The 45,763-nt window shown below is 64.2% G+C and carries 50 protein-coding genes; 34 read left to right on the top strand and 16 right to left on the bottom strand.

The features are described from left to right. Positions 1–48 precede the first annotated feature (48 nt). Together IQ292_RS17255 and IQ292_RS17250 are read right to left on the bottom strand one after the other, a co-directional pair. Positions 49–1,002 carry a hypothetical protein gene (locus IQ292_RS17255; protein WP_203311549.1) on the bottom strand — a complete coding sequence of 318 codons (954 nt, stop codon included), beginning with the start codon at positions 1,000–1,002 and terminating at the stop codon, positions 49–51. Positions 1,003–1,202: 200 nt separating this feature from the next. After that, the gene (locus tag IQ292_RS17250) at positions 1,203–1,394 is read right to left on the bottom strand and encodes a hypothetical protein (protein ID WP_203311548.1); all 192 of its coding nucleotides are present in this window, start codon (positions 1,392–1,394) and stop codon (positions 1,203–1,205) included. A 368-nt stretch (positions 1,395–1,762) separates the two neighbouring features. On the opposite strand from IQ292_RS17250, the gene IQ292_RS17245 reads away from it, so the two are divergent. Then, the gene (locus IQ292_RS17245; protein WP_203311547.1) at positions 1,763–2,329 is read left to right on the top strand and encodes a recombinase family protein; all 567 of its coding nucleotides are present in this window, start codon (positions 1,763–1,765) and stop codon (positions 2,327–2,329) included. Between the two features lie 6 nt (positions 2,330–2,335). Here IQ292_RS17245 and IQ292_RS17240 read toward each other — a convergent pair whose 3' ends face one another. The 3 genes from IQ292_RS17240 to IQ292_RS17230 all read right to left on the bottom strand — a co-directional run bounded on the left by IQ292_RS17240 (position 2,336) and on the right by IQ292_RS17230 (position 4,963). Then, the gene (locus tag IQ292_RS17240) at positions 2,336–3,760 is read right to left on the bottom strand and encodes a transposase (protein WP_203311546.1); all 1,425 of its coding nucleotides are present in this window, start codon (positions 3,758–3,760) and stop codon (positions 2,336–2,338) included. Between the two features lie 119 nt (positions 3,761–3,879). Continuing rightward, positions 3,880–4,671 carry a hypothetical protein gene (locus tag IQ292_RS17235; RefSeq protein ID WP_203311545.1) on the bottom strand — a complete coding sequence of 264 codons (792 nt, stop codon included), beginning with the start codon at positions 4,669–4,671 and terminating at the stop codon, positions 3,880–3,882. Between the two features lie 58 nt (positions 4,672–4,729). Then, a complete protein-coding gene (locus tag IQ292_RS17230; RefSeq protein ID WP_236626754.1) occupies positions 4,730–4,963 on the bottom strand; it encodes an arylsulfatase regulator in 234 nt (77 codons plus the stop codon). Positions 4,964–5,299: 336 nt separating this feature from the next. Here IQ292_RS17230 and IQ292_RS17225 point away from each other — a divergent pair, with 336 nt between their 5' ends. From IQ292_RS17225 to IQ292_RS17215, 4 genes are all read left to right on the top strand, one after another. Continuing rightward, on the top strand, positions 5,300–5,827 hold the full coding sequence (locus IQ292_RS17225) for an SIMPL domain-containing protein (protein WP_203311553.1): 528 nt from the start codon (positions 5,300–5,302) through the stop codon (positions 5,825–5,827). Positions 5,828–6,056: 229 nt separating this feature from the next. Further along, the gene (locus IQ292_RS17220; protein WP_042491062.1) at positions 6,057–6,704 is read left to right on the top strand and encodes a ParA family protein; all 648 of its coding nucleotides are present in this window, start codon (positions 6,057–6,059) and stop codon (positions 6,702–6,704) included. A 2-nt stretch (positions 6,705–6,706) separates the two neighbouring features. Further along, positions 6,707–6,988 (top strand): ribbon-helix-helix domain-containing protein, encoded by a 282-nt coding sequence (locus IQ292_RS17930; RefSeq protein WP_369386100.1) that lies wholly within the window; start codon positions 6,707–6,709, stop codon positions 6,986–6,988. 46 nt (positions 6,989–7,034) lie between these two features. Further along, a complete protein-coding gene (locus tag IQ292_RS17215; RefSeq protein WP_042491059.1) occupies positions 7,035–7,988 on the top strand; it encodes a replication initiator protein A in 954 nt (317 codons plus the stop codon). 646 nt (positions 7,989–8,634) lie between these two features. Here the strand turns inward: IQ292_RS17215 and IQ292_RS17210 are convergent. Further along, a complete protein-coding gene (locus IQ292_RS17210) occupies positions 8,635–8,883 on the bottom strand; it encodes a helix-turn-helix domain-containing protein (RefSeq protein WP_042491057.1) in 249 nt (82 codons plus the stop codon). Between the two features lie 75 nt (positions 8,884–8,958). Here IQ292_RS17210 and IQ292_RS17205 point away from each other — a divergent pair, with 75 nt between their 5' ends. Then, the gene (locus IQ292_RS17205) at positions 8,959–9,240 is read left to right on the top strand and encodes a hypothetical protein (RefSeq protein WP_042491054.1); all 282 of its coding nucleotides are present in this window, start codon (positions 8,959–8,961) and stop codon (positions 9,238–9,240) included. After that, a complete protein-coding gene (locus IQ292_RS17200; RefSeq protein ID WP_157013793.1) occupies positions 9,233–9,826 on the top strand; it encodes a hypothetical protein in 594 nt (197 codons plus the stop codon). The genes IQ292_RS17205 and IQ292_RS17200 overlap by 8 nt, the downstream gene beginning before the upstream one ends. A gap of 463 nt (positions 9,827–10,289) precedes the next feature. Here IQ292_RS17200 and IQ292_RS17195 read toward each other — a convergent pair whose 3' ends face one another. Further along, positions 10,290–10,556 carry a hypothetical protein gene (locus tag IQ292_RS17195; protein WP_042491045.1) on the bottom strand — a complete coding sequence of 89 codons (267 nt, stop codon included), beginning with the start codon at positions 10,554–10,556 and terminating at the stop codon, positions 10,290–10,292. A gap of 2 nt (positions 10,557–10,558) precedes the next feature. Further along, positions 10,559–10,984, bottom strand: coding sequence for a helix-turn-helix transcriptional regulator (locus IQ292_RS17190; protein ID WP_167334735.1), 426 nt, complete (start codon positions 10,982–10,984; stop codon positions 10,559–10,561). Between the two features lie 116 nt (positions 10,985–11,100). Here IQ292_RS17190 and IQ292_RS17185 point away from each other — a divergent pair, with 116 nt between their 5' ends. Together IQ292_RS17185 and mobF are read left to right on the top strand one after the other, a co-directional pair. Continuing rightward, entirely contained in the window at positions 11,101–11,898 is a 798-nt protein-coding gene (locus tag IQ292_RS17185) for a hypothetical protein (protein ID WP_042491041.1), read from the top strand. Beyond that, positions 11,895–15,257, top strand: coding sequence for a MobF family relaxase (gene mobF / locus IQ292_RS17180; protein WP_203311544.1), 3,363 nt, complete (start codon positions 11,895–11,897; stop codon positions 15,255–15,257). The genes IQ292_RS17185 and mobF overlap by 4 nt, the downstream gene beginning before the upstream one ends. A gap of 50 nt (positions 15,258–15,307) precedes the next feature. On the opposite strand, the gene IQ292_RS17175 is transcribed toward mobF, so the two are convergent. After that, positions 15,308–15,481: a hypothetical protein gene (locus IQ292_RS17175; protein WP_157013792.1), complete on the bottom strand. Its 174-nt coding sequence runs from the start codon at positions 15,479–15,481 to the stop codon at positions 15,308–15,310. 251 nt (positions 15,482–15,732) lie between these two features. On the opposite strand from IQ292_RS17175, the gene IQ292_RS17170 reads away from it, so the two are divergent. Genes IQ292_RS17170 through IQ292_RS17160 form a run of 3 tightly spaced genes read left to right on the top strand, consistent with a single transcriptional unit; the run spans position 15,733 to position 18,267 of the window. Next, complete coding sequence (locus IQ292_RS17170; protein WP_042491038.1) at positions 15,733–17,175, top strand: SIR2 family protein; 1,443 nt, start codon at positions 15,733–15,735, stop codon at positions 17,173–17,175. Positions 17,176–17,209: 34 nt separating this feature from the next. After that, the gene (locus IQ292_RS17165; RefSeq protein ID WP_042491036.1) at positions 17,210–17,692 is read left to right on the top strand and encodes a TIR domain-containing protein; all 483 of its coding nucleotides are present in this window, start codon (positions 17,210–17,212) and stop codon (positions 17,690–17,692) included. Positions 17,693–17,706: 14 nt separating this feature from the next. Beyond that, positions 17,707–18,267, top strand: coding sequence for a toll/interleukin-1 receptor domain-containing protein (locus IQ292_RS17160; RefSeq protein WP_076711807.1), 561 nt, complete (start codon positions 17,707–17,709; stop codon positions 18,265–18,267). Between the two features lie 154 nt (positions 18,268–18,421). On the opposite strand, the gene IQ292_RS17155 is transcribed toward IQ292_RS17160, so the two are convergent. Beyond that, a complete protein-coding gene (locus tag IQ292_RS17155; protein WP_052811621.1) occupies positions 18,422–19,318 on the bottom strand; it encodes an NYN domain-containing protein in 897 nt (298 codons plus the stop codon). 87 nt (positions 19,319–19,405) lie between these two features. Here IQ292_RS17155 and IQ292_RS17150 point away from each other — a divergent pair, with 87 nt between their 5' ends. From IQ292_RS17150 to IQ292_RS17130, 5 genes are all read left to right on the top strand, one after another. Beyond that, a complete protein-coding gene (locus IQ292_RS17150; RefSeq protein WP_167334734.1) occupies positions 19,406–19,594 on the top strand; it encodes a ribbon-helix-helix domain-containing protein in 189 nt (62 codons plus the stop codon). Then, entirely contained in the window at positions 19,594–20,763 is a 1,170-nt protein-coding gene (locus IQ292_RS17145; RefSeq protein ID WP_042491033.1) for a DNA cytosine methyltransferase, read from the top strand. Before IQ292_RS17150 ends, IQ292_RS17145 begins: the two co-directional genes overlap by 1 nt. 49 nt (positions 20,764–20,812) lie before the next feature. Continuing rightward, entirely contained in the window at positions 20,813–21,676 is an 864-nt protein-coding gene (locus IQ292_RS17140; RefSeq protein WP_167334733.1) for a NotI family restriction endonuclease, read from the top strand. 68 nt (positions 21,677–21,744) lie between these two features. Then, positions 21,745–22,800, top strand: a complete 1,056-nt coding sequence (locus IQ292_RS17135) for a ParB/RepB/Spo0J family partition protein (protein ID WP_052811619.1) — start codon at positions 21,745–21,747, stop codon at positions 22,798–22,800. Further along, on the top strand, positions 22,800–23,771 hold the full coding sequence (locus tag IQ292_RS17130) for a hypothetical protein (RefSeq protein WP_042491030.1): 972 nt from the start codon (positions 22,800–22,802) through the stop codon (positions 23,769–23,771). Before IQ292_RS17135 ends, IQ292_RS17130 begins: the two co-directional genes overlap by 1 nt. A gap of 7 nt (positions 23,772–23,778) precedes the next feature. Here the strand turns inward: IQ292_RS17130 and IQ292_RS17125 are convergent, their stop codons facing one another. After that, positions 23,779–24,348 carry a recombinase family protein gene (locus IQ292_RS17125; protein WP_203311543.1) on the bottom strand — a complete coding sequence of 190 codons (570 nt, stop codon included), beginning with the start codon at positions 24,346–24,348 and terminating at the stop codon, positions 23,779–23,781. Between the two features lie 223 nt (positions 24,349–24,571). Between IQ292_RS17125 and IQ292_RS17120 the strand changes: the two genes are divergently transcribed. From IQ292_RS17120 to IQ292_RS17110, 3 genes are read left to right on the top strand one after another with little or no spacing between them, the layout of a single operon-like run. Then, positions 24,572–25,192, top strand: a complete 621-nt coding sequence (locus IQ292_RS17120) for a TetR/AcrR family transcriptional regulator (RefSeq protein WP_062623214.1) — start codon at positions 24,572–24,574, stop codon at positions 25,190–25,192. A 54-nt stretch (positions 25,193–25,246) separates the two neighbouring features. Continuing rightward, entirely contained in the window at positions 25,247–26,869 is a 1,623-nt protein-coding gene (locus IQ292_RS17115; RefSeq protein WP_203311542.1) for an FAD-dependent monooxygenase, read from the top strand. 29 nt (positions 26,870–26,898) lie between these two features. Beyond that, positions 26,899–27,393, top strand: a complete 495-nt coding sequence (locus IQ292_RS17110) for a hypothetical protein (protein WP_203311541.1) — start codon at positions 26,899–26,901, stop codon at positions 27,391–27,393. 103 nt (positions 27,394–27,496) lie between these two features. Here IQ292_RS17110 and IQ292_RS17105 read toward each other — a convergent pair whose 3' ends face one another. Further along, complete coding sequence (locus IQ292_RS17105) at positions 27,497–28,615, bottom strand: CaiB/BaiF CoA transferase family protein (RefSeq protein ID WP_203311540.1); 1,119 nt, start codon at positions 28,613–28,615, stop codon at positions 27,497–27,499. 237 nt (positions 28,616–28,852) lie between these two features. On the opposite strand from IQ292_RS17105, the gene IQ292_RS17100 reads away from it, so the two are divergent. The 6 genes from IQ292_RS17100 to IQ292_RS17075 all read left to right on the top strand — a co-directional run bounded on the left by IQ292_RS17100 (position 28,853) and on the right by IQ292_RS17075 (position 36,912). Then, a complete protein-coding gene (locus tag IQ292_RS17100; protein ID WP_238941212.1) occupies positions 28,853–30,400 on the top strand; it encodes a class I adenylate-forming enzyme family protein in 1,548 nt (515 codons plus the stop codon). Then, complete coding sequence (locus IQ292_RS17095) at positions 30,397–31,236, top strand: enoyl-CoA hydratase/isomerase family protein (RefSeq protein WP_238941211.1); 840 nt, start codon at positions 30,397–30,399, stop codon at positions 31,234–31,236. Before IQ292_RS17100 ends, IQ292_RS17095 begins: the two co-directional genes overlap by 4 nt. Further along, entirely contained in the window at positions 31,233–32,471 is a 1,239-nt protein-coding gene (locus IQ292_RS17090) for a thiolase family protein (protein WP_203311539.1), read from the top strand. Before IQ292_RS17095 ends, IQ292_RS17090 begins: the two co-directional genes overlap by 4 nt. 12 nt (positions 32,472–32,483) lie before the next feature. Further along, a complete protein-coding gene (locus tag IQ292_RS17085) occupies positions 32,484–33,629 on the top strand; it encodes an acyl-CoA dehydrogenase family protein (RefSeq protein WP_203311538.1) in 1,146 nt (381 codons plus the stop codon). 13 nt (positions 33,630–33,642) lie between these two features. Continuing rightward, the gene (locus IQ292_RS17080) at positions 33,643–34,539 is read left to right on the top strand and encodes an SDR family oxidoreductase (protein WP_203311537.1); all 897 of its coding nucleotides are present in this window, start codon (positions 33,643–33,645) and stop codon (positions 34,537–34,539) included. Positions 34,540–34,875: 336 nt separating this feature from the next. Beyond that, a complete protein-coding gene (locus IQ292_RS17075; RefSeq protein WP_338057653.1) occupies positions 34,876–36,912 on the top strand; it encodes a TonB-dependent receptor in 2,037 nt (678 codons plus the stop codon). Here the strand turns inward: IQ292_RS17075 and IQ292_RS17070 are convergent. Then, positions 36,909–37,838, bottom strand: coding sequence for a LysR substrate-binding domain-containing protein (locus IQ292_RS17070; RefSeq protein WP_203311536.1), 930 nt, complete (start codon positions 37,836–37,838; stop codon positions 36,909–36,911). The two genes, IQ292_RS17075 and IQ292_RS17070, sit on opposite strands and share 4 nt — an antisense overlap. Positions 37,839–37,992: 154 nt before the next feature. Here IQ292_RS17070 and IQ292_RS17065 point away from each other — a divergent pair, with 154 nt between their 5' ends. From IQ292_RS17065 to IQ292_RS17050, 4 genes are all read left to right on the top strand, one after another. Continuing rightward, a complete protein-coding gene (locus IQ292_RS17065) occupies positions 37,993–38,895 on the top strand; it encodes a LysR family transcriptional regulator (protein ID WP_203311535.1) in 903 nt (300 codons plus the stop codon). A gap of 140 nt (positions 38,896–39,035) precedes the next feature. After that, positions 39,036–40,505 carry an aldehyde dehydrogenase family protein gene (locus IQ292_RS17060; protein ID WP_203311534.1) on the top strand — a complete coding sequence of 490 codons (1,470 nt, stop codon included), beginning with the start codon at positions 39,036–39,038 and terminating at the stop codon, positions 40,503–40,505. 114 nt (positions 40,506–40,619) lie between these two features. Further along, positions 40,620–40,808 (top strand): hypothetical protein, encoded by a 189-nt coding sequence (locus IQ292_RS17055; RefSeq protein ID WP_203311533.1) that lies wholly within the window; start codon positions 40,620–40,622, stop codon positions 40,806–40,808. Positions 40,809–40,833: 25 nt separating this feature from the next. After that, the gene (locus tag IQ292_RS17050) at positions 40,834–41,799 is read left to right on the top strand and encodes a Dyp-type peroxidase (RefSeq protein ID WP_203311532.1); all 966 of its coding nucleotides are present in this window, start codon (positions 40,834–40,836) and stop codon (positions 41,797–41,799) included. On the opposite strand, the gene IQ292_RS17045 is transcribed toward IQ292_RS17050, so the two are convergent. Both IQ292_RS17045 and IQ292_RS17040 read right to left on the bottom strand, forming a co-directional pair. Further along, the gene (locus IQ292_RS17045; RefSeq protein WP_203311531.1) at positions 41,796–42,221 is read right to left on the bottom strand and encodes a hypothetical protein; all 426 of its coding nucleotides are present in this window, start codon (positions 42,219–42,221) and stop codon (positions 41,796–41,798) included. The two genes, IQ292_RS17050 and IQ292_RS17045, sit on opposite strands and share 4 nt — an antisense overlap. Positions 42,222–42,248: 27 nt before the next feature. Continuing rightward, positions 42,249–42,746 carry a phospholipase D-like domain-containing protein gene (locus tag IQ292_RS17040; RefSeq protein WP_203311530.1) on the bottom strand — a complete coding sequence of 166 codons (498 nt, stop codon included), beginning with the start codon at positions 42,744–42,746 and terminating at the stop codon, positions 42,249–42,251. A gap of 80 nt (positions 42,747–42,826) precedes the next feature. On the opposite strand from IQ292_RS17040, the gene IQ292_RS17035 reads away from it, so the two are divergent. From IQ292_RS17035 to IQ292_RS17025, 3 genes are all read left to right on the top strand, one after another. Then, the gene (locus IQ292_RS17035; RefSeq protein WP_465270264.1) at positions 42,827–43,753 is read left to right on the top strand and encodes an alpha/beta hydrolase family protein; all 927 of its coding nucleotides are present in this window, start codon (positions 42,827–42,829) and stop codon (positions 43,751–43,753) included. 41 nt (positions 43,754–43,794) lie between these two features. Next, positions 43,795–44,208 (top strand): hypothetical protein, encoded by a 414-nt coding sequence (locus IQ292_RS17030; protein WP_203311528.1) that lies wholly within the window; start codon positions 43,795–43,797, stop codon positions 44,206–44,208. A 164-nt stretch (positions 44,209–44,372) separates the two neighbouring features. Continuing rightward, a complete protein-coding gene (locus tag IQ292_RS17025) occupies positions 44,373–44,714 on the top strand; it encodes a hypothetical protein (RefSeq protein WP_203311527.1) in 342 nt (113 codons plus the stop codon). 218 nt (positions 44,715–44,932) lie between these two features. Here the strand turns inward: IQ292_RS17025 and IQ292_RS17020 are convergent, their stop codons facing one another. Then, positions 44,933–45,223, bottom strand: coding sequence for a hypothetical protein (locus IQ292_RS17020; protein WP_126053690.1), 291 nt, complete (start codon positions 45,221–45,223; stop codon positions 44,933–44,935). Between the two features lie 360 nt (positions 45,224–45,583). Between IQ292_RS17020 and IQ292_RS17730 the strand changes: the two genes are divergently transcribed. Further along, positions 45,584–45,763 (top strand): hypothetical protein (locus tag IQ292_RS17730; protein WP_238941209.1); only part of this gene is annotated, 180 nt, incomplete at its 3' end.

Raw genomic sequence — 45,763 nt, 5'->3', positions numbered from 1 at the left:
ATTTAGGGAATGGCAGCGTCCGGGACGCTTCGAGGCAGCCGGCGGTAACTAGGGCGTCTTTTCAAGCGGCATACGACGATCCCATGCCGCGCGCTGGCTCTCCTGCGCAGCTAAAGGTGGAACATTGCTGGCCTTGCGAATGGCATCAGACAGCAGGCCACGTTGATAAGGCTCTTGCGTGAATTCTGTGGCTGGTCGAGTAAACTGCGTACCGTATATCTGCGGACGGCCGCTGGACTGAAGATAACGATCGAGGGTTGCTGCCCCGATCCAAGTCGCGTCTGGGCGTCCGCGAGCAATGGCGATCATCGCCAGTGCGTGTGCCCTGATAAAATCGTCGGGCTTATCACCATGCTGAAAAACAAACGCTGCATGATAGAAGTCATCACCGCTCGACAATCCCCCATTATCTAGCAATGTTTGAGTCTGTTTTCGCCGGGCGCGATCGGCAGCGGAGACCACTTTCCAGTCGATGTGTGCCGGATCGAGGCGATCGGCTTGGTCGGCTTTGAAGATGGCAGTCATAGCGTCGTTGGTTGATCGGACCGTGTCAGGAACATACCCTCGATCAACCTGCCACGGACCCAACCCGGTCCGTGACGCCACTCGCGTCAACTTATACTTGGTCGAATTGAAGGCTGCCCACTGCATGCAGGCGTGGCCCGCGTCATCCACATGAATGGCAATATGATCCGGTGCGCCCCCAGGCCAGGGATTATCGAAAACAAGCTCGACGCCATCTTGAATGTTACGCGCTTCGCGGGAACGTCGAACGGTAGTATCAGCTCTGATGTCGTTGAAATACTCACCGTCGGTGTCGTACTTGCTTGGCTGCGTCCACGATCCGGTCCAACCCTCCCGGCCGCGCGACACTTCAAAAAGCATTAGCGTAGAGCCTTGTGCGCGGAGCGCCCATATACCGGCAACATTCGCTGCGCACGCGGGGACGGCAGCGCCAATCAACCCCGACACGATGATACAGAGTTGGACGATCAATCTCATGGTGCGGTCTCAGGCTAGAGATGAAGGCCGTCAGTGCATCGCTGCTATCCCGCTCGGCAAGGTTGCTGAACGAGCGGGAACAGCCGAGAGTGTCTACACGGCATCCCCGATCGAGAACAGCACGCGAGACGACGCGGATGTTCTCGAAGTTGATGGTGAAATGATCGGCATCAAGCTGCTGTTGGATCCCGCTTTGTACCCTATAAGCCGCCCAAGGTGCGTGGGCATTCTAGGCTTTGCGCGTGCGTGATGCGGACCTGCTGCACCGTGACCCGTTCCCGTCCTTGCGGCAGATACCGAATTATACGCCGTTGCCCCTTGTCCTCGACCGACAAGGCATAAGGCACCAGCGCGTTGTCCGGCTCGCCCTCCATTCTGGCGAGGATCTTCATGCCATCCCGCAACCCTGCCGCATATGCCGGTAACATCTGCGCGGAAGCGAACCTGAACCTGCAACCCGGTAAGCGCACCGCGGGACAGATCAGGCGCGAGCGTAAACTGCACAGGTCCGCTGACGTGACCGTTCGGGGCGGCAGCACCTAGGAGGAGCAAGGCGAGGCTGAGCGAACGCAGATGCATATGGACATCCTAGCGACCGATGTATGTCCGGCAACCTGTCGAGCTCTCCCGATTGGGAACCTCCAACGGGACGACCGGCACCGGCACAAAAACACGCCCTATCCCCGCTGGGGCTTTCCCAAAATATGTTCCCGAAATATAAGTCCCGAAATTCGCTGTTTGAGATGGGATAACGGGACTCATGCTGGTTGGTTATGCGCGTGTCTCGACTTCCGAGCAGGACCTGACGCTACAAACCGATGCGCTGACCAAGGCTGGCTGTGAAAAGCTGTTCACCGACAAGGTGAGCGGCGCGAAGCTGAACCGTCCCGGCCTGACCGAAGCTCTCAATTTCGTGCGGGCGGGCGATACGCTGGTGATATGGAAGCTCGATCGCCTTGGCCGATCGATCGGGGGCCTGATCGAACTGGCGGCCGACCTGTCCGCTCGCAAGATTGATTTCCGATCGCTGACGGACGGGTTCGACACGGCCACCCCATCGGGCCGGCTGCTGTTCCATATCCTCGCTTCCGTCGCAGAGATGGAGCGCGAACTGATAAAGGAACGGACGATCGCCGGTTTGGCAGTGGCACGGGCAAAGGGCGGCACGGGTGGAGGCCGCAAGTCCGTAATGACGCCCGACATGCTCGATACCGCCCGCAAGCTGCTCAAGGCCGGCGACAAACCGGCGAAGGTCGCGAAGCTGTTACAGGTCGGCCGTTCTACCTTCTATCGCCACTTCCCTGCGGCCGAGCGCGAACCTGGCTAACTGGCGTCAGAAGATCGTAGCGTAGTAGGATTGCTCGAACCGGCCCCGGCTGATCCGGGCCATGTGGTCGATCCGTTCCGGCACCGGGGGCGGGCGGCGGGTCCGTGCCGGTCGTGCGTCAGGGCGGGCCAATAGCACGAGATTGGCAATGGCCGCGCCCAACAGAAACTCTTCCTCGGCACCGCGCAGGCCGCGAAGGTGCAAACGGGTTAGCCCCCGCTTACCCTTGGCATCGGCAAACACCCGCTCGACGCCCCGACGCAGCCGCATCGACCGCTTGAATAGCGGCGTCTGCATCTCGCCGCGCACCAGCTCACGCACGTCCTCATGTTCGCTGTGCGTAACCGACCTGTTGCTGCCTGCGGTGCATTTCCGTTTGAGGTAACAGGCGCGGCAATCGGCAGGACTGGCGCTGTATCGGAGGAAGCCGGCCCGACGATCGGCACCGCGAAAGGGCAGTATCTTCCCAGCGGGGCAGACATAGCGGCCCTGCTCCCGCTCATAGCGGAAGGCTTCGCGGGGGAATTTGCCCTTGGTCTGCTCGGAGCGTTCCAGCACTGGGATATGCGGGATGGTGCCGCGATCGGTGACAAACGCCAGGAACGCGGCGCTACCATAGGCGGTGTCGGCCGCGACACGCTTTGGCCGGTAGCCGAACCGATCGTCGGCCCGTGCCAGCATGGTCCGCCCCGCATCGACTTCTGCCGCGAAGCGGGCGGGACTGGCCTCCACGTCGATCGCCACCCCTCCCGGCGTGTCGATCAGGACATTCAGGGCATAGCCGAACCGGCCCCGCGCCGTGCGCGCAGACCACGCCGACGCCGGATCGGTGCGTGACACCTCGGCCGGCTTGCCACGCGGCACCCCATGTTCCTGCGGTGGAGCATTGGCCTGATCCGCCAGCCATTCACAAACCGGGCGGGGAAGCCGAGGCGCGGCCATGTCGGCGTCCCGCATCTTGCGCTGCCAGCTTGCATCGGCTGCGACGAACGATGCGTCGATTGCGGCATCCTTGTGGGCAATCAGCCCCGCGTCGGCGCAGCGCCGAACAGTCTGCTCGAACAGGATGCGGAAGATGCCGGCATCGCGGAAGCGGCCATGCCGGTTCTTGCTAAACGTCGAGTGGTGCGGCACGGGCGCGTCGAGTGGTAAACGACAGAACCAGCGATAGGCCAAATTGAAGCGGACTTCCTCGCACAGCCGACGTTCCGACGTGAGGCCGTAGAGGCGAGCGATCAGTGACATGCGGATCAGCAGTTCGGGCGCGATCGAGGGACGCCCTCGGCGACTGTAGTGCGGGGCGAGCGCATGGCGCAGTTCACCCAGGTCGATCAGCCCGTCTATCCTGCGTAGGATATGATCGGCGGGGATCATCGCTCCCAGCGCCCGCCAACTTGCGCCCTTGCCGCCTCGCTGTTGCTCGCCCATCATGGCCGCTGCTCCCGATGTGTCGAGGCGGGGAACCCGCCAGGCACGCGATCGGATCACCCGGCCTTTTTCAACAGCCCCGGTCGTTTTCTGAACAGGCTAACCGCAAGCTCTTGTCATCTTTAGGGGAGCCTAACTGCATCCTGACGCTGGCGAAGGTCAGTCGCCCAACGATTGAGTGCGTCAATCTCCGCGGCTAGCCCACGCCATGCGTCGCCGCCGATCGCCGGCAAGGGCTCGTCCCGAAACAGGGCTCCTGATGCCGCTATGGCCGCCTCCCGAGCCGCCTCCCTAGCTGTGGCAAGCTGACGCAGCCTTTCAGCATTTGCCGGAGCGAGGGCGCTGAACAGGCGGTCTAATGATGCGACCTGGTTATCGATCTTTGTCCTCAACGCGGCGAGCTGACGTGCGGCACGCGCGGGATCACCTGCGAGATCAGCGGTAATCTGGGCGAGGCGATCCAACTCGCCCTGGTTCAAGGTCGCTAGGGCTTCCACCGTGGCGGGATCAGTACCTGCGGCCAAGCCGGCGAGGAGACGGCCTACCTCGCTTGTCGGGCTGCATGTCGGCACCGAGATAGCTTGCGGCGTACGAGCCTTGATCGTTGAAATCTCGCCAGCGAGCTTGTCCTTCACCGACCTGCAGAGCTGCGCGAGCGAGGCCAGCAGCTTCAGCGGGAAGGGTGTATAGGCGAGGTCGTTCGTTTCCTCGACGTGGATATTGGCGCAACGAGAGTCGAAGACGCTGACGGCGGTGAGCGCGGCATCGCCTGGAGTGCCAAGCCGCCACACATAGGTGTAGGTGCTTGCAATCGTAGCGGCGTTTGCTTGCAAACAGAGCCTTTTTTTGCTCGGATTATCTGACAACCGGCTCGGCGATCTGCTCGCGCTATCTGCCAATGTGCTCGCCATCATCCTGCGCTGCTCGCAATCATAAAGGTCTGCTCACATCCCCTGCCAGCGAAACAGGGCGTCAGCGCGGCACCCGGATGGAACCTTCCGCGATCCCCTCGGCGACATTGGAGAGCATGACGGCGTAGCGATGCAAACCGGGGAAGCGACCAGCGTTCTTGTCGATTTCACCGCCGTATCCGGCGTCGAGCAACGCCTTGAAGTCGGGCATCACGTCGAACATGCCGCCGAGCAGATCGATATCGGAGGCCCCGGTAAGCAACAGGGCGTTCGCATGGGCGTCGAGACGCTTCATCGTTTCCAGCATTTCGGTCCTGGTCATCGCATCCTGTCCGCTTGCGGGGTTCCATCGCCTAGCACGACGCGCCGGCCCTGTTCGCGAAAACCTTCCTTTCTGACGACCTTGCCGGCGGGCCATGACCGCACCGCATTTCTGCTGCCCGCCGCTTGTCAGAACTGTTCTGAAAACGTGCTTCGCAAAAGCGTCTGCCGGCGACGGGTTTGGAGAACCCACTGGTAGAAAGCGTGAGCACGACGCCTCGTTTGCAAGCAGCGCCGGATAATGGCGAGCACACTGGCAGATAATTTGAGCAGGTTGCCACGCGCCAGTGGCAGATAGCGTGAGCAGAAAATCTGGCTGTTTGCGAGCAGGCGCCGTTATGATTGCAAGCGCCTACAGTTAGGCGTCGCCCAACGGGATATCCAAACTCGCAATCTGTCGGTGAACCGCATCACTTGGGGCGCGAACAAGGGACAGTACGAGGTCGCCAACAGCGTCACCGTTCGGATGCGCGACACCGGCAAAGTAGGCGCGGCGATCGCCGCCGTCACTGACGCCGGTGCCAACATCGTGTCCGGCCCCGACCTTTCGGTCGCCGATCCGGAAAAGGCGAACCTCACCGGCTACGGAAATGCCTACAAAACCGCACGCGCGAAAGCGGACGCATATGCCGCCGCGGCCGGGCTGCATATCGTGCGGGTGCTTTCGATCCGGGATGGCGGCACTGGCGGCGAATTACCGCAGGCCGGCGATATGACGGCGATGCCCGTAGCACCGCCGCCCGTGGTCGCGATGCAGAGCGCCGCCCCGCCCGTCATGGCCGGCACGAACAACGGCGTGGTCGCGGCGCGGGTCGATTTCGCGCTCGCGCCGAAGTGACCAACAGTCGTTCGGATATCACCAGCACCCTTAGACATAGGTTTTGAGAAGCCGACTACATTCTCTCTTCACCATCCCCAACGGGATAGCCGTAGGCGAGGCCCGTGGCTGGTTAGTCGTTGGCATAACCCCCTACCCTGCCCTGAGCATCAGGTAGTTGCGCAATAGCAGTTGTGCGATCCTGCCATTCTGCATACCATCAATTCAGCATTATTGAGGGTGTGCACACTTGCATATAATCACGCTTGCAGCGCAAAAAGGGGGTGTCGGTAAAACGACGCTAGCGGTGAATCTGGCGGTTGCCGCCGAAGCGGCCGGGATAAAGACCGCTCTTTTCGACCTCGATCCGCAGGAGAGTGCGACTGCTTGGAGCGAGCGACGGACAGCCGAATCACCCCATATCGAACCGATCAGCGCGCGCCGCCTCGATCAGGCGATCGACGCCGCAGAGGCTAACGGCTTTGGGCTTACGATCATCGACACACCGCCGGCAGCGGGTGCGGAAGCCGCCGCAGCGGCGCAGCGTGCCGATCTGGTCGTCATCCCCTGTCGTCCGTCATTGATCGACCTCGATGCGATTAAGCGTACGGCGCAGCTCATCACCAGTACCGGGCGAACGGGCGTGGTTGTGCTGAATGCCGCTCCCCCTACCGCAACCACATTGCTCGATGATGCCAGAACGCTTGCCGAGGCGACCGGCTTGCGGGTGGCGCGTGCCGTATTGCGGGAGCGTAGCGCCTACCGGGCGGCATGGCCTCACGGCTTGGGAGTTATCGAGCACGAGCCGAAGGGCAAGGCCGCCCTAGAGATTGCAACCTTGCAGAAATACATATTTGATGATGTGATGAGTTGCACACCTGCAAATGTGAAGGCTTGATTATGGCGAAACGGACTTCCCTGTTGGGGCCTGCAGTGGCGCCCCCCTCCCCTCCCGAACCCGAGCCGGATCATCAGCCTGCTCCGTCGAGTGCAGCACGATCGAGTGGCAAGCGGTCGGGGAAATATCACCTCGGGGCATATTTCGATCCGGCCGATCCCACAGCGGAGGCATTTCGTGTCCTGGCGGCGCGAACCCGGCGCAGTCACCAAGACCTCCTTGCCGAGGCGATAAGCGAGCTGGTCGCCAAGTATGACGCCGCCAAGCAATTCGGTCGTGTGTGAAAATGTGCACATCTGCAATAATGCAGAACGGCAGGATTGAAGTAGCATGACCAAGCGCCAGAATCCCAATCCCGAGTTTGATCTGTTCATCCCATTGATGGGGGACCTCCCGCTGAAGGATCAGCGGGAGACGATGGAGCGCCCGTTTTTTTCGCTTCAGAAGCGCAAGCGGGTGAAGCCTATCGAGTATAGCAGCCCAGACGGCGAGACGTGGGTGAAGATCGAGGCGATCCCTGCCTATGGCATGGCGACGATCTGGGACGCCGATATCCTGATATGGGCGGCGTCCACGCTCAACCGGATGCGGGAGCAGGGCGCTAACGACCTTCCGCGGACACTTAAAACAACGTCCTACGACCTGTTGAGGGCGATCAAGCGCGATACCAGCGGCCGGGCCTATCAAGAGCTGCAAGCCGCACTCCAGCGGCTTCAGACGACTTCCATATCGACCTCGATCCGCGCACCCAAGCGGCGCACCAAGGCCGGTTTCAACTGGCTCGACAAATGGACGCTGGAGGTGGACCCGGACACCGATCAACCGCGCGGGATGACCATCACACTGTCGGATTGGGTGTATGAAGGCATCATGGGGGAGCGGTCGCTTCTCACCATGCACCAAGATTATTTCCTGCTGACCGGCGGGCTGGAACGCGCCCTGTATCGTATCGCGCGCAAGCACGCTGGAAACCAGAAGGGCGGATGGACGTGTCGCGTTGAGGTGCTGCGCGACAAGACCGGCAGCGACAGCAAACCCAAAGAGTTCAACCGGATGCTGCGCAAAGTGGTGGAGGCCGACCAGCTCCCTGACTATGCGATGCAGATGGCGGCAACGGCCGATGGCAGTCCTGCCGTGCTGTTCCGGCTTCGGGGCGAAGCGGAGGCGCTGGCGCTGACTGCCAGGTTGGAAGCCGAGCAGGAGCGGCGGAACCGGTTCGATGCCGATCGTCGCCGCGCCTCCGAGGTGGACGACCTGATGGACAAGCTCGCCGGAGAACGCTGACTATCGTGGTATCACACACCGCAAGGCCCATCCGTATCGGTGGAGGCGGTGGGCAGCGGACGTTGAGAGTGGTGTTCGACCAGTAATAGACCCGCAAAGCCACGATCAATCATCGTGGGATCACACACCCGACCGTCGTGGGATCACACACCGCACTATCGTGGGATCACACACCGAATCACGTGGGATCACACACCAGCCATCTTATTAAGGCATTGCGAAAGCGCGGTTTTTTGTCTGCTTTTCGACACTTAACCTTCTTAACGATTCCTATTTAACAGAATCACTTAACCCCACAGCACAGGTCCGATGGGCAGAAAGAATGCAGGATTGCCAAAGGCAATGCGCCTTCGTTGCGTGCCGGCTATCGCCGTCACAAGAGCGGCCTAACGGCCGCAGGCTTCCGAGAGAGGCTAAGCCGATCCGGCGGTGTGTACCTGTCAGCGTGACGCTCGTTGAAAGGGTAGGCTGGGGAGATGCCCCGAACCGATCGTCGGTTTTCGCCGGTGTGTGCGATCGCGCTGGATCGTAGAAGGCATCGAACTCGCATTCGGCATCGTAGCAGATGTTCGCGACGTTAATCGGGTGGGCGTTATCGTCGGCAGATGCGCCTAGGCACGCCTCGATGGGCGGTCCTGAGCTGTGATTACGAGCAGTTTTGAGAGAGAAGCTCGCCGAGCAAGGCTACCGGATCGACCCCGATCGCCAAGGCGACCGCGACATATTCATCCACGCTTAACTGACGCTCGCCGGTTTCGTAGCGCGATACATAGGCCTGCTGCCATCCGAGCCGCTTCGCGAGGTCAACCTGACGAAGCTTGGCGCCCCGCCGTGCCACGGTCAGCGCAGCAACGATGCGGGCGTGCAGATCAGATGGGACTGGGGAGGCGGGCACCCCAAAGCATCTAGACCGGCTTGAGAGATATACGGAAAGCGTATATCGTGCAGACTTCCGATCGGGAGTGCTGACATGAGGCTGTTCGAGCGCATCGCCACCTGGTTCGACGACTGGACGCTCCCGGGCCGCTCGGGAATTGGCAGCGACGGCACGGATATCAATCCGGCGACCGGATTGCCGACGATCGCTGGAGCGGGGAGCCCCGACGTCGCCGGCAATCCCTACGGTTCTACCCGGTCGCACGATTACGAGTCCGACTGGCAGCGCCACGATCGCTGGGACAGCGGTACTCATGACCACTTCCAGCATCACGATAGCTGGTCGGCCAGCAGCCATGATCCCTGGCGTGACTGAGCGCGTCCCGGTGGGTGACCGGCTGATCGCACGGTGGGAGGTAAGCCAGCTGAACGTCGTCCCTTATGCGATCAGCGTCATGGTCTTCCTGCCGATGCTGATCGTGACGATCGGTATCGCCAAGGCGATCGGCGCCAGACCGGTCGTCGCCGGACGGGGCATGCTCGTCCTCTGGGTGGCCCTGCTCGTGACCGAGATGGGGCGAGGGATCTGGACGCTGCGGCACCGTTACGCCTCGCCGCGCTGGCTGCGCGCGGTTCACGCCGCAATCGGAGACGACCTCGCCGTTCACACGCTTGCCGAGCTGATGCGCCAGCATCGGTACGAACCCGATTACGTCCTTCTGAGATCCGACATGACCAGCGCGGTCCAGCAGGAGCGCGCCAGGCGCAAGGACGTGGTCCGACGTGCCAAGGGAATCCGGATGATGGAGGAACCCGATCCTGCCCCCGGTTTGGAGGTGGAAGGCGGTGATCCCCGAATAGGCGAGGAGCGACGCGCCCAGGCGCGCGAGCGTCGTGCCGCTGAGAAGATTCTGGCAGCGGCAGCGCCGGTGACAGGCGATATGTCCCGCAGCTCGCGCTGAACCGCTACCGCACCGCTGAAAAGGCGAGCTGCGTAGAATGACAGTTCGCTTGCTGGCCGGCTGACACGCCGGCCCGGGTGCCCCGCCGGAAGCCGGAATGAATACCGGAGCACCACGGCATCGATACGCCAGCATCCGGATCGTGCAGGGAAGGAGCACACACCACGCTATGGATAGCGGCCATGTTCAGAGCAAAAAGCCGTGATTTACCATTGCTGTAGCAGGATATCGGCTGTGCTGCGGGTTCCGCGAAAGCTGCCTTCTGACGTGCTACAAGGATGCTACGGCGCTACGGACGCCGTGATTTACCGGGCTGCGCAGCGACATGAGGATCGCAAGCAAGCGATCCGTGCACTGCTCCCTTTGGGGCACGGGCTCATCTCTCGTCGGGCGTCATGGACAATATCGGTGCGCCAGCAGCGGCCGATGTCGAGCCCGGATGCTCGCCTCTGCTTCCGTGCGGTCAGGATGTGCCGGACGGCCGTGCGCGGAAGCGGCGCGGGTCGAAGAACCAGATCAGCATGACCGCGCCGGTAACAGCTGCGGCGATCCAGCAGACAGCCGCGAGGGCAGGGGCATAGCCCAGTAGACGGGCCGCTAGCCCTGCCAGCAGCAGTCCCGTGCACAGCGCCGCCAGTCGGCGTACGACTGGCCAGTTGCGCCGCTTGAATCCGACCCGCCGCGTCTCGACCGTCCAAGCCGCCAGCTGTTCATCTCTGGATCTGCTCATCTTCAGGCCCCCAGCGACAAGGCGAGCAGCGTACCGCGCAGCTGCTTGCGGTTGGCAGCGCCCGCGTCCGCTCCTCCGTCGTATATCACGCGCGCGAGCGCCTGACTGCGTTCGTCAGGCAGTTCCAGCCCGACGTCCCTGCAGACGGCGTCCACGTCGGCGCGCAGGCGATCGAGCCTGTCCCAGTCGACCGGGCCGTAGTAGCTTCGAGGAATGGTATCCTCGCCCAGGATCACCCATTCGGGATCGACATCGTAGTCGCGCCGGAGCTTCGCCATCAGAACCACCGGCGGCTCGGCCCCGCCCAGCTCCCAGCTGACCAGCGCGCGCTTGGAATAGCCCAGCGCCTTCGCGAACGCGTCCTGTCCCAACCCGGTCCTGAGCCGTACCGCCTTGATCCGCTCGCCGATAGTGGATGCGCCGCTCACGTCGCCATGACCTATTGCTTTATCCTGCTCATTATGGCGCAATCGTGCCACTATGCTATCATGGCACGGGAGTGGTGCCGGCGACCAGTATTACGCCGGACAGGGGCAGGGAATTCATGGGCGGTCAGGTCAATTTGCGGCTCGGGGACGATGACGATGCGGATCTCACCCGTTGCGCGGCCGAGCGCGGCGTCGAGCGCACGACACTCGCCAAATCGTTCGTTCGGGAATGTCTCGATGCGTGGCGGGAGGGGCGGGCCGTATTCGACCGGCCCGAGCAACTGGGCCCCGGTGACGTCGTCGCCTTCGGCACCAGGTTGGACAAGGCGGTCATGGAGATCGACCGCATCGCCCAAAGCTGGGCGGCGCATGAGAGCGACATGCACAGGCTCGAGCGCGAGGACCAGCTGGCGCTGACGCGGGCCCGGACCGAGTTCATCAAGGGCTTGCCGGAGCGCATCACCGCCAGCTTCAATCCGATCAGAGCGGAGATGCGGCTGCTTGCCGAACGGATCGACAGGCAACCTCGTCTGGATGCCATCGACGAACGGCAGCGCGATCACACCGAGGCGTTGCGGGAGAACACCGCCGCCATCAGGAGCCTCGAGCAGCAGCCCCGGACGAAGGTCAGCTACACCGTCTGGGACAGGGACTGGTCGGGTCGCAAGGTCGGTGCGGCGCTGTCGGTCGTCTGGTTACTCTGCGTCGGCAGCTACTTCCTTGCGGCGATGGCGCTGCCGCTATCGTGGGTCGCCGTCCGCTCGGCCAATTTCCTGCTGGGTGGCGGGGATCAGGCGGTCTGCGCGCTGGTGAACTACCGGCTGGCGACCGATAGTTGTCGGACGCAGTTCGCCGGTCGACCGGGCAAGGTTGTGGTGCGGGCGAGGCCCGGCGCCCCGCAGGGCCGACCGTGATCTCGGTTGCTGCAGTCGGTTCGGCCTCCGACGCAGCCGCCTATTACGCCCGGGACAATTACTACACCGCCGATCAGGCAGAAGGTGCCAGTGCCTGGGCAGGCGAGGGAGCGGTCGAGCTGGGCCTGTCCGGTCCGGTCGACACCGACCGGTTCGAACAGGTGCTCGCCGGCGAACTGCCTAACGGCGTTGTACTCGACGCCAAACGGGGTGAGCACCGGGCGGGATGGGACGTCACCATGTCGGTGCCCAAGTCGGTGTCGATCCTGGCGCTGGTGGGCGGTGACACGCGGTTGGTGGTCGCAGTGCACGAAGCGGCTGCGGCGACCCTCGCCTGGACGGAGCGCAACATCGCGGAAGCGCGGGTCTGGAACGGCAGGGGCCAGGTGCCCGAGGTGACCGGCCGGTTCGTCGCCGCAACTTTCCTTCACGACGTGAACCGCAGCGGTGAGCCGCAGCTCCACGTCCACAACGTCATCGCCAACGCGACCCGTACCGCCGACGGCAAGTGGCGGGCGCTGCACGCGGACCAGCTGTACGAGCGCCAGCACGTCATGGACGCGGTGTTCCTGTCTGCGCTCCGCAGCCGGGTCGAGACGCTCGGCTTCGCCACCATTCCCCGACACGACGGCCGCAACGGCGCTTTCGAGATCGCCGGCGTGTCGCGCGCGGTGGTGGAAGCATTCTCCGTCCGCTCGGCCGAGATCGATGCGTACATCAAGGCGCGCGGATTGGAGAACACCCCGCAGACGCGCGAATATGCGGCGCTGGCGACGCGCGACCCCAAGTCGCCCGAACTCGCCCCGGAGCAGCGCGCGGAAGGGTGGCGGCGTTTGGCCGCGGAGAAGGGGCTGGATCCGGCAGCGTTGGTGAAGGCCGCGCTGGTGGAGGCGGGACGGGGGCATGATGTATGGACGCGCACGGTGCGGGGCGTGCGCGGAATAGGGGAGCGCGGTCTTGCCATCGCCGGACGCATGGGACTGACCCCGCGCGATGGCGACCCACTGGTCCCTGAGCGACTGGGGCGACTGGAGCCGCGCGCCTATGCCGCGGCGCAGGCGGTCGCATCGGCGGTGCGCGACTTGGGCGAGCGGGAGGCGGCGTTCGACCGGCTTGAGCTCATCCGCGAAGGCCTGTCGCGCGGCGGACCGGTGACGGTTGCCGATATCGAGGCCCGGCTGGCGCTGCTACAGGCGAAAGGCCTGTTGCTCGGCGACGGCGATCGCATGGTGACGACGCAAGGGTCGGTGCGGCTCGAGCAGGCGTACCTTGCCGCAGTCGAGGCGGGGAAGGGGCAGTCCGCTCCGATCGTTCCGCCGGTTGATGCCGCAATCCGTGCGCAGGAGGCGGCACGCGAGCTGGGGCTGCATCGCCTCAACCCGGGTCAGGAAGCCGCGGCCGTGTTGATGCTGTCCTCGTCCGACCGCGTGGTCAACGTGCAGGGCGGGTCGGGACGCGGCAAGTCCACCGCGATGGCGCCGGTAACGGCGGTAGCGAAGGCCGAGGGCCGGGGGGTGATCGGCCTGGCCATCGCCAGCGTGAAGGCGAGCGAGTTCGGGCGCGACACCGGCGCCGACGTGAGCACGGTCGCCCGCTTCCTGGCGCGTCATGCCCGCGTGATCGACGGCACGGCCCGGCCGGAACAGGTCGCGCGCGTGAAGGCGCAGCTGTCGGGTGCGATCGTCATGGTCGAGGAGGCCGGGCAGCTCGGTACGCGCGACATGGAGCGGATCGTGCGGCTTGCCAACATCACCGGCGTCGCGCGTGTCGTGCAGACCGGCGATACCCGCCAGCTGACGGCGATCGCGGCGGGCAAGCCGTTCGAGGCGAGCCAGAAAGCCGGCGTCGCCACGGCCCATATCACCGAGAATTTGCGTTCCCGGTCCGATCAGATGAAGGCGGTCACCGCCGCGCTCGACCGCGGTGATGTGTCGGGCACGTTCGAGATACTCAGGGCTGCCACGACCGAGGTGCCGGGGAACGCGGTGGCAATGACCGCCGCGGTGCACTGGGTAGCGCTGCCGCAAGAGCAGCGTGACGCCACCCTCCTGCTGACCGCCGGCCGCGCCATGCGCAGCGAGGCCAATCAGGCGGTGCAGGCCGAACTGAAGGCGAGCGGCGAGATTGCTGCCACGGGCACGCCGTTCACCGTGCTCGACCGGGTCAACGCTACCAGGGAAGGCGCGCGGCTGATGCGCGCCTACCGGCCCGGCCATGTGGTCGAGGTCCGCACGAACCTGCCGAGCCAGAACCTGAAGCACGGTGATCGCGGTATCGTGACCGGCGTCGATGGCGATCGGGTGCGGCTCGGCATGGCCGACGGGACCGAGAAGTCGCTCCGCCCCGACCGCTTGGCGAAAAACCTCGATCGCGATGCCGTATCGATCTTCGCATTGAAGCAGGTCGAGCTGCACGTCGGCGACCGTATCCGCTGGAGCGACAACGACCGGACCCGCGGTCTCGATAACGGCGCGATGGCGCGGGTAGAAGAAGTGGGGCGGGGCAGGTTGGTCGTGTCCTCGCTCATCGACGGCACCGTGCACGAGATCGGGTCGGGTGATCGCATGGCCGAACGGCTGGACCTCGCCTACGCGATCAACGTCCATGTCGCGCAGGGGGTCACCACCGAGCACGGCATCGTGGCGATGCGGTCGTCGGAGCGAAAGCTGTTGACCGAACGGTCGTTCCTGGTTGCGCTGACCCGCGTGGCGGACAAGGTGGCGCTGGTGGTCGACGACGGGCGGAAGGTCGAACGGCACATTACCCGCAACACCGGCGACAAGACCTCGGCGCTCGACGTGGTCGAGCGTGGCCAGGCAACCGACGCCATCCGGTTGCCGGATGCGGGCTCCCCGCTCGACCGGGCGCTGGAGCGTTACGCCCAGTTGTTTCTGGCAGCCGAGCGGATGCGCGAGGACGGGCGGGGGCTGTCGTCGTCCCAGGTGCGCGAGCTGGACGCAGCCTCGGCCGCGCTCGACCGGGTCCGGTCCTCTGCGGCCGAGGATCTGCGGATCGTGCTGGACCGCAGCGCCGACCCGGTACGCGGTCTGGAGCAATCTGCTCCCGGCGAGTTGCGGCAGGTCTGGGAGGAGGAGGGGCAAGCGCGCGCCGATCCTCGCGCCTATGCCGACCGGTTCGTGGCCGACTGGCGGTCGGCGTCGGGTGACCGGGGTGCGGGCGAAACGCCGGGGATCGAAGACCGGGCCGAGCGACGCCTGGAGCGGCTCGAGGACCGTATGGCGCGGCAGCCCGCGCTGGAGAAGGCGCTCGACGCCCGCATTCCCGAGCGGCAGCTACGGCTCGATGGCCCCGGCATGGGCGGAGGTGGTCGCGAACGGGATCGGGAAATGGAGATGTGATTCGAGGTGGATAGGTATGTTTCGGGTGTGGCATGCTCACCCGGCTTCGCTCAATCTTCCGCAGCTTCCGCCCTGTCGAGTGCGACGAGGCGCTCATATTCTTCGACCGGCACGATGGCGATCATGGGCGATCCGTCGCGTTCGACCGCGATCGCGCCTTCAGCTGCCAGCGCAAGGCATTCACGGGCCTCGGCGGGTGTGCGGGGAAAGGGGACCGTGCGCATGGCCGTGTCATATCACTCGGCAGGAGCTGCATGCTAGGGCTGTGCTGCGTCAAACACCCAATCAGGCGGTGGTGATGAAGGCAGCTATCTCGAATGACATAGCAGCGGTGAGGCCGGCGAGATCACCGATTGGATCGATACGCATTGCGCGCCGCGGCTGGTCATGGTCGACGGCAGACCGCGCGACTTGAAACGTTTTTCGGAAGAACGTATTGTGAACGAATGATGCTGATAATCTTCGCCGGTGCCGTTTGAGCGATCGCGATGTATTTTTGAGAGAGTACACCTCAGCGCTTGCTGAGGATGGTGCTTCGGTTCTTGTCGGTGCCGGCACTTCCATGGCCGCCGGGTATCCCTCGTGGAAGGGGTTGCTGCAGGAAATTGCTGGTGATCTCGGCCTCGAAATCGAGGACGTCGACGATCTTACGGCAGTTGCTCAATGGGCGATCGGTGCGGATCATTCGAACCGCACGACCGTGCTAAATGCCATACGGGAGCAGATAGAGCCGGATCATGCCATCCCCTCGGCGCTGCTGTCGCTGGCAAGGCTGCCGATCCGCGAGGTGTGGACGACGAATTACGACCGGCTGATCGAGCGTGCGTTCGGCGAGCTTGGGCGGCCGATTGATGTTCGGGCCAACCAGGAGCAGTTGGCACTGCGCAAGCGCCGCGCGGGAGCGGTCCGCATTTACAAGATGCACGGGACCATCGATGCAGTTGATGATCTCGTAATTTCCACCGAGGATTACGAACTGTACCGGCAGCGGCGCGGTGCATTTTTGGGTTTGCTGCACGCTCATTTGACAGGAATGACCTTCCTGTTCGTGGGCATGAGCCTGACGGACCCGAACGTCCGCCACGTGCTTGCCTTGCTGCGTGAGCATTTTCCAACGACCCCGCCCCGACACTTCATGATCGCACGGCGGCCACAACGGGCGGATTTTGGGTCTAATGATGCCCACGCCGCCCGGTTGAAGCGGCATGACTATTGGGTGCGCGACTTGCGACGCTATGGTCTTGTCGTCGTTGAGATCGATGCGTTCGCTGAAATTGATGAATTGATGGATGAACTCGAACGGCGTGTGGCACGTCGTCGGATATGGGTGTCGGGTAGCTGGCCGCTCGATGCCGGTGATACTAGCGCGGGGTTCGTTCACGATGTAGCGCGCGCGATCGGGCGTAGGATCGGATCGACAGATCTTTTCATGCTATCCGGGGCCGGGCTGTTGGTCGGATCAGCCTCGCTGTCAGGGTTCCTCGAAACCATGCAGGGGCGCGGTGAGTGGGACTTTGATCGGCGGTTGGTTGTTCGTCCCTTTCCGCAACCGGTCGGTGACGCTGAGCCGGATCGTCAGCATTGGGCAGAGTTGCGTGGTGAGTTGGCGCGCTTGGCGGGTATCGTGGTTTTCGTGGGCGGTGCGAAGATCGAGTCCGGCGGACTGGTGTCTGCCACCGGTGTGTTCGAAGAGCGCGCCCTCGCCGATGGTAGAGGTGCATTTCTATTGCCTGTTGGAGCCACCGGAGGCGCTGCCTCGGTTATCGCCAATGAGTTGCTGACGTCAGCCCTTCCGTCGGCTGGCAGTAATGCCCGGCGCCCCACGGACGATGAGTTGCGCATATTGTCAGACGCCTCGGCAACGCCAGATCAACTCGCTGATGCGGTTTTGAAAATCATTAAGCGGATCGCACGCTGAAAATCGTTTGTGATGAACATTTTGGAGAACGGCATTGGCGAGGCGGGTATTCTTCAGCTTTCACTTCGCGCGAGATGCATGGCGCGTGTCGCAGGTCCGCAATGCCTGGATGCTCCCGGGAAGTCGTGATTCCAACACTATTGTCGACCATGCGTCGTGGGAAGAAATCATGCGCAAGGGCCCGCAGGCGATCCAGAACTGGATCGATACGCAGATGAACGGCAGTAGCGTGGTAGCGGTACTGATCGGTCGCGATACGCATACGAGGCCGTGGGTGGAGTATGAGATCCGCAAGGCCCACCGCGAGGGACGCGGCATCCTTGGTGTGCACTTAGCTGGCATGAAGGATAGTAACGGCACCGTTGATCCGGCCGGGGCCGATCCGATTGCAAAGCTTGCGCTTACCGATCGGTTCGGGACCAGAGTGACTTACCCTACCTATTCCTGGTTGCAGGGTGACGGCAGAAAGAACTTTTCGTCATGGGTTGAAGCCGCTGCCCAGCGCGCCGGTCGTTAAAGGCGAGATCGATCATGTCCTACGTTACCGAATCTGAGGTCCGGGCTGCCGCTGCTCGTGCGAAAGCAGCTACGTTCAAGTCTGCGGGCATTTTGTTGCGCGAATCGCGTGACACATACCAATCTTCCTTCGATGTATTCCTGTCGCATTCTTTCATGGATCAGGAACTTGTCCTTGGAGCCAAGCAGCTGCTCGAGGAAAAGGGGCTGTCCGTCTATGTCGACTGGATCGACGATCCGCTGCTAGACCGTACCGCCGTAACGCGGGCGACCGCCGAGAAGATCAGAGGGCGGATGCGCCAGTGCCGGACGCTGCTCTATCTGCATTCGGCGAATGCCACCAAGTCCAAGTGGTGTCCGTGGGAATTGGGCTATTTCGATGCCTTCACCCATCCGTCCCGGCGCGTTTTCATTTTCCCCGTCACCGCTGCGGATCGATCATATACGAGCCAGGAATATCTTAATCTCTATGATACGGTCGACATGGCTTCGATCGGCGTAGCTACACGCAGGCGCGATGATATCAGGGTCAAGGGCGCGGATAGTAGCTTCAGAGCGTGGAGCGTTGCCGCCTGATCGATCATCCCTTGAGCTTTTCGGCGACCGCGAACGCGGCATCAGGAGGCGGGTAGAGTCAGCTACTTTCGCCATGGCGCACACGGGTTGCCATTATCGGAGGTAGAAAGGTCTACCTTTCTGCCAAACTAGCAAGCGACCAAGAGCGTGGTACCTAACCCAGATGCTCCTGATCGGGTGGCAGGTGATCCTTGTCACCAGATGATGGTGCAGCGGCTTGCGGGGTGGCAGGCGCCACATGCCTTTCTGCGTCCCAAAGCTGATTATTAAGGAAACGGACGTTCGGCAGCGCCAAGCCGTCAAGAGCCTTTCGGAAAGTGCCTTTACCGAACCAATCACTGGATTTCGCATCAGCCCATTTGTGTTTTGCTTCGTGAGCTAGCGTAGCGAGATTAAGCGGCCCGGTTGCGGCCTTGTATCGCTGGCGAATAAAATGCCCGAAAGCTCGCTCATCCTCCGACATGCCAGTTTCGTTTGCATTCACTTTGGCTGGATCGGGTACGTCGCCACCGGTTTCGGTGAGCAGCGTCTCGAGCGTATCAAGCCCCAGTACGCGTTCCGCAACCGATGTGTAGGCCGCTGCCAGATGCCCCGGCGACAAAATGGTAGTTCGACGGTCTTCCGCCCTTAACCGGTGCAGCAGAGGAGTGAAGTCGGAGTCGCCGGAAAGGAACACGAACTCACCGAAGCGAGTGCGATGGCCCAGCAGGTCGAGCACGTCGATGACCATGCGGATATCAGCTGCGTTTTTGGCGCCCCATGTAAGCGGCGGGCAGTCGATCACCTCAAAACCTGCCCGAACGAAGTTCGTGCGGAAATTAGAGAACCAGAGACGATCGTTTCGCTCCCCAGGTGCGCTGACGTTCCCTCGTGGGTTCATGTAGCAACGCGCGACGAGCCAACGCCGGGGCTCATCGGTATCAAGCGTTCCCAAGCGTGTAAGCCAATCGGCCGGGTCGGATGCGAACCGGATCGCTAAACCTTCATCGATGCCCCACAGCGCGGTGAACACGTTATCGAAATCAACAAAAATGGTGCTTCCGATTTGCATGTGACCATCTCCGTGTATCTAGCTTGCCGATTATCCGAAAACACGATAGCTGCATAGTGCAGCACCATGCCGCATAGTGAGTCGGATATGACCTCGAAAAACAGGCTGACTGTCAACCTTTCAGATGATGAGGCCGATGCGCTGGCGCAAATCGCCGAAAAATCGAAGGTGTCCAAGGCTTGGCTTGGACGCCATGCCATCTGTGCGCTGTTGGAGCGCGCGAAGGAAGATGACGGTCAGATACCGCTGCCCTTGGCAGCAGTAGGGGGACGGTGATGATCGCCGATACCGCGAAAACGGTGATTGACCTCTTCTGTGGTGCAGGGGGGCTTTCCGAAGGGTTCCGACAGGCTGGCTTCCATGTTTTGGCCGGCCAGGATTACGACGACATGGCAGGTCGCACATTCTCGGCGACCCACCACGAGGCGCGTTTTATCGGCGGGCCGATCGAGCAGGTGACGCCGCAACAGTTGCTGGATGCGGCCGGCAAGAAGCGTGGTGAGATCGACGTAATTTGCGGAGGGCCGCCTTGCCAGGGCTATTCCGTCTACAATCACCAGCGCGGCGCGAACGATCCCCGAGCCGGGCTGTTTCGCCAGTACCTGCGCATTGTCGAGGGTATCATGCCGCGCTGGCTCGTCATGGAGAACGTGACGGGCATCACATCGATCGCCGGTGGCGCGATCGTGCGCCAGATTTACGAGGAGATGAACCGTCTCGGCTACCAGGTCGAGATGCGTGTGTTGCGCGCCGAGGATTATGGTGTGCCGCAGGAGCGCCGCCGCGTCGTGTTTATCGCAAATCGGGTCGGAGCGCCCATTCTGTTTCCCGAGCCCACCCACGGCAAGGGCTTGCAGCCGTTCGTCACAGTATGGGATGCGATCTCCGATTTGCCGAAGTTGGAGAATGGTGAGGACCGTGGCCTGCCATCCTTTGGCGGGCGACCAAAGACGGCCTATCAGGCCATGCTGCGCGGGGATTGCCGCCTCGCCTATAATCACTCGGCGACACGGCTGGCGTCCATCAATCTGGAACGGATGCGCCATATTCCCCCCGGCGGCTCGTGGCGCGACATTCCGCACGATCTGCTTCCTGCTGGTATGAAGCTCGCCAAGCGTAGCGATCATACGAAACGCTATGGTCGACCGCGCAAGACTGATCTTGCCTGCACGATCCTGACCAAGTGTGATGTGCATTGGGGCGCCTATATCCATCCGGTTCAGAATCGCTCCTTCACCGTGCGAGAGGCCGCCCGGTTGCAATCGTTCCCCGATTTCTTTGATTTCAAAGGCAGTCGGACCGAGCAGTTCGTGCAAGTTGGCAACGCCGTTCCGCCTTTGCTCGGCAAACGCATTGCAGAAGCGTTGCTCCGCGCCGATACCGTTACGCCAGGCCGTAGCCGGCGAGCGGGCCACGGCGCGGAGGACCTTGCGATTGCCGTGTAACCCTGAGCAGATTGTTGGTGAGGTATTAGGATGGCGAGCGCAGAAGGGTGTGAACCCGGCAGCGCTTGCTTTCGAGTGTCCGTTCATCAAGTCGCGATGCCCCAAACGCAGCACGCAGCTCCCTGATGAGCCCTATCCCGTTTGTAGCCTATGGAAGCGCACCGACGGCGATGCTGACCCGGTGCAGGACCTCATTTTCGTTTGCCCGAAACGGTTCTACGCAGTCGATTTTCTGACTGAGGTGATCGCGCATTGCTGGCCAGGGGCGAAGCCTGTGAACCCCCAGGTTGCACCCGAGGTGAAGATGGCGGGCTTCGGCAATGTCGATTTCGTGATCGCCGATGTCGGTGCCGACAATGAGATCGAGCAATTCCTGTCGGTTGAGTTGCAGGCGATCGACATAACAGGTTCGGTGTTCAAGGCGTATCAGGCGCTGCGCGCGGGTGAGGATCTCGACAAGCGCCCGACCTATGGGTTCAACTGGGACAACGTCTACAAGCGGTATATCACCCAGCTAATTCGTAAGGGCTATTTCCACCATCATTGGAAGACGAAGATCGTCGCGGTCATTCCCGAGCAGGTTTACCAGTACATCCTGGGTCGTGCGGCTTTTATGAAGACTGCCGATGTGAAGAACGATCCGCAGGTCAACATCATCTTCATGACCTATTGCTTGGAGAGCGATCCGACGCGACCTGGTGAGTTCCGGCCCCGTTTGGTGACGGTTGAAGGGACCAGCCATACCAACTTGCAAAATGCGATCCTTTACAAGGATGCGCCGCTCAAGGAAGCATTCACCGACCAAATTAGGAAATCTTTGGTTCGCGCTGTTAATCTAGCTGATCTGATCGACGCGGGTGACATTCCTGAGGGGTTGGAAGAGCATGAGAATGAAGGCCCTTTGAACTCGTAAACGCGAGGGGCTGGGACTGTTAGTTTTGGCGCTGTTCTGCGCTGCGTAGTTAAGGGGCAGTAAGGGTAATGAGTGACACAAGGGATATCAGCCTAGACCAGCTTTTGTTGGACGAGCAAAATCCCCGTCTGCCGACTACGATCGGTCGTCAGCAGACGACAATGATTACCTATATCGCTCGAACGACCTCAATCGCAGAGATCATGACGGCCATAGCCGAGAATGGCTTTTTTCCCGGCGAGCCGCTGATCGTTATACCGGGCGACGGCAATAAGTTCATCGTTGTCGAGGGCAACAGGCGGCTGACAGCGCTGAAATTGTTGCAGCAGCCTGAGCTGTACGCGAAGAGTCGAAAAATTCGCGAGATCGCGGATGAGGCCGAGCATCGACCGACGAGCATACCATGCGTCGTGTTTCCAGATCGGGACGACGTAATAAATTACCTTGGCTATCGACATATCACCGGCGTTAAACAGTGGGAGCCACTCGCAAAAGCACGCTACATAGCCAACTATTTCCAGCATCATACCGATGATGGTGCGAAGCCCTATCCCCGCTATGTTGAAGTGGCGCGCGGGATCGGCAGTCAAGCACCCTATATCAAGCGGCAACTTGACGGTTTGGCGATCTATGAAGCGGCAGAACGTGCAGATTTCTATGCTATTCCCGGCTTGGACGAGGAGAACATATCATTCTCGCTTGTCAGTACCGCGGTCGGCTACGACAGCGTATTGGACTTCGTTGCTTCATGCGGTGATCCATTCGTCGACACAGATTGCCTTCGCAAGAAGAACGTTGAGCATCTCATCCGGTGGATGTTCGAGCAGGACAGTGAGGGCGAAACCCGACTCGGTGACTCTCGAAACATTCAGAAGCTCGCCGTCATCCTCGCCGATCCCGAGGCGACAAAGCGGCTGATTGAGGGAGAGAGCCTCGATCGTGCTTACGGGCGCACGAAGGGCTTGTCTGACGATTTCGCTTCGGTTCTAGCGGCGGCCGAGATGCAGGTGACGAAGGCTGTCGGCATGATCGCCCTTGTCGAACTTGATAATTCGCACATCACGCGCATCGGCAACATATTCAAGCAGGCGAAATCGCTCCGCTCACTCGCGGACGATAACTGATGCCGGATTATGGCGTTATCAACGACCGCTCGCCTCATATCGTCGCTGATCTTTGTGAGATCATCGCGTTATTCGAGAACACCCCTATCTCGCGAGGCGATATCGAGTCCTTTGTCACTGCCAAGGGCGGTGAAGGCCTGTTCCGGGAACTCGATGCCGCCAATGATGCGGAAACGAACGAGCGCATCCAGGCTCTGACGGAGGACGCCTTTCAGCACCTTCGATACCGACAGATCGCGTTTGGGCGCTGGTATCCCTTTGTGGTCGAGCACGACGTAATCGAGCTGAAGGCCGAATATGATGATTATCATCGTGTCTATGCGGCACTGCTAAGTCAGTCGCGTCTCAAGATGTTTGACAGGCCCGATCGGGCTAGGGCCGCAGCGGAGTTTGAGGCGTTGTGCCGGGAGGCGCTGCCCGGACTCTACCCCGCTTGGAACGTCTATCACTTCGGTGCCGGCGGCCTGGATCGCCCTCAGTTCGGCAATAAGCTCAAAGACGCACTGAAGGCGCTGGCGGACAAGACGCGGGATAAGCTCATCCTAGATCATGTTAATGAGTTGTCTGAGCAGAATGTCGGCGACGCTGGCATCGATCTTGTGGCTCTGTACGAATGGAAGGATGCGGCGGCAGCAGTGCCTTCAGTTTTCTGCCAATGCGCGGCCCAACAGGAGGGATGGCCGGAAAAACGCTTCGAGGCGAGTCCATGGAGCCTGGAACGCTTCTTCAACTTTTTCCATAAGCCCGCCACGGTTCTCTTTATTCCGATCTGCTATCGCGTTCCCACGGGGCGGTGGGTTGGCTCGGATGCCCACCAGAGCATCTTGATCGATCGGCTGCGGTTGACCGAGCTGCTGGATCGCCGACTGGATGGGGGCGACCGGACCATTGCTGACATAGTGGCGGTCATGGCAGCGCCGATCGAACCTGGCGCTTTCCTTGCGGATCAAGCGCAGCAGCAGGCTGCATAACTGACCTCTAGGTCAGCTCAACGCGCTCGCTGGCAGGAAACTGGCGATAGAAGGTCGAGAGGCCGACGCCGAGTACCTTCGCGACACGCGCTGGCTTCTCGCCCACGGCGAGCAGCTTGCGGGCCGTGTCGATCCTGTCGGGCGTCATCACCAGCTTGCGCCCTCCCCCCGTGCTGCCCTTCTCGCGCGCTGCCGCCAGTCCGGCGATCGTCCGCTCCTTCACCAGCTCGCGTTCCATCTCCGCGACCGACGCGAGGATGTGGAACAGTAGCCGGCCTGAGGCGGTGGACGTGTCGAACCCGTCCGTCAGCGATCGAAAGTCGATCCCCCGCTCCGACAGGTCCGCGGCCAGTGCGATCAGGCCCTGGATCGAGCGACCGAGCCGATCGAGCTTCCAGATCACCAGCGTGTCGCCGGCGCGCGCAAAGCCCAGCGCCTCGATCAGCCCCGGCCGGTTGATCTTCGCGCCGCTCGCCTTGTCGGTGAACACCTTCTCGCACCCGGCTTTTGCCAGCGCATCGAGTTGCAACGTCAAATCCTGATCGGCCGTCGAAACACGCGCATAGCCGATCAGCATCTTTCCCGTTTCCCCGTCGAAATCGGCAGTTTCGGGAATTGTAAATCGGGAACAGGTTTTGGGAAAGCGAAACCCGCAGGCGACCGTCAGCGCGATCGGCGCGACCGGATTCCCGTCACAGGTTCCTTTGCGGGAAGGCAGCCACGTACGGCCGGAGTTCCGTGGGTAGGTAAGAAGGTTGTGAGCTTTCGACGGGGGAAGCGGGATCGTGTAAGCCTAGCGTATGGACGAGGAGCAACCACCTTCAAAGGAACCCCGTCGCCGTGATCGCGCCAGGAGCGAGGCGGCCCTGCTGGATGCCGCGCAGGCGGAGTTCAGCATCCACGGCTTCAAGGCCACGACCACCCGCGCCATCGCGGCGCGGGCGGGCTGTTCGGAAGGGCTGATCCAGAACTATTTCGGCGGCAAGGAAGGGCTGCTGATGGCGGTGATGCGCGCCGGGGCGGACGAGCAGGCTGCCATGCGCGACACCGGCTTCTTCGATCGGCCCCGTGCGTCCAGCGCCGAGGCGGAAGTGCGCGAACTCCTCGACTTCATCACCGGCGCCATGCGCCGGCTCGCGCCTCGCCTACGCATCCTGTTCGATCGGGTGCTGCTGGATGCGGGGTTCGCCCGCCGCTTCGCCGACATGACGCCGCGGCGCACCCTCGTTGCGTCGGTCGCGGACCGGCTGCGCCGCGAGTGGCCGGCCACGTCCGATCCGGACCGGACCGCCGACGCAATCGTCTCGTTCGGCTTCGAGCTGGGATTCGTTCACCCGGAACTGCTTGGTCGCGACGAGCAGCAGGTCACCGCGTTCGCGGCCCATTACGCCTCCTTGATCGCGCCGGCACTAAGGATGTAACTTTACTGACTGATTGATCAGTTATATGGTCAGCCGTCTTCGAAAGGGCTGATCGTGACGGCAGACGTGATCTCGTGCGACGTGCTGGTGATCGGCGCCGGGCCGACCGGCCTGATGGCGAGCTACCTACTGCGCCGCTGCGGCGTCGATGTCCGGGTGATCGACAAGCGCGCTGAGCCTTCGGCCGAGTCGCGGGCTGGCGTCATGTCGTCGCGCTCGGTCGAGCTGTTCGCCTCGCTGGGGCTCGCGGACCGGGTGTTCGCGCACGGCGTGCCCAACAGCGACTTTGACATCTTCGTCGGCGGCAAGCGCGCCGGGGGCTTCCACTTCGATCACGCCCATGCCGACGACACGCCATACCGCTTCATCACCATGATCCCGCAGGCCGGGACGGAAGCGGTGCTGATCGAGGCGCTGACCGATGCCGGCCTGGTGGTGGACCGCAGTGTAGAGGCCAAGAGCTTCCGCGATGACGGCGATGCGGTCGTCGTGGAGGCGGCCGGGGCGGACGGCTCGCCTCTGACGTTCCGGGCGCGCTACCTGCTCGGCGCGGATGGCGCGCACAGCTTGGTCCGCCACCAGCTCGGCCTGTCATTCGAGGGGGCGAAATACCCGCAGGCGTTCCTGCTCGGTGACGTGCAGGTCGACTGGGACCTGCCGGAAAAGCGCTTCCGCGTCTTCCTCAACGGCGATCGGCTCGGGCTGTACGTGCCGTTCCAGGGGCAGGGCGCGGCGCGGGTGATGACCACCGACCTCGACCCGCAGCCGACGCAGGATCAGGCCTGGTCGCATCTCGACCTCGCCGACCTCCAGGCCGGGTTCGCGGAGGCGGCGGTGCGGCCGGTGCGGCTGCACGATCCGGTGTGGCTGACCCGCTTCTCGTCGCAGCACCGGGTTGTGGACCGCTACCGCGTCGGTCGCGTGTTCGTCGCGGGCGATGCCGCGCACATCCATTCGCCGGCCGGCGGTCAGGGCATGAACACCGGGCTCCAGGACGCGGCCAACCTCGCCTGGAAGCTGGCGGCGGTGCTGAAGGGCGATGCCGGCGACGCGCTGCTCGACAGCTACGAGGCCGAGCGGCTGCCCGTCGCGCACCACGTCCTCGAACTGTCCGACCGCATGTTCGACATCAGCGCCTCGCAGACCGGCTGGCGCGCGAAGCTGCGCGATGCGCTCGCGCCGCTGGTGATCGGTCCCGCCTCGCAGCTCGACCGGGTGCAGACGCTCGCCTTCCGCGCGCTGTCGCAGATCGACGTCGGCTATGCCGAGCCCGGCGCGGCCAGGGACGGCAAGGCCGGTCCGCAGGCTGGCGAGCGTGCGCCCGATGCGCCGCTACGCCGGGGCCGAGACCTGTTTGATCTGATCGCGGGCTACGGTTTCACCGCGCTCGCTTTGTCGCGCAAGCGGCTCGATGCGGAGACGGCCGACCGGCTCGCGGCCGGGCTCGATGCGATGCCCGGCGTAACGCCCCGCATCGCCGCGCGGCTCGACATGCCGGCGCACCCGCGGGTGGAGCGAGTCGAGCGCGCCGAGCTGTTCGCGGCCTACGGCCTTCATGCCGACGACGCGCAGGCGCTGCTGCTCGTGCGGCCGGACGGCTTCGTCGCCTGGCGAGGCGACGGCCTCGACACGACCGCCTGCCAGGCTGCGCTTCACCAGCTGCTGCACGCCGCCTGACCTCTTCCGACCGCCAACGGAGTTCCACCATGCCCACCGTTCCGTTCACGACCCAGGCGCGCGTCCAACGCTTCAAGGATCAGCGCTGGCTGATCGACAAGATCGTAGAGCTGGCCGGTCCCGAGTTCGACCAGACGCGCCTCCACTACTACGCCGCGCCGATGAGTTCCGATTGGGCCGGCGGCGTGATGGGGCTCGCCGGCCAGATCAAGCGCTATGACGACATGACCCGCGAGTTCGCGCGCCTCGCCCGGCGCTACGAGCTTCAGGCGATGGCCGCCGACAGCCAAGGGCACCACGTCACCGCCAGCGACGGCTTCTTCGCCGCTTCGGTGATGTACGGCGCGGCGCAATGGCCGATCTTCGAGAACACCGACCTCAACTACGCGCTCGAGCGCAAGAAGACCGAGTGCTACCAGGCCGCGCCCACCGAACGCTCGGGCGGGATCGGCGCGCATGGCCCCGACGCCGCGCCCGCCACATCGGGCGCGCCACCGCCGTGTCCCGTTCATCGCAGAACCTGACGAGGTTCCGGACACGCGAGAATCGCGCCTCGCTCCCCCCCCCAAGCGCGCTTTCCGCAACGCGGGACCATAGGCAGCCAGCAGCCGGCCGCCCTCGAAGCCGTCAGGGTCGGCTCCGCAGATCCCGCCATTCACGTATGATTGCACCCGGCCGGGACTCGCTGACGGAACGTGTGCTTGACATGGCAGATGTCGTCACCGAAAACCGTGGCGCGGGCACTGCCTGGAGCACGCCGTCGATGCTCCGGTAGATCTGCCGACCGGCCATATGGGCATGAGATGCGGCCTCGTCCGGGTCGAGCACGGGCGCGAAGCAGGCGTCGGTTCCTTCCAGCAGCGCCGACCATTCATCACGGGTGCGTTGCCGGAACAGCGCCTCGAAACGCCGCCTGAGATCGGGCCAGCGCGCCGGATCGTAACCATCGGCGAAATCGGCATCGTCGGCGAGTCCCAGCTTCTCACGGAGCAGCGCATGGAATTTCGGTTCGAGCGAGCCGACCGAGACGAACCGGTCGTCCGCGCAGCGATAGGTCGCGTACCAGTGCGGCCCGTCGAGGATGCTGCGGCCCCGCTCGCTGACGAAATGGCCCGCCGCCTTCAGGCTGAGCAGCAGGTTCATCAGATGGGCGCTGCCGTCGACGATCGCGGCATCGACCACCTGTCCCCGGCCGGTCGAACGCGCGCTCAGGATCGCGGCGAGCAGGCCGACCGCGAGATAGAGCGCGCCGCCACCGAGATCGCCGACCAGGCTGGGAGGGGCCACCGGCGGCGTGCCGGGCTGGCCGGCGTACCAGAGCGCGCCTGACAGCGCGATATAGTTGATGTCGTGCCCGGCGGCCTGCGCCAGCGGACCGTCCTGTCCCCAGCCCGTCATCCGCCCGAACACCAGCGCCGGATTGCGGGCGAGGCAGACGTCGGGACCGAGGCCCAGCCGTTCCATCACCCCGGGCCGCATCCCCTCGATCAGGGCGTCGCCATGCTCGATGAGGTCGAGGACCGCTGCCACGCCGTCGGGCTGTTTCAGGTCGAGCTGGATGAACCGCTTGCCGCGGTCGAGAATCGACGCGCTGCCGAGATCGAGTGCGTCGGGATCGGGCGCGGGCCGGCCCACGACGACGACGTCGGCACCAAGATCGGCAAGCAGCATGCCGCAGAACGGCGCGGGACCGATCCCGGCAATCTCGACGATCCGCACGCCCGCGAGCGGCCCGTGATCCCTCATGCGCCATCCTCTCCCTTGATAGGCTCCAGGCCGGATCGTGGCACGATTCCGTGTCGGCCGAACATGAAGAACAGGAATATCGCGCGACCGAAATGCATTGGACAAGTCGGCCGCGCTTTCCGATCTACGCTCAATAAAATGCCGGTTACGGCGTGCGTGGAGAGGCCCGATGGCGCATATCCTGACCTGCCCGATCTGCCGTGTGCAACCCCGCGCCGCTGCCGCTCGGGAGCATGGATGATGGAGCTGCGCACCCAGCTTCGACGCGCGGCCGCCTATTTCGCGAACCGCGAGGCGCTGGTCCACGGCGATCGTCGCTTCACCTTCGCCGAAGCGTGGTCGCGCGGGGTGCGGCTGGCGAACGCGCTGGCCGATGCCGGCCTCCAGCCCGGCGACAGGGTCGCGACGCTCGAGAAGAATTCGGTCGAGGCGGTCGATATCTTTCTTGCCGCGGCGATCGGCAACTTCGTTCGTGTGCCGCTTTATGCGCGAAACCGGTGCGAGTCCCACGATCACATGATGCGTCACACCGGATGCCGCGTGGCGCTGGTCGACGAGGCGCTGTTGCCTGAGATCGCCGGGCTGGACTCGGAGGTGCCGGGCCTCGACCGCCTGATCGTGCGTGATGCGCGCTACGAAAACTGGCTCGCGCAGGCATCGGACATCGATCCCGATCCGGCGATCGCGCCCGACGACATCCTTGTCATCCGTCACACCGGCGGCACCACTGGCGCGCCGAAGGGCGTAGCCTATACCCATCGTTCCTGGATGACGATCTGCGGCGGATTCCAGGCGGTCGGCCCACGACCGGAACCGGGCGCGACGGTATTGCACGTAGGCCCGCTGTCGCACGCCTCGGGCTTCATGTTCTCGCCCTATTGGGCGATCGGCGGGCGCAACGTCATGATGGAGGCGTTCGACCCTGAAGGCTTCCTCGATATTCTACAGCGGGAGGAGGTCGGTTACGCATTCGTCGCCCCGACGATGCTCAACGCCGTCGTCCATCACGGCAACCCGCATGGGCATGCCTTTCCGAAGCTGAAGTGCCTGCTCAGCGCCTCAGCCCCGATCTCGGAGGCGACGCTACGCAAGTCTTGCGAGATCTTCGGCGACGAGGTGCTACACTCGGCGTACGGACAGACCGAGATATTGCCCGTCACGTCACTCGGGCCGAGAGAATGGTTCGGCCGGACCGAAGGGTCGACACCGCTTCAGTCGGTGGGTCGGGCGATGCCGTTCGTCGATCTGGAGATCCGCGATGCGGACGGGCGCGTGCTCGGACCCGACGAGCCGGGAGAGATCGTCGCAAGGTTCGAGAACGGCCAGATGCAGGGCTTCTGGAACGATCCCGAGGAGACCGCGCAGCGCATGGTCGACGGCTGGGTGAAGACCGGCGACGTCGGCCGGATCGACGCCAACGGCTTCCTCTATCTGCTCGATCGCGCCAACGACCTGATCGTGTCGGGCGGGTACAATATCTACCCCGCCGAGATCGAGAACGTGATCGCCGATCACCCGCTGGTGATCGCCGCCGCCGTGTTCGGCATCCCGCACGAGAAATGGGGGGAGACGCCGCTCGCGCGGGTCGTCGTCGCGCCGGGCACGGTGATCTCCGAACAGGAGATCACCGATCTCGTCAGCCGGCGGCTGGGGTCGTTCAAGAAGCCCGGGCAGGTCGTCTTCACCACCGATCCTCTGCCGCTGAGCAACGTCGGCAAGGTGCTGAGGTCGAAGCTGCGCGAGCCCTATTGGGCCGGCCATGCCAGCCGGATTTCGGGCGCATGACCGCCGACCGTCCCGCCGCATCCCCCGTCACCCCCATGGAACATGCCATCCCGTTCGAGACCATTGTCGTCGAAAAGCGCGGCCCCGCCTGCTGGGTGTGGCTCAACCGCCCGGCGGCGCTGAACAGCCTGACGCTCGAAATGGCGCATGAGCTGGAGGCGGCGATCACGGCCGCCGAGGCCGACCCGGCGGTGCGATCGGTAGTGGTCACCGGGGCAGGACGCGCATTCTGCGCGGGTGCCGATCTTGCGGCGCTCCATGCGCATGGCGGATCGATCGCCGCGCCGCTGGGCGACTTTCTCGCCGAGCTGGGCCGTGTCTTCACGCGGATCGAAGCCTCGCCCCTGCCGACGATCGCATTGGTCAACGGGCTGGCGCTGGCCGGCGGACTGGAACTCGTCCTGTGCTGCGATCTCGTGGTCGCCGCCGACAGCGCGCGATTTGGCGATGCTCACGCGAACTACGGACTGCTGCCCGGCGGCGGCGGCTCGATCCGCCTGCCGCGCAAGATCGGCCCGGCGCGCGCGGCCTGGTTGATGATGACGGGGGAGTTCTTGCCCGCGGCGGACATGGAGCGCGCGGGGCTGGTGAGCCGGATCGTGCCGGGCGACGCGCTGGTCGAGACGGCGCAATCCTTGGTCGAGACGCTCGCCACCAAGAGCTCGCTCGGGCTGGCACGCATGAAGGAACTGGCCGCGATCGCCGACGGCTGTTCGCTGGAGGAAGGCCTGCGCCGCGAACTGGAGATCGTCGCCGACTACGCCACCTCGCACGACCTGCAGGAGGGGCTGACGGCCTTCGCTGAAAAGCGCCAACCGGAGTTCACGGGACAATGAGCGACATCTTCATCGCCGGCGTCGGCATGACGCAGTTCGGCAAGCAGCTCGATCGCAGCCTGAAAGGTCTGTCGGGCGATGCCGTGGCGCAGGCGTTCGCCGATGCCGGCTGCGGGCCGGCGGATATCGACGCGGTGTTCTTCGGCAATTGCGTCCAGGGCCATATGGAAGGGCAGGACATGATCCGCGGCGAGCTGGTGGCGCGCGCGGTCGGCATCCAGGGCGTGCCCGTCGTCAACGTCGAGAACGCCTGCGCCACCGCCTCGACCGCGGTGCACATGGCGAGTGCCTATGTCCGCTCGGGCGCGGTCGATGTCGTGCTGGCGCTGGGCGCGGAAAAGATGTGCTCGCCCGACAAGGCGCTGATGTTCAGCGCGTTCGACGGCGCGTGGGACGTGCATGAGACGGCGCGCAACCGCGATATCCTGCTGGCGATGGGAGAAGGCGTCGCCGTGCCGGAGGGATCGGTATCGACGCAGCCCTACAGCGTCTTCATGGACATCTATGCCGCGATGTCGCGCGCGCACATGAAGACCTACGGCTCGACGCAGGCGCAGATCGCGGCGGTCTCCGCGAAGAACCACATGCATTCGGTCAGCAACCCGCTGGCGCAGTACCGGATACCCTACACCGTGGAGGCGGTGCTGGCGGCGCCGCCGATCGTCTTTCCGCTGACGCTGCCGATGTGCTCGCCGATCAGCGACGGGGCGGCGGCCGCGGTGATCTGCAACGCCGCCGGGCTGCGCAAGCTGACCGCTTCCGGCGGGCGGGCGATCCGCATCCTCGCCTCGGTGTTGCAGACGAGCTCGGAACGCAGCCCGTATGATTACGACCGGCACGTCACCCGGCTCGCCGCCACGCGCGCCTATGCGGCGGCGGGGGTCGATCCGGCGGATGTCGATGTCGCGGAAGTGCACGACGCGACCGCGATGGGCGAGATCATCGAGATCGAGGCGCTGGGCCTCGTGCCACCCGGCGAGGGCGGCGTCGCGGCGGAGCGCGGCGATACCGTCATCGGCGGCCGCATTCCGGTGAACCCGTCGGGTGGCCTCGAATGCAAGGGCCACCCGATCGGCGCGACCGGCCTCGGCCAGATCTACGAACTGGTCGCGCAATTGCGCGGCGAGGCGGGCGCGCGGCAGGTGGACGGCGCCCGGATCGCGGTCGCGCAGAACGGCGGCGGGGTGCTGGGGGTGGAGGAGGCCGTGGTCGCGGTCACCGTCCTCGGCCGATAGGGAGCGAAGAGCATGGATTTCCTGCCCGGTGACGAACAGCGGATGGCCGTCGAGAGCGTCCGCCGCTTCCTCGACGACAAGCTCGAACCCGAGATCCGCGCGCATGGCCCCGGCTTCATCCCGCGCGACCTGATGCGGCGATGGACCGGCGAGCTGACCCGGTTCGGCCACATCGCGGCGCCGCACGACGAGGAATGGGGCGGCCTCGACATGGGGTGGCTGACGCATCTCATGATCTTCGAGGAAATCGTCTATTCCTCGCTCGACGTCGCCATTCCGGGCTTCATCAACGCGGTCGGTGCCGAGCTGATCCGGCGCAGCGCCTCGCCCGAACTCCAGCGGCGCTACCTGCCCGGCCTGATCGCGGGCGAGCTGTTCGTCTCGATGGGCATTTCCGAACCCGATGTCGGCTCGGACGTGGCGGCCGTGAAGACGCGCGCGGTGCGCGACGGCGACCATTGGGTCATCAACGGCGAGAAGACGTGGATCACCAACGGCGCCTATTCGGACGTGCTCGTCTGCACCTGCCGCACCGGCGAAAACGAGATCAGCCATATCCTGATCGACCGCGCCGAAAGCCCGTACGAGGTGCGCGACATCGAGAAGATGGCGCTGAACGGCCAGTCGACCGCGCAGATCTTCCTCACCGACTGCCGCGTGCCGGTCGGCAACATGCTGGGCCAGCCCGGCGACGGGCTGCGCAACACGCTGAAGGTGTTCGAGATCGCGCGCTGCCACATGGCGATGTGGAGCATCGGCATCGCCCGTCGCGCGCTGGACGAGGCGATCGCCTACGCGAAGGAGCGCACGCAGCATGGCCGCAAGATCGCCGGGCATCAGCTCATCGCCGAGAAGCTCGCCACCATGGCGACGCAGATCGACGCCGCGCGGCTGCTGACGCACCGCGCGATCTCGCTGGTCGATGCCGGCGTCCGTGCGGAAACCGAATGCGCCATGGCCAAATGGTATGCGACCGAAATGGCGATCGGCGTGACCCGCGACGCGCTCCAGATCCACGGCGGCAACGGCGTGACGCGCGAGTTCATCGTCGAGCGGCTGGTGCGGGAGGCGATCATCTGCCCGATCCCCGACGGCACGACCGAGATCCAGAAGCTCATCATCTCGCGCGCGCTGACCGGCGTCGGCGCGTTCCGCTGACGGGAGCACGATCATGACCGAAGAACTTCGCTACGACGGCCGCGTCGTGATCGTCACCGGGGCGGGCGGCGGGCTGGGGCGCCAGCATGCGCTGATGTTCGGCGCGCGGGGTGCGCGCGTCGTCGTCAACGATCTGGGCGGGGGACAAACCGGCGGCGGAGGTTCGTCCGCCGCCGCCGACAAGGTGGTGGAGGAAATCCGCGCCGCCGGGGGAGAGGCGGTCGCGAACCACGATTCCGTCACCGATGGCGCGCGTGTCGTCGCGACCGCGCTCGACGCGTTCGGCACGGTCGATGTCGTCGTCAACAACGCCGGCATCCTGCGCGACGTCAGCTTCCACAAGATGACCGATCAGGACTGGGAGCTGCTGCAGGACATCCACCTGAACGGCACGTGCGCCGTCACCCGGGCGGCGTGGCCGGTGCTGCGCGAGAAGGGCTATGGCCGGATCGTGATGACCACCTCGGCGGCGGGCATCTACGGCAATTTCGGCCAGGCGAACTATGCGGCGGCGAAGCTCGGCATCGTCGGCCTCGCCAACGCGCTGGCGGAGGAGGGGCGAGCCAAAAACATCCATGTCAACACGATCGCGCCGATCGCGGCGTCGCGGATGACCGAGACGGTGTTCCCGAAGGAACTGCTCGATCGTCTGCGACCCGAAGCGATCAGCCCGCTGGTCGGCTGGCTGGCACATGAGGCCTGCGCGGAAACCAAGGGCCTGTTCGAGGTCGGTGCCGGCTATATCGCGAAGCTGCGCTGGGAGCGTTCGCACGGCCATCGTTTCGGTGGCACGACCGATTTCACACCCGACGATGTGGCGCGTCACTGGGCCGGGATCACCGACTTTACCGACGCCGAGCACCCAACCACGATGAACGAAAGCCTGACCGCCGTTCAGCGGACGGCATGACGACGATCCAGGACATGAGCCGAGGGAATAGATCGCCCGCGCATTGAATTGGACGGCGCGCACGAGGCAGGTGATCCTGCCTCGACAAAAATACAGACAATATGGAGAGGGGCTATGAAATACTGGCTGCTGACGTCTGCCGCCTTGGTTTCGGCAGGGCCGGCACATGCGCAAGAGGCGCCGGCACCGACTGCCGCCGAAGCCGGACCACAGGGGCAAGCGCCTGCGCAGACCGGGGCCGATGCTCCCGCGCCACCGGCGGCCCGGACGCCTGCACCGGCGGGAACCGCAGCGCCTGCATCGAGCGCCACCGAAGCACTGTCCGAAGACATCGTCGTGACCGCCACCAAGAAGGGTTATGGGGAGAGCGTGCAGAACGTGCCGGTCGCGGTGACGGCGTTCGGCGAGGCTCAGCTCGACGCGAAGTTCGTCCAGAACCTTCAGAGCCTCAGCTACGACGTGCCCAACGTGCAGCTCGACGGCGTTGGGACCGCGCCGGGATATGCCAATTTCACCATTCGCGGTCTCGGCATCAACAGCACCATCCCGTCTATTGATCCCACCGTCGGCGTCTTCGTCGACGGCATCTATCTGGGCATCAACGCGGGCGTCGTGCTCGATAACTTCGACCTCGAGGGGGTGGAGGTGTTGCGCGGACCGCAGGGGCTGCTGTTCGGCCGCAACGTGACGGGCGGCGCGGTGGTGATGCGTACGACACGTCCGAGCTTCACGTTCCGCGCCAACGCCAAGGCTTCGGTCGAGACCGGCCTGAAGAAGACCGTCAGCGGTATGGTGACGGGGCCGCTGATCGACGACGTGCTGGCGGCCAAGCTGGCGGTCTATTACAGCGACGACGACGGCTGGTTCCGTAATCGCTTCGACGGTCGGAGTTTTGGCAGGTCGCGCGACATCATTGTCCGCCCCGCGCTCTCCGTCAAAGGCGGGGACGATTTCCGCATGGACATCCGCTACGAACACGGCGACGTCGATGGAGACGGGGCGCCGGTCCAGAGTCACGCGGTACTCCCGCGTGACACGTTCGCGCTGTCGATTGATTTTCCGGGCTTCTACAAGGCGATCTGGAACCAGGCGATCGTCGAAACCAATGTCGATGTCGGCTTTGGCGACGGTGTCATCACGAACATCTCGGGCTACCGCCAGTTCCGCTCGAGAACCGCGACCGACATCGATGGCACGCCGCAGTCATTCTTCAACGGTTTCTTCAACATCGCTCAGAAACAGCTCAGTAACGAGCTGCGCTATGCCGGTAAGTTCGGCTCTGTGGAAGTGACGACCGGCCTGTATTATTTTACACAGGATCTGGCCTATGCCGAGCGGCGCAACCTTCTCGGCAACAGCCGCATCGTTTCGGGGGGCGGGACTCAGGACCAGACGACATGGGGCATCTTTGCGTCCGCCGACTGGCATTTCGCGGACACGCTGACGTTCAATCTCGGTGGTCGCTATAGCTGGGAGCGCAAGGCCGTGCGCATCTCGACCCTGCGTGCCGACGGCTGCGACCTCGACACGCTGCGCTGCGCGACGAACTTCGTCGACAGCAACGACTGGAAGAGCTTCACACCGAAGGTCGGGCTGCAATGGAAGCCCGATGACCAGACGCAGGTCTATGGCTTGTATACGCGTGGCTTCCGCAGCGGTGGCTATAACCTGCGCAACACCGATCTTGGCGTGCCGCCCGGCCCCTTCGATCAGGAGGTCCAGGACAGTTTCGAGATCGGGACGAAGAAGCAGTTCGGACGCAGCCGGCTGAACCTGGCAGCCTTTCATAACCGGATGAAGGACCTCCAGCGCGAGATCAACCTGCCCGGCCCGCTGGGCGTCAGCCAGGTGATCCGCAACACCGCCGACGCGACGATCCAGGGCGTGGAGGCGGAGGGTCAGTTCTTCATCCTGCCCAACCTCGTCCTGTCCGGGCAGCTCGGCTATGTTCACGGCCAGTATCGCAACGTCCGCTTCGACATCAGCGGCGACGGCGTCATCAACGGCATCGATCGCGACCTGAAGCTGCCGCGGCTGTCACCCTGGACTTATGGCGCCGGGCTGACCTACGATCAGGCGCTGGGCGCGCTGGGGAGCGCGACCGCACGCGTGGATTTCACCCATCGCGACACCGCCCGGTTCACCGACAACAATGTCGGCTTTCTGCCTGCTGCGGACATGCTCGATGCGAGCCTCACCTATAACGCCGCGAGCCGCAAATGGCGCCTCTCGGCCTACGCCCGCAACTTGCTGAACGAAGTGACTTATGGTGGCGATACGCCGCTCACCGTCGCGTTCGGCGGACCGGGCGCCAGCCTGTCGCCGCTTAACAAGGGGAGGGTCATCGGCGGCGAGTTCGCGCTGAACTTCTAGCCGTTCGTCGCCGGCGCCTCGCTCCGCGGCGCCGGCGTCCAGGCCTCGCGGACGCGGGCGATCAGATCCCGCGCTGCCGGCTTGATCGGCCAGCGCGCGCGGGCGGCATAGGCCAGCACCAGCGGCTCCAGCAGTCCGGTATCGGGCAGCGCGACGAACCCATCGCGGAACCAGCGGCCGGCGGTGAAGGCTTTGGCCACCAGCCCGACGGTGTCGGTCGCGGCGACGATCTGCCGCGCCAGCGGGAAATAGTCGGTCATGTGCACCCGATCCTCCGGGCGCTGACCGTCCTGCTCGTAGAGTTGCTGGATGATCGGCGTATAGGGTTCGGACGACGACGGCACGACGAAATCGAACTGCGTCAGCGCCCGCTTGTCGATCGAATGCCTTGTCAGGATCGGGTGCTCCCTGCGCACGAACGGAAGGATCTCGATCGTCGCGATGCGATCGCACTTGAACTGCGGCCAGCCGGAAAACGCGGCCTCCAGCCCGAATGCGACGTCGATGTCACCGCGCGACAGCAACTGCACCGCCCGCTCGCTGTTACCGGAGACGGTTTCGAAGCGCACGCCGGCATGTCGTTTCAGGAGCGCGATCGCCGGCCCCGTCATCAGCCAGTCGATCGATCCGGGGAAAAGGCCGATGCGAAGCTGCCCCGCGAACGGGTCGGCGCCCCGGTCGCGCTCGCCGAACAGGTCTGCGGCATCCGCCAGCAGCCGTGCCGCCCGGTCGATGAAATCGCGACCCTCCGGCGTCATCGCCACGCCGCGCGACGTCCGGTTGAAGATCGCGAAGCCGAGTTGCTGCTCCAGATCGGCGACGCTCTTGGTGATCGCCGACTGCGTAACCCCGACCGCCTTGGACGCACCCGAGAAAGACCCGACGCGGGCCACGGCCACCGCATATCTCAGACGGGAATCCAGCACGGACGGATTCTACGCCGGCCCCGTCTCGTCGCGCAACAGGTCGACACCGTGGCCGGCGCCCCGAAGCGTCGTCGCCGTGCAACGCCGCGCCCCAGGCCGGTGCCCGGGATGATCGGAACATGGCCACGCCGCGGGATTGCCTTAGACTGGCGTGATGCGCGATCTGACCCCGCTCATCATCTTCGCCCGCGTCGCCGATATGGCGAGCTTCACCAGGGCCGCCGAAAGCCTCGGAATGCACAAGGGGCGTGTGTCCACCGCGGTGCGTGACCTGGAAGCGACGGTCGGCGTCCGGTTGCTCCATCGCACCACGCGTGCGGTTCATCTGACCGACGACGGTCGCGCTTTCCATGCGCGTGCCATGGAATTGCTCGCCGAGGCGGAAGGTCTGGACGCCATGTTCACGCAGCACGGCGGCACGGTGCGCGGCCGGTTGCGCGTCGATGTGCCGACCGAACTGGCCCGCGCGATGCTGATCCCGGCGCTGCCGGCGCTGCTCGCCGCCCATCCCGGACTGGAACTTGAAATATCCAGCACCGATCGGCGCGTCGATATCGTGCAGGAAGGGTTCGATGGCGTGTTGCGGGTCGGGACGATCGGCGACGACAATCTGATCGCACGGCCGCTCGGCGCGCTGCGCATGGTGAACGCCGCCAGTCCCGCCTATCTCGCGCGATATGGCACACCCCTGACGCCGGACGATCTCGTCCGTCAGGGCCATCGGATCGTGCATTATGCACCAGCTCTGGGGACGAGGAGCTTCGGTTGGGAATATCCCGACGGCGACGGCTATGCGACCCTCGGCCTGCCGGGTGACGTCAGCGTCAACAATGTCCAGACGTATCATGCCGCCGGGCTGGCGGGCATCGGGCTGATCCAGGCGGGTCTCGCAGCGATGCAGCCGCTCTTCGACAGTGGCGAGATGGTCGAAATCCTGTCTGCCTATCCGCCGGAACCGTTGCCGGTCTGGTTCGTGGTGGCCCACCGCCGCAATCTGTCGGCCAAGATGCGCGCGTTTCTGGTCTGGGTCGAAACCACGATGCAGCCCTACCTCTGACCGGATTGTTTCTGGCATCAATAACAGTGCGTTTTTCGTCCGCCGGTTTATCGCGAAGGCGGGGAACAGTATTTCCTTCGTCACGGCAGGATCCGATCGGTTCGATCGACGGCGTCCGCCAGACGGAAGGAAACGGTTTCATGGCCATCAACCACCAACAGCTGCTGATCGCTGGCGCATGGACGCCGGCGTCGGACGGCGCGACCTATGAATCGCTTGACCCCTATTCGGGCGAACCGGCGACCCGTGCCGCCGCCGCGACCGTCGCGGATGTCGATCGCGCCGCCGACGCCGCGCACAAGGCGTTCGCCGGCTGGGCCGCGCTGCCGCCCAGCCGGCGCCGCGCCTATCTGCTCGCCGCCGCCGACGCGCTGGAAGCGCGCAAGGACGAGATCAGCGCCGCCGTCACCGCCGAGATGGGCGGCCCGGCCGCCTGGGGCGAATACAATGCCCGGATCATGGAGGAGAAGCTGCGCTACGCCGCCGGCGCCGCCTATGAGGGGCTGACCGGCGAGGTGATCCCGTCGGAAAATACGAACCGCACCAGCGTCGCGATCCGCAAGCCGGCCGGCGTCGTGGTCAGCATCGTGCCGTGGAACGCGCCGGTTCTCCTGATGGCCGCCTCGGTCCCCGCCGCACTGATCCTCGGCAACACCGTCGTCATCAAGGCGTCGGAGCAGACCCCGCGCACCCACGGCCTGGTCGCCCAGTGCTTCGAGGATGCGGGCTTCCCGGCCGGCGTCGTCAATTTCATCACCAACGCGCCCAAGGACGGGCCGGCGATCGTCGATGCGCTGATCGCGCACCCGGCCGTGCGGCGCATCCACTTCACGGGATCGACCAGGGTCGGCAAGATCATCGCGGAGAAAGCGGCGAAATATCTGAAGCGGGTGGTGCTGGAACTGGGCGGCAAGGCGCCGTTCATCGTCCTGAAGGACGCCGACCTCGATCGCGCGGTCAATGCCGCGGTGTTCGGCTCGTTCGCCAATTCGGGCCAGGGCTGCATGTCGACCGAGCGGATCATCGTCGAGCGTCCCATCGCCGAGGAGTTCACCCGCCGGCTGGCGGCCGCGGCAAAGAAGCTCAAGGTCGGCGACCCGCGCGCGAGCGACACCATCCTCGGCCCCGTCATCAACGATGCGTCGGTCGGGCACCTGACCGGGCTGGTCGACGACGCGGTGGCCAAGGGTGCCGGGCTGCTCGCCGGCGGCACCGTGCAGGGCCGCTGCTTCGCCGCCACCGTGCTGGCCGGCGTGACCGCGGACATGCGCGTCTTCCGCGAGGAATCGTTCGGTCCGTTCGCCTCGATCGTCACGGTCGATAGCGCGGAGGAGGCGCTGCGCGTCGCCAACGACAACGATTACGGCCTGACCGGCGCGATCTTCAGCCGCGACGTGACGTTGGCACTCGACATGGCGAAGCGGCTCGACACCGGCATGGCGCACATCAACGCGGTGACGCTCGACGACGAAGCGCAGGCGCCGTTCGGCGGCGTGAAGGACAGCGGCTACGGTCGATCGGGTGCGATGGTCGGGCTGGAGGAACTGACCGAGATCCAGTGGATCACGATCGAAGGAACGCAGGCACCGCGCTATCCGTTCGGGGAATAGCTCGAACGCTTGCGACCCCTTCCGCGCCGGCGCATCTCTTGCCAACGCGCATGGCGGGATCGATACCGGCCCTCAAGGCAATGGCGCACGCGCGGCATATTCGGGAGACGTCACATGGCGAAACCGGCAATCGTTCCCGCTCACGGCTTCCGGGGCGAAGCGGCGCCTTGGGCCAACCCGGAAATGTCGGGCCGGATGGACGCGCGCAAGACCATCCGCCTCGACGCGAGCCATGCTTCGCTGGCCTTTCGGCGCGACGCGGTGACGGGCCTGATCGACGATGCCGCCAGCGCCTTGTCCTGACACACAAGCGACGAATGGACGAACGATGACCGGACAGACCTGGGAGCGTGTGCCGATCGACGCGCAGAGCGTCGAGGCGCCGCTGTCGCAGGCGGCAGTGTTCCTCGTGGTGGCGGTCGAGCCGGACGATCGGGCGCTGGCGCACGTGCGCGAGACGCTGGCGACGGTCGACGACCTCATCAAGACGGTGGGCTTTCGCGATCTGGCCGGCCGGTTGTCGTGCGTGGTCGGCGTGGGCCATGACATCTGGAGGCGACTTGCGAAGACCGCACAGATGCCGGCGGAGCTGCATCCGTTCAAACCGATCGTGGGCGCCAAGCATCAGGCTCCCGCCACGCCGGGCGATCTGTTGTTCCATATCCGCGCTGAGCGGGTCGATCTGTGTTTCGAGTTCGAACGGCTGCTGCTGGCGGCGCTCGGTGAGGCGGTGCGGGTCGTGGATGCTGTGTCCGGGTTCCGCTATTTCGACGCACGCGACCTGCTCGGTTTCGTCGATGGCACCGCCAATCCCGCCGGTCACGACATTCCGGCCGCCGCGCTGGTAGGCGAGGAAGACCCGGATTTCGCCGGCGGCAGCTATGTCGTGGTGCAGAAATACCTGCACGACATGACGGGCTGGAACGCGGCGGGAGCAAGCGCACAGGAAGAGATCATCGGCCGGACCAAGGTCGATAACGTCGAGCTCCCCGATGCCGGCGCGGACGCGCAGAAATCGCACAAGACCCTCAGCACGATCGTCGATGAGGATGGCACCGAGCACGACATCCTGCGCGACAACATGCCGTACGGCGATCCCGCGCGCGGCGAGTTCGGCACCTATTTCATCGGCTATTCGCGACGCCTTTGGGTGATCGAGAAGATGCTCGAGCGGATGTTCGTCGGCGATCCGCCCGGCCGCCATGACCGGCTGCTGGACTTTTCCACGCCGAAGACGGGGACGACATTCTTCGCGCCGTCGCGGCGTGTCCTCACCGGGCTGTGCGGCGGCTAACCGCGATGGTCGGCGACGATCGCCTCGCCTAGCGTCAGGGTTTCGGCGATCAGTGCTGGCGCGACGGGCGGCGCACCTGTCGTGTCCGCCATCCCGATGATGGTCTTGCACAGCGTGTGAAAGCGCACGATCCGCTCGGCATCCTGTTCGTCGAGACTGCCCAGATGCGCGCTCAGCGCGTCGTAAACCGCCGCCAGTTCGCCGTGATAGGTGAGCGGAAAGATCGCGATGGGGCCGTCCGCTGTGCCGGCCTTGCCGAACTGCAGGTCGAGCAGATGGCGAAGCACGGCGACCTCGGCGACCAGGCCGGTCATCATCGCGCGCCGCGTTTGACGCGACGAGCGCCGGGCGAGCAGGTAATGCCCCACGCCGCCCGCCAGCGATCCCACCAGCGCCGCGACGATCGCCGTTACGTTCACCATCGACCGGTCTCTCTTGCACCCGCCACGTCAGAACACCGCCGCGATCATCGTCAGCAGATTATCGACGAACCGTCGCGGCAGCGAACGCGCCGCGATGCCGCCGTGGTCGATCTCGATCGCATCCGCGAGCCACGCGCGCTGATGCGCGGCGACCCGTTCGGCGAGGTCGGTTGAATCGAACAGGATGTTGTTCTCGAAATTGAGGTCGAGGCTGCGGCGGTCCATGTTGGCGGAACCGACCAGCCCGAGCGATCCGTCGGCGATCAGCGTCTTGGCGTGGAGCAGGCCGCCGCGATATTCGAAGATGCGCACGCCGGCCTTCGCCAGCACCGGGTAATAGGCTCGGCTGATCGCGCCGACGATGCGGTTGTCGTTGCGGCGGGGGAAGATGATACGCAGCGCGACCCCCCGCCGCGCCGCCGCCACGATTGCGCCGATCAGCGGCGGATCGGGGGCGAAATAGGGCGTGGTGATCGTCACCGTCTCGCGCGCAGCCGCCAGCACGGCGACGAACAGATCGGTCATGGTCCCGCGCGACGACAGAGGCCCCGTCCCGACCGCGATGGCCGGAAAGCCGTCGGGCAGCGGCGACGGCGGCGGCTTACATTCCGCACGCCGACCACCGGGTCGAGGCGGTCGAGGTGCGGTTCGGCGATACCACCGTGCCCGGCTGGTTCCACCTGCCCCCCGGCTATGCCGAGGGCACTAAGCTGCCCTGCCTCGTCATGGTCAGCGGCATGGACGCGTTCAAGGAGTTGCAGATCGGCGGCTCGGCCGACCGCTTCCTGCGCCGCGGCTTTGCGATTCTGATGCTCGACGGCCCCGGCCAGGGCACGTGCCTCACCCGCGGCATCTGGTACGATCCCGACCGTCAGGGCGCGCTGGGCACGAGCGCGTTCGACGCCGCGGCGGCTCGGCCGGAGGTGGACCCCGAGCGGATCATGATGTGGGGCCTGTCGTTCGGTAGTTTCTGGGCGACGCAGATGGCGGCGGCGGAGCCGCGCTTCGCGGCACTGGCGGTGATGTACACCAACTTCCAGCCGCGCAACTGGGCGATCTTCCAGATGGCGGCGCCCACGTTCCGGCAGCGCTTCATGTACATGACGGGCTCCGCCGACGAGGAGGCGCTGGAGCGGATCATGGACCGGATGGACGTGTTCCGGATCAGCCGCGAGCTCAAGATGCCGTGTTTCGTCATGTCGGGCGAGGACGACTCGCTGACCGATGCGGCCTGCACGATCGAGCATCTGAACAACGTCCCGGGGCCCAAGACGCTGGTGATGTATGCTGGCGAGGAGCACGGCATGGGCGGCTCGCGCTCATCGCAGCTCGGCACGCCGTTCTTCCCGCTGATCGCCGACTGGCTCGCCGACCGCGCCGCGGGCAAGCCGCTGGAGTCGACCTACAACGTCGTCGATACGCTGGGGCAGATGCACTCAGAGCCTTGGGGCGAAGCCCGCGTCCACCAGCATGGCGCGCCGCTCGGCGTCGACCAGCTCTGGTCCGACGAGCCGCCGGTCGGACTGGCCTAAGCTAGCGCTTTCCGTACCGCCAGCATCGGGAGAGAACCGCCATGACCATTCGCGTCCTGCAAACCGGCCTTCATCCGGAGCGCGTCGATTTCGATACGCCCGAGTTCAAGCGATTCGAGGGGTTGACTGAGGACAAGCTGCGGCAGGCGAACGACGGCAACGTCGCCATGCTGCGCCAGGCGGGCTTCGAGGTCGTCAACGTCCTCATCAGGAACGGCGATACGCCCGAGGATGTCGTCGGCAGGGCCGTGGAACAGGGACCGTTCGACGCCCTGCTGATCGGCGCGGGGGTGCGGCTCGTCGCCGACAACACGCTGCTGTTCGAGGGGCTGGTGAACCTACTCCACGCCGCTTACCCGAACGCACGTTTCGTGTTCAACCAGGCGGCGGTCACATCGCCCGACGATATAAACCGCTGGTTCGAAGGCCCCGAAGCCAAAGCGCCGTTGCGTTAGCCGTTCCCACAACAGCGTGTTTGGGTGAGTTTCGGGAACGGGTTCTCTTTCCCGATCAACCATCCCAATGGGAACGCCTCGGCTGTCTCGCCGCCCGTTCCCAATCGGGAAGGCGAGACGTTGTGTCGGTAATATGCTACGACGACCCGTGAAGGAGCCGGTCTATGGGTATGCTGGTCGTTTCGGCAGTCTTTGTCGTGATACTTTCCGCCTTAGCTTACCGCGCGAACATACGCTTTCGTAATGAAAGTCGACTTCCCATGCAGTGGGGGATCACAGGGGCAGTAAACTGGTCCGCGCCCCGATCTGTCGCGCTTGCCTTCATACCGATCTTGTCAATCGGCGTTCTTGGCTTTCAGGTACTCATGGCGTTGAATGTTCCTGCCCGAGCCGGGCAGGAGGCACTTGTATTCCCCGTTCTGGTCGGAACCGGTGTCACACTTGTCGCGGTGCAGCTTCTGCACTTTTGGTTGATCGAGAAGACTTTGCGCCGCAATGCCGGGTAAGTCTTGCTCGTTGGTCAGGTCGCCTTTCCCGATATTCGATCCCCAGCGAGACGGCTCCGGCCGTCTCGCCCGCCGTTTCTAATCGGGAAAGTAGGGCTTTCCAGCAAATCCTTGTCCGATTTAGGAGCCGGCGCGGATCGCATCCCTTACGGTAATCGATCGCGGCCGCATCATGACGACGATTTTCTGACGTATGTGTTGATCCGCTTTGCCTGGCATCAATAGCCTGCCTGTTTGCAGAGCGTCTCTAGACGCTTCAGCTTGGGATTGTCGGGTCCATATTCGCGGCGAAAACGCGTGCGACTGGCACAGGCCTGCTTTTGAGCAACGCTATCGCGACTGGCGGCAGCGCGCTGCTTCTTTCCCACTGTCGAGTTCAAAAGGATGCGGTTGCGTTCGACGTCAGCTCGCTGATCGAGCTGCGTGGTATCATATTGCACTTGCGCGGCCGCGGGCAGCGCCAGAAACAACGCTGTTGCCGCGGCGATACCGCACATCCCTGCTTTCATCGAAATACATCCCTTCTGCGGCACTCTGCCAGGTCATCCACGATCCCGGCAATCGGCCTTGGCAAGTGCATCGTCTGCCTCGCGCAGCAGTTCCGCGACAACCCGCTCGAATTCTCCGCCGAAGGCATCGTCCAGGGTATGCACCGATCGCCACGGGCAGTGAAGCGATCGCTGTTTTCTCCGCACCAGATGCGGGCAATCCAATTGCCCTTGAATGCGGACGGAACACCGGGCGCTGGCGAATTGAGCCTGATCTCCGCCGTTTTCCGACGCCTCTCCGCCCCGTCCACCTTGGTGTGTTCAACCTGAACGCTCCACCAGGGCCAGTCGCGCCCGGTCCTGTTGGAGGTGTCGCGGACAATGCCCGATCCGAACACTCCCGCATTGACGCAGTTCCTCACAAGCGCATCAAGGTCTGCCATCCGGGATGCAAACGGATCGGTCATCACCCACGCTCAGCGATCAGGCAAGCCAGGCCAGCACGATAGTGGCGCCGCGGACATCCGCAACGTTAACTTCACAGATGCACATTCCCGTTTG

Origin of the sequence: Sphingomonas beigongshangi, from assembly GCF_016820445.1 — a bacterium.
Lineage (GTDB): Bacteria > Pseudomonadota > Alphaproteobacteria > Sphingomonadales > Sphingomonadaceae > Sphingomonas > Sphingomonas beigongshangi.
This window is presented reverse-complemented; position numbering and strand designations above follow the sequence as displayed.

What these genes read in the sequence shown, in the direction of transcription:
- IQ292_RS17255 (WP_203311549.1), bottom strand. Translation starts at nt 1,002, where the DNA reads ATGAGATTGATCGTCCAACTCTGTATCATCGTGTCGGGGTTGATTGGC.
- IQ292_RS17250 (WP_203311548.1), bottom strand. Translation starts at nt 1,394, where the DNA reads ATGAAGATCCTCGCCAGAATGGAGGGCGAGCCGGACAACGCGCTGGTG.
- IQ292_RS17245 (WP_203311547.1), top strand. Translation starts at nt 1,763, where the DNA reads ATGCTGGTTGGTTATGCGCGTGTCTCGACTTCCGAGCAGGACCTGACG.
- IQ292_RS17240 (WP_203311546.1), bottom strand. Translation starts at nt 3,760, where the DNA reads ATGATGGGCGAGCAACAGCGAGGCGGCAAGGGCGCAAGTTGGCGGGCG.
- IQ292_RS17235 (WP_203311545.1), bottom strand. Translation starts at nt 4,671, where the DNA reads ATGATGGCGAGCACATTGGCAGATAGCGCGAGCAGATCGCCGAGCCGG.
- IQ292_RS17230 (WP_236626754.1), bottom strand. Translation starts at nt 4,963, where the DNA reads ATGAAGCGTCTCGACGCCCATGCGAACGCCCTGTTGCTTACCGGGGCC.
- IQ292_RS17930 (WP_369386100.1), top strand. Translation starts at nt 6,707, where the DNA reads ATGGCGAAACGGACTTCCCTGTTGGGGCCTGCAGTGGCGCCCCCCTCC.
- IQ292_RS17215 (WP_042491059.1), top strand. Translation starts at nt 7,035, where the DNA reads ATGACCAAGCGCCAGAATCCCAATCCCGAGTTTGATCTGTTCATCCCA.
- IQ292_RS17205 (WP_042491054.1), top strand. Translation starts at nt 8,959, where the DNA reads ATGAGGCTGTTCGAGCGCATCGCCACCTGGTTCGACGACTGGACGCTC.
- IQ292_RS17195 (WP_042491045.1), bottom strand. Translation starts at nt 10,556, where the DNA reads ATGAGCAGATCCAGAGATGAACAGCTGGCGGCTTGGACGGTCGAGACG.
- IQ292_RS17185 (WP_042491041.1), top strand. Translation starts at nt 11,101, where the DNA reads ATGGGCGGTCAGGTCAATTTGCGGCTCGGGGACGATGACGATGCGGAT.
- IQ292_RS17175 (WP_157013792.1), bottom strand. Translation starts at nt 15,481, where the DNA reads ATGCGCACGGTCCCCTTTCCCCGCACACCCGCCGAGGCCCGTGAATGC.
- IQ292_RS17160 (WP_076711807.1), top strand. Translation starts at nt 17,707, where the DNA reads ATGTCCTACGTTACCGAATCTGAGGTCCGGGCTGCCGCTGCTCGTGCG.
- IQ292_RS17155 (WP_052811621.1), bottom strand. Translation starts at nt 19,318, where the DNA reads ATGCAAATCGGAAGCACCATTTTTGTTGATTTCGATAACGTGTTCACC.
- IQ292_RS17150 (WP_167334734.1), top strand. Translation starts at nt 19,406, where the DNA reads ATGACCTCGAAAAACAGGCTGACTGTCAACCTTTCAGATGATGAGGCC.
- IQ292_RS17145 (WP_042491033.1), top strand. Translation starts at nt 19,594, where the DNA reads ATGATCGCCGATACCGCGAAAACGGTGATTGACCTCTTCTGTGGTGCA.
- IQ292_RS17135 (WP_052811619.1), top strand. Translation starts at nt 21,745, where the DNA reads ATGAGTGACACAAGGGATATCAGCCTAGACCAGCTTTTGTTGGACGAG.
- IQ292_RS17130 (WP_042491030.1), top strand. Translation starts at nt 22,800, where the DNA reads ATGCCGGATTATGGCGTTATCAACGACCGCTCGCCTCATATCGTCGCT.
- IQ292_RS17125 (WP_203311543.1), bottom strand. Translation starts at nt 24,348, where the DNA reads ATGCTGATCGGCTATGCGCGTGTTTCGACGGCCGATCAGGATTTGACG.
- IQ292_RS17120 (WP_062623214.1), top strand. Translation starts at nt 24,572, where the DNA reads ATGGACGAGGAGCAACCACCTTCAAAGGAACCCCGTCGCCGTGATCGC.
- IQ292_RS17110 (WP_203311541.1), top strand. Translation starts at nt 26,899, where the DNA reads ATGCCCACCGTTCCGTTCACGACCCAGGCGCGCGTCCAACGCTTCAAG.
- IQ292_RS17105 (WP_203311540.1), bottom strand. Translation starts at nt 28,615, where the DNA reads ATGAGGGATCACGGGCCGCTCGCGGGCGTGCGGATCGTCGAGATTGCC.
- IQ292_RS17100 (WP_238941212.1), top strand. Translation starts at nt 28,853, where the DNA reads ATGATGGAGCTGCGCACCCAGCTTCGACGCGCGGCCGCCTATTTCGCG.
- IQ292_RS17095 (WP_238941211.1), top strand. Translation starts at nt 30,397, where the DNA reads ATGACCGCCGACCGTCCCGCCGCATCCCCCGTCACCCCCATGGAACAT.
- IQ292_RS17090 (WP_203311539.1), top strand. Translation starts at nt 31,233, where the DNA reads ATGAGCGACATCTTCATCGCCGGCGTCGGCATGACGCAGTTCGGCAAG.
- IQ292_RS17085 (WP_203311538.1), top strand. Translation starts at nt 32,484, where the DNA reads ATGGATTTCCTGCCCGGTGACGAACAGCGGATGGCCGTCGAGAGCGTC.
- IQ292_RS17080 (WP_203311537.1), top strand. Translation starts at nt 33,643, where the DNA reads ATGACCGAAGAACTTCGCTACGACGGCCGCGTCGTGATCGTCACCGGG.
- IQ292_RS17065 (WP_203311535.1), top strand. Translation starts at nt 37,993, where the DNA reads ATGCGCGATCTGACCCCGCTCATCATCTTCGCCCGCGTCGCCGATATG.
- IQ292_RS17060 (WP_203311534.1), top strand. Translation starts at nt 39,036, where the DNA reads ATGGCCATCAACCACCAACAGCTGCTGATCGCTGGCGCATGGACGCCG.
- IQ292_RS17055 (WP_203311533.1), top strand. Translation starts at nt 40,620, where the DNA reads ATGGCGAAACCGGCAATCGTTCCCGCTCACGGCTTCCGGGGCGAAGCG.
- IQ292_RS17050 (WP_203311532.1), top strand. Translation starts at nt 40,834, where the DNA reads ATGACCGGACAGACCTGGGAGCGTGTGCCGATCGACGCGCAGAGCGTC.
- IQ292_RS17045 (WP_203311531.1), bottom strand. Translation starts at nt 42,221, where the DNA reads ATGGTGAACGTAACGGCGATCGTCGCGGCGCTGGTGGGATCGCTGGCG.
- IQ292_RS17040 (WP_203311530.1), bottom strand. Translation starts at nt 42,746, where the DNA reads ATGACCGATCTGTTCGTCGCCGTGCTGGCGGCTGCGCGCGAGACGGTG.
- IQ292_RS17030 (WP_203311528.1), top strand. Translation starts at nt 43,795, where the DNA reads ATGACCATTCGCGTCCTGCAAACCGGCCTTCATCCGGAGCGCGTCGAT.
- IQ292_RS17025 (WP_203311527.1), top strand. Translation starts at nt 44,373, where the DNA reads ATGGGTATGCTGGTCGTTTCGGCAGTCTTTGTCGTGATACTTTCCGCC.
- IQ292_RS17020 (WP_126053690.1), bottom strand. Translation starts at nt 45,223, where the DNA reads ATGAAAGCAGGGATGTGCGGTATCGCCGCGGCAACAGCGTTGTTTCTG.